This is a genomic window from Thioalkalivibrio sp. ALE28, assembly GCF_000377425.1.
In the GTDB taxonomy this organism is placed as follows: domain Bacteria; phylum Pseudomonadota; class Gammaproteobacteria; order Ectothiorhodospirales; family Ectothiorhodospiraceae; genus Thioalkalivibrio.
Map to the genome: position 1 here is coordinate 1 of NZ_KB898098.1, position 56,126 is coordinate 56,126.

The window sequence follows — 56,126 nt, forward strand, 5'->3', positions numbered from 1 at the left end:
GGGCTGTACAAGACCGAGGTCCGGGCCTACTGGGGACGTCTTAACGATCGACGCGACGTCGAGTGGGCTACGCTCCAGTGGGTCGACTGGTTCAACCGGCGACGCCTGTTGGAATCCAACGGGTATCGACCGCCGGCAATCATCGAAGCGCAGTACCATCAACAAGTTCAGGGGTCCGTTCGTGCAGCGTGACCCAAACCAACGGGTCTCCGGGAAACCCGGGGCGGTTCACTTTCTTGGGCAAGCAAGAAAGTGCCTCGGGGCGCGCTGGCGAGTCAGCGCACGGCAGTACGTGGACCGAAGGCAGCGTAAACACCGAAGGATGAACCGGGACCAGCCTTCAATACAGCGCAAGCGGCGGACCGAAGGCAGCGTAAACACCGAAGGATGAACCGGGACCAGCCTTCAATACAGCGCAAGCGGCGGACCGAAGGCACACTAAACACCGGATGTCGAACCAGGACCAGCCACCACGAGGAAGGCGGCTAGACGAAGGCACCGAGACACGGACAGCAAAGGATACTGAGGCCGATGAAGCGCCTGTCGGCGCCGCCGGTTAGAGGTCCCGCAACCCCAGTACATCCTGCATATCGAACAGCCCATTGCCGGCACCAGCCAGCCAGACGGCGGCCCGCACCGCACCGGAAGCAAACACGGTCCGGCTGGAGGCCTTATGGGTGATCTCCACACGCTCACCGTCGCCCGCGAACAGCGTGGTGTGCTCACCCACGATGTCGCCACCACGTACCGTGGCGAAGCCAATGGTGCGACGGTCGCGGGCGCCGGTCTGGCCCTCGCGGCCATACACGGCATCGTGCTCCAGGTCCCGTCCCAGCGTCTCCGCGACCACACGCCCCAGCTTCAGCGCGGTACCGGAGGGGGCATCGACCTTGTGGCGGTGGTGCGCTTCCAGAATCTCGACGTCCACGCTGTCGCCCAGCGCCCGCGCCGCCAGCTCCACCAGCTTGAAGGTCAGGTTCACCCCGACACTCATGTTCGGCGCGTACACGATCGGCATGGTGGCCGCCGCATCGCGCAGACGCTGCTCCTGATCCGCGTCGAGACCAGTGGTCCCGATCACCAGGGCCTTGCCGGCGCGCGCGCACAGATCGAGGTGCTGCATGGTGGCCTGCGGCGCGGTGAAGTCGATCAGCACGTCGAAATCGTCGGTCACGGTTGCCAGGTCCTCGACCAGGCGTACCTGGCCCTCCTGACCGACGACCGCGCCAATCGCCTCGCTACCCGGCCGCTCGCTGGCCGCGCCCAGCCGCGCCTCGGGGTGCTCGTCCACCGCCTGCACCAGGTTCTGGCCCATGCGCCCGCCGGCGCCCGCAATCGCAATTCGAATCATCGTTTGTTCCATCCGGTTCTGTCGTTCCATCGGGGTATGCGCACCCTACGAAGCTTTGCCGCAACGCGCCAGTTACAGGGTTCGCACCGGGGTGCGGAAACGCCACTCGCCGTACACCGAGGCGATCACCCCGGCTGCGGCGAGGAACGCCGCGAACACGTACACCGAGGCCGGGCTGATGCCGTCCCACAGGTAGCCGGCCACCAGCGAGCCCATCGCCCCGCCCAGCCCGAAGGCCAGCGAGGAGTACAGCGCCTGCCCGCGCCCCTGCAGCCGGCCCGGGAAGAAATAGTGGATCAGCGAGATCGCCGCCGCGTGGTACACCCCGTAGCTGGCCGCATGCAGCACCTGGATGAACATCAGCATCGGCAACGAATCCGGCACCGCCGCCAGCAGCCCCCAGCGCAGCGTGGTCAGCACCAGCGCTGCCGACACCAGCAGCCAGGCCCCGAAGCGCAGGATCAGCCGCGGCATCAGCAGGAACAGCACCACCTCGGCCGCGACCCCCAGCGCCCACAGCTGCCCGGCCACCGCGCGCGAGAACCCGGCCTGTTCCAGATACAGGGTGAAGAAGGCGTAGTAGGGCCCATGGCTGGCCTGCATGAAGAAGCAGGCCACGAACAGCGCGATCACCTCCGGCCGGCGCAGCACGGTCAGTAGCGGTGGGGCGTTGTTGTCTTCCTCGTGGTTGCGCGCCGGTTCGCGCACGAACTGCGCGGCCGCCACCACCGCGATCAGGATCGCCAGCACGATCCACGGCAGCCAGGCCACGTCGATGTGATCGAAGGCCCAGCCCAGCAGCGCCACCGCGACGATAAAGCCCACCGAGCCCCATAGCCGCACCAGGGCATAGCGGTGCGCATCCTGCCCCAGCGAGCGCATGGTGGTCGCCTCGAATTGCGGCAGGATCGCATTCCAGAAGAAGCTGTAGGCGGCCATCACCACCGCCAGCCACCAGTAGCCGGTGTACAGCAACACGCCGGTGAAGGCGACCGCCCCGGCCAGCGCGCCCCAGCGCGCGATCGGCATGTGTGCACCGGCGCGATCCGCCAGCCATCCCCAGACGTTCGGGGCGATGATCTTGGTCGCCAGCACGATCGCCATCAGTTCGCCGATCTGGGCGCCGCTGAACCCCTCCTCGGAGAGATACGGCCCCCAGAACGGCATGAACGCACCGAGGCTGGCGAAGTAGAAGAAATAGACCCCGGACAGGCGCGCGTTCTGCGTCACGGCCATTGCAGGGGCCCTAGCGGTTCAGGAGACTACGGCCGGACGGCCGCGTCATTCGCCGGAATGATCGCGCAGTGCGAGGCCGGTATCCGCCACGTCCGCGTTCTGCCCGCGATGGCGCAGAGCGTGATCCATCAGCACCAGGGCCATCATCGCCTCGGCGATCGGGGTCGCGCGGATGCCCACGCAGGGGTCGTGCCGCCCCTTGGTCACCACCTCGACCGGCTCGCCCGCGGTGTTGATGCTGCGCCCGGGCAGACGGATGCTGGAGGTCGGCTTCATCGCGATGCTGGCGCGCACCGCCTGGCCGGTGCTGATCCCGCCCAGCACGCCGCCGGCGTGGTTGGAGAGGAAACCCTCGGGGGTGATCTCGTCACGGTGCTCGGTGCCGCGCTGGGTCACGGACTCAAAGCCCGCGCCGATCTCCACGCCCTTAACCGCATTGATACTCATCAGCGCATGCGCCAGCTCGGCATCCAGGCGGTCGAATACCGGCTCGCCCCAGCCGGCCGGCACGCCGGTGGCCTCGACGGTGACCCGCGCGCCGATGGAGTCGCCCGACTTGCGCAGGGCGTCCATGTACTCCTCCAGCTCCGGCACCTTGTCCGGGTCCGGGGAGAAGAACGGGTTGTCGTTGGCGATCTCCGGCTGCTTCGCCTCCAGCGCGATCGGGCCCAGCTGGGACAGCCAGCCGCGGATGGTGATGCCGTAGCGCTGTTCAAGGTAGCGCCGGGCGATGCCGCCGGCCGCAACCCGCAACGCCGTCTCGCGCGCGGAGCTGCGCCCGCCGCCGCGATAGTCGCGCACGCCGTATTTCTGATGGTAGGTGTAGTCCGCATGCCCGGGACGGAAGCGATCCATGATCTCGCTGTAGTCCTTGGAACGCTGATCCACGTTCTCGATCAGCAGCCCGATCGGCGTGCCGGTGGTGCGACCCTCGAACACGCCCGAGAGGATTCGCACCTGGTCCGGCTCGCGCCGCTGGGTAGTGTGGCGCGACTGCCCCGGCCGGCGGCGGTCGAGATCGAACTGCAGATCCGCCTCGCACAGCTCCAGACCGGGCGGACAACCGTCCACCACCGCGCCCAGGGCCGGCCCGTGACTCTCACCAAAGGTACTGACGACGAACAGTCGTCCAAAGCTGTTTCCCGACATGCGCGTAGTGTAGCCGCGGGCGGCGCGGCTGTCGCCTGTTCCCCTACCCGGCGGCCGGTCGGCAGCCTGTGGAATGCAGCCCTCGGCAACCCCGTCCCCTATCTGCCATGATCGGTGTGCAGCATTAAAGACCACAAAAGGAGGACACCATGCCGAAATCCCTGACCCGACTCGCCACCGGCGCCGTTGCCGCCCTCTGCCTGGGCCTGACCAGCAGCGCCCAGGCCGATGACGTCTACACCCAGCGCTTCATGACCCTGGAGCTGGCCAATGACATCGCCATGGGCGCCGTCGAGGCCTGCCGCGACATGGGGTACCAGACCTCGGTCGTTGTGGTCGACCGGGCCGGCAACGACCAGGTGGTCCTGCGCGATCGCATGGCGGGCGTGCAGACCATCCAGATCGCCGGCGACAAGGCCCGCGCCGTCACCATGTCCGGCACTACCTCCGCCAACTTCCGCGACAACCGCGAAGACATCCGCATGGAGATGAACCATGTGGACGGCATCATCATGCTGGCCGGTGGCTTACCCGTCGAAGCGGCCGGCAGCATGCTGGGTGCGGTGGGCGTCTCCGGGGCGCCGGGCGGCGACCTCGACGAGGAATGCGCGCAAGCCGGGATCGACCGGGTCCAGGAACGTCTCGACTTCGTGATGTAGTCCACTCGGGCGCCAGGGACGGCGCCCACCCCGATAGCCGGATCGAGACCATGCCCCCAGACAACCCTTCCAGAACCCCCATTCGCATCTCGCCGGTGGAGACCTACGAGCGGCTGCAGGCACGCCCACGGGACCTGCTGATCGACATCCGCTCGACCATGGAATACCTGTTTGTCGGCCATCCGACCGGTTCGGTCCACATCCCCTGGATCGACGAACCGGACTGGACGGTGAACCCGCAGTTCGTGCCCCAGGTCCGCAAGCTGCTGCTGGGCGGCGTCAGCGACCACAGCGACGAAGCCCCGGCCCTGTACCTGATCTGCCGCAGCGGCAAGCGCACTCTGGATGCCGGCCAGGCCCTGGTGGATGCCGGCATCGAACATGTCTTTTCGGTAGAGGAAGGCTTCGAGGGCCCGCTGGACGAACACCACCAGCGCTCCACCCGCGGCGGCTGGCGCTACCACGGCCTGCCCTGGGAGCAGTGCTGAAGCACTCATATCCCTGTGGATCCCCCACTGTCACGGGGGTTGCGCGCACCCCGGGGCGATTGGTCCATAATGGAGCCGGACGCGTCGCTGCGGCGTTCGATTGTGGCCCGGTGGTACCCTTGAGCCTTAATTCTTCACCACGGGACCGAGTACTTCCGTTTCGCTGTGCAGGTCCGTCTTCGAGCGGAAAGCCTAAAGATTCGGAGACTTCTCCCACCTGAACCTCAGGTTCAAGGTCAAAGGTCACGCCGGCGCCCGCGGGGCGCGTCCACTTTTCTCAAGCCCGATCCCTATGTCTTCGGAAACCGTCTCCGTCCCAGACCCGCTATCGCCCGACGATCTGCGCGCCCTGCGCCTGCGCCTGCGCCGCGCCCGCGCCGCGCTGTCGGACGCCCAGCTTGACCAGCACTCCGCCGCCATCTGCGAACACCTGCTGCGCTGGTTCGAGCGCTGGCAGCCGCGCTGCGTCGGCGCCTACCGGGGCCTGCGCGGCGAGGTCGACCTGACACCGCTGACCGTCGCCCTGGCCGGACGCGGCACCCGCGTTGCCCTGCCGGTGATGGACGACAAACGCCCCGGCCGCATGCACTTCCATGCCTGGGGGCCCGGGGATGCGCTGTGCCACAACGGCTTCGGCATCGCCGAACCCTGCCCCGATGCCCCGCGCATCTGGCGCCGCGAGATGCAGGTGGTACTGATGCCGTTGGTGGCCTTCGACACGGCTGGCAACCGCATGGGCATGGGGGCGGGCTACTACGACCGCTACTTCGCCCGGCGCCGCTTCGGCATCGGCCGGCCGAAGCTGATCGGCGTAGCCCACTCGCTGCAGGGCGTGCCGGCGCTGCCCACCCAGCCCTGGGACGTGCCGCTGGATGCCGTCGTGACCGAACAGGGCTGGCATGCGCTGCCGGACCGCGCGCGGCACAATACGCACACCTGACCACCCCCTCACTTGGCACGAGGAGCCCGCATGGCCTACTGGCTGATGAAGTCCGAGCCCGACGAGTTCAGCATCGACGACCTGGAGCGCGTCGGCGTGGAGCCCTGGGACGGCATCCGCAACTACCAGGTGCGCAACATGATGCGCGACGAGATGAAGAAGGGGGATCTCGCCTTCTTCTACCACTCCAACGCCAAGCCACCGGGCATCGTCGGTATCCTGCGTATCGAGAAAGAGGCCTACCCGGACTCCTGCGCCTTCGACCCCGAAGACCCGCACTACGACCCCAAGAGCGACCCGGACAACCCGCGCTGGCTGCGCGTCGACGTCGCCTTCGAGGAAAAATTCGGCGATATCATCACCCTCGATTGGCTGAAGCAGCAGCCGCAGCTCGAGGACTGCCCGCTGGTGCGCCGCGGCAACCGCCTGTCGGTCATGCCCATCACCCAGGACCAGTGGGACTTCATCCTGAGCCACGCCCAGCGCGGGAAATAGCCCCGTGGCCACGCTCTACCACTTCCCGCACGACGCCAAGGCCGACCGCCTTCGCCTGGCCTGTGGCTACAAGGGTGTGGAGCTCGAAACCCGCGCGCTGGACTGGTTCGACGACGAGACTTTCTTCGAGCTGGGCGTGGCGCGCCAGTCGCCGATCCTGCAGATGGATGACGGCACCCTGGTCACCGACACGCTCGCCGCGCTGCGCGACATCGACCGCCTGTTCCCGACCGGCGAACCGCTGTCCGACGGCGTGATCGCCGAGGACGCCTGGCAGGCCCTGGTGGACTGGCGCGCCAAGGTGGAGATCGTACTGGACCGCCTCTACGCCCCGCTGGCACCGGGCTTTCACGGCATCGGCGAGAGCGCCGAGGCCCTGGCCGACTTCAAGGCTCAGGTACAGCACCGCTTCGGCATGTCGCTGGAAGAACTGGCCAACGACCGCTACGACGGCTACAACCAGCTCGCCAAGCTCAGCCACCTGCCGGAACTGGCCAAACACCTGGCCGCCAGTCGCTTCTACCTCGGCCACCCCTCCATCGCCGACTGCGTGATCGCCGCCGACCTCTATCCCCTGCAGATGCACGACGGCATCAACCTGCCCGTCGACATGCTCTACTACCTGCGCCGCGTCGAGGAGACCTTCAACACCCCCCTCGACACCCACTGGCTCGCCCGCTAAAGCCCGTGTGGGAGCGGCCTTGGCCGCGAACCGGCGTCAGCCCCGGATCGGGCCCTGCATTCGCGCGCACGCGCGCTCCCACAAAAACTGCGGGAAGGGCGTGAGCGAAATCCTTTTCCTTCCTGATTGGCGCCGAGCGTCAGCCGTACCGGCGACAGCCCGGCGCAGGAAGCCCAAGCTCGGGGGACTACTCCCAGGCCCTGTTCCTCGATGGAGCAACCCCGGCCACCGCACTCCCCCCCCCCTCGTCATCCCGGCCGCAGCGCAGCGAAGAGCCGGGATCTCCCACGTCGGGACACCCCCAACCGCGGAGATCCCGGATAACCGCTACGCGGTTTCCGGGATGACGAAGCCCGGGGATCGTGGACCCGAAGGTGCGTGTCGCTGCGCGCAACCGCACCCTGTGCTGGCGGTTGCTGCCAGCCCGGGCGCGAACCGACGCTTCGACTGGCTGAACTTCTTGCCCAATGCGGCTGACCGCAAGGGCCCGCCACAATCAGGCGGCCGCGAAGCGCCGGATGTGGTTCTCGTCGCGGGATTCGGCCCGCGCCAGATCGAAGTTCGTCTGCATGGCGAGCCAGTGGCGCGCCTCGCCGATGCCACCGCTCTCGAGGCGCACGGCAAAGTCCGGCGAGATCGCGGCATGTTCGTTCAGGACGCGCGAGACCGCGTTGCGGGACATCCCCAGATGCTGCGCAAACTCGGTCACCGAAAGGCCCAGCCCGGGCAGCACACGCCGGCGCAGGATCCGCCCTGGGTGGGGCGGGTTCCGCATCGCCGCGTGTTCCTGAGGCTCAATGGTAGTCTTCATAATCCACCTGATCCGCATCGTTTCCACTGAACGTGAAGGTGACAACCCAGTTGCCATTCACATGCACCGAGAAAAAGCCCGCGCGATCCCCACGTAGCGGATGAAAATCCAATCCCGGCAGATCCAGCTGTCCGGGATGGGTCGCCGCATCCAGCAGCGCGAGAATATCTTCCAGGTCTTCCACATGGTCCGCCGGCAACCCACGGCGGTCGCCCTTCACGTAAAGCCGTTTGAGCCCCTTGTGACGAATCTTCCTGATCATCGGCCTTCCTTGGCACACGACTAAAATGTAATCTGTAACGTTACAGTGGTCAACTCAATCCACTGACACGAGCCTCAGCCGAAGCGGTAGTGCTTGCGGATGTCGCGGTGTATCTCCCAGGTGCAGCCCATACCCTCGGGGAAGGTCACCAGATCGCCCTCGCCCACGGTGACGGGCTCGCCTCCATCATCCGGCGTCACCGTCACCTGGCCTTCCAGGATGTAGCAGACCTCGCGCTCGTCGTAGTGCCAGGGGAAGGTCGAAACCTCCTTCTCCCACACCGGCCAGTCGAACACCCCCAGACGCTCCAGATGGTCCTGCTCCGGCCGATGGATCACTTCGATGGACATGACGGTCTCCTTGTCGGAATCAGCCGTCATCTTAACGAGCCCGATCACCCGAACGCAGCCAGCGCACCAGCAGCAACCCGAAGGTGAGCACACCCAGCGCGGCCGGCAGGTATTCCAGCCAGAGGCCCAGCTCCCAGGCGATGAATCCGGTGACCAGCGCCCACAGGAGCGGGATGATGGCCAGCACCAGCGGGGGCCGCGGGCGGGCGAGCAGCAGGAGCCCGAGCGTCAGCAGCATGGTCGGACCGGGCGCGACGCCGACGTACTGCAACTGGGCCCAGGGTGCACCGGTCAGCGCGAGATCGAGCAATGGATAGCCGGCCAGCGCGGAGACGATCATCAAGACCGCGCCGCTGCCCGCCAGCCCGCCGGGCCAGCCGAAGCGGGCCTGGCCCATCAGGGTCAGCGCGAACAGCAGCATCAGGCCCTGGGCGACGAAGACCCCGGCCAGCCATTCAGAGGCGAAGTGGAAGGGTGCGAGCGAGCCGCCGAAGAAGACCACTCCGGTCCAGATCCACAGCACGCCCAGCATCAGGCCCAAGACACGGGCCGCCCCGCGCCAGCCCGTGAACGCGAGCGCGACGGCCACCAGCGCGAGCAGGGCACCGACCGCGTGCAGCGGCCAGATGGCGGTGTTGTACTGGCCCAGGATGGCCAGCCAGGTGGCGCTATCGAACGGCAGCATCTATCTACCCCGTATCCATGGGTTGAAAGTCATTACTGTAGGAGGCCAGCCCTCTGGCCGATTCGGAGTGCGACTAGACTCGTCGGCCAGAGGGCTGGCCTCCTACAGGTCGCCGACGTAGGCAACCATGCGGCTGCGCATATCGGCATCCGGAAGCGGGCCGTACAGCGCGCCCATGTTCTCCTCCATGTGCGCCACGACCGAGGTCGCCGGGATCGCGCAGGTCACGTCCGGATGCGAGACGATGAACTTGAGCAGGAACTGCGGCCAGTTCGCGCATTCGATCTCCGCCGCCCAGTCCGGCAGAGGATGACCCTCGAACTGATTGATCAGCGCCTTGCGCCGGAACGGCCGGTTGGCGATCACCGCCACCCCGTGTTCGCGCGCCAGCGGCAGCAGACGCTGCTCCGCCTCGCGGTCGAGGATGTTGTAGGTCAGCTGCACGAAGTCCAGATCCTCGCGCCGCAGGATACGCTCCAGCTCGTCGTGGCGGCGTCCGTGCGAGGTGGTCACGCCAATGTAGCGCAGCTCCCCCGCCTCGCGACGCTCCCGCAGCGTCTCCAGGTGGGCCTCCCAGTTCTGCAGGTTGTGCACCTGCTGCAGGTCGAGCGTATCGACGCCCCACAGTTCCCGGGATTTCGCGTGCTGCTCGCGCCCGGTAGCGGTGCTGCGCGTCCAGACCTTGGTGGCCGCGAAGGCACCTTCCGGATGCCCCAGCTCGCGCAGACCGTGCCCCACCACCGCCTCGGCGCGGCCGTACATCGGGGAGGAGTCGATCATTCCGCCGCCGCGACGGATGAAGGTGTCGAGGATGCGCGTGCGCACCGCCAGCGCATCCGGGTCCTCCGGCACGTTGAAGGTGATCCAGGTCCCCATGCCGATCACCGGGATCTTCTCCCCGGTGGACGGAATCACCTTACGCTGCGGTTCACGGTCTTCGGAGGCACCCGCGACGACCGGCCAGCCCGCCCCGACCACCAGGGCAGAGCCGGCCATCCAGCGCAGGAAGGATCGGCGCGAACGCCGTGTGGACGTTGGTTTCATGGCCCGGATCAACGCAGGGGGTTCAATTCGTGGGCCATTCGCCCGGGCCACAAGTTCCCTACGCAGCCGCCCGCAGATGCCGGGTAAGCGCCGAGACCAGCGGCTTCATGAAGTAACGGCCGTCGGGGACCACCGCGGGGGAAATGCCGTGGGTGCGCAGTTCCTCGGCCACCACCGGGCCAATCGCGGCGACCACGGTTCCCTCCAGCGCCGCCCGCAACGCATCGTGACGATCATCGGCCCGGGCAACCGCCAGCAGGCGCCGCACCTGGGCCTGGCTGGTGAAGGCGATCGCATCCACCTCCCCCGCGATCAGGGCCTCGATCAGCCCGCTCACGCGCCCGGTCTCGGCGGCGTCTGCATAGCGATAGGGCCAGACGGGAAAGACTTCGGCGCCCGCCTGCTCCAGGAACCCGAGCAGGCGGCGGTTGGGTTCAGCGCCGTAGAGCTGCACCCCGATACGCTGTCCGGCCAGATCCTGCCCAGAAAGGGTCTCGATGATGCCTTCGGTCGTCGGCGCGGCCGCGACCGCATCCGGCCGCACGCCGAAGGGCTTCATCGCCCGTCCGGGCTTGGGGCCGCGCACCAGGGTCGGCGTCCGCGCCACGGCGGCCAGCCAGGCGTCCTCGCGCCCGGCACGCCGGGCAAAACCGGTCAGGCGGGTGAAGCCCTCGCCGGTCAGGAAGATCAGGCGGTCGAACGGCGCCTCGATCGCCCGGTGCAGCCAGGCCTCGATCGCCGTGCGGTCGGGGCTGTCGTGGATCGCGATCAGCGGGCAGCGCCAGACCTCGGCCCCGCGCCGCTCCAGCAGACCGGCGAAGACCTCCAGCGCCCGGCTCTCCGGCAAGGCCACCCGGCGACCCGCGAGGGCGCCGGCCGCCGCCTCCGGCAGGACGGATGCGGCCGTCACGCCGCACTCGCCGCCGCAGTGCGCGGCCCCGACCCCGACATTGGCACCGGCATCGGCTGTGGAAACACCGTGGCGGCCCCGTCATCCGGCTGGAACCAGGCCAGACGCGCGTGGCAGGCCACCACCTCGCCGATCACGATCAGGCTGGGCGAACCCACCTGCTCGCGCTCGGCACGCGCGGCCAGGGTATCCAGCGTGCCGCTGACCACGCGCTGGCGGGCGGTGGTGCCGTTCTCGATGATCGCCGCCGGGGTCTGTCCGGCGCGGCCGGCACCCTTCAGCCCCCGGCAGATCTCGCCCACCCCCTTGCGGCCCATATAAAACACCAGGGTCTCGCGGGTACTGGTCAGCTGCGACCAGTCCACATCCAGCCGCCCTTCGCGGGTATGGCCGGTGATGAACCGCACCGACTGGGCATGGTCGCGGTGGGTCAGCGGTATGCCCGCAAAGGCGGCGCAGCCGCTGGCCGCGGTAATGCCGGGGACGACCTGGTAGGCCACGCCGTCGCGCGCCAGCACGTCCAGCTCCTCGCCGCCGCGGCCGAACACGAACGGGTCGCCGCCCTTCAGCCGCGCCACGCGCTTGCCCTCGCGCGCCAGCCGGGAGAGCAGCGCGCTGATCTCCTCCTGCGGCACGCAATGGCGATCGCGCTCCTTGCCGACATAGAAGCGCTCGGCCTCGCGCCGGGCCAGGTTCACCACCTCGGAGGACACCAGCCGGTCGTAGACGACCACATCCGCCTGCTGCAGCAGGCGCAGCGCGCGAAAGGTCAGCAGATCGGGATCGCCCGGCCCGGCGCCGATCAGGTAGACCTCGCCCGGCGTGCTAGCCGCAGCGTCCGCCAGTTCCTGTTCCAGGCGCGCCTCGGCCGCGTCCATGCGCCCGGCCAGCGCCAGCTCGGTGGCCGGCCCGGCAAAGGCCCGCTCCCAGAAGGCGCGGCGGGCGTTCACGTGCTCGAAACGGGCGCGCACCCGGTCGCGAAGCCGCCCGGCGAGATCGGCCAGCCGACCATAGCCGGCCGGGATCAGGCTCTCGATCTTCGCGCGCAGCAGGCGCACCAGCACCGGGGCGCGGCCGCCGGAGCCGATCGCGATGGTCAGCGGCCCGCGCTCCACGATCGCCGGCAGGATGAAGCTGCACAGCTCGGGCTGGTCGGCCACGTTCACCGGGATCGAGCGCGCGACGCAGTCCTCCGAGACCTGGCGGTTGACCGCCGCGTCGCCGGTGGCGGCGATCACGATCGCCACCCCCGCCAGGCATTCGGTGTCATAGATCCCCGGATCGCGGCTGATCGCTCCCGGTTGTTCGCGCAGCAGGCGCTCGGCGGCGTCGCTGTACGCCGGGGCCCGCAGGCGCACCCGCGCCCCGGCCTCCAGCAGCAGCGCCGCCTTGCGCGTGGCCACCGGCCCGGCCCCGACCACCAGGGCCTCGCGGCCGTGCAACTGCATATAGATCGGCAGGTGTTCCATGCTTATCCCTCCCGCGCCACGGGGTCCGTGGGCGTCTCGGTTTCTTCATTCAACAGGGTCTGGATCTCGGATCGGCAGGAGCCGCAGTTGGTCCCCGCCTCGAGCACCGCACCCACGGCCTCGCAGGTGGCCAGCCCCTGCTCGCGGATCGCGGTACGGATGCGTGTCTCGTCCACGCCGAAGCAGGCGCAGACCATGCGCCCACGCGCGGCCTGGCCATTCGGCGGTCGCCCGGTCAGGAGCGCCATGCGCTCGGTATCGCTGATCGTCTCGGCCGCGAACAGGCCACCCAGCCACTCGCGCTCGGGCAGGCCCCGGTCGGGGCCCGCGAACAGCACGCAGGCGAGCCGGCCCTCGTGGATCCGCGCGGCGCGGTAGCGCCCCCCGGCGGGGTCGGCGAACTCCAGCCATTCCCCCGGCCCGTCCAGACGTTCGCGCCACGCATCCATCGTGGGCGGTGCGCCGCGCCCAGCCAGTTCGGTGCGCAGGTGTCGGGGACCTCGGGCGGTCACCGCATAGTCCGCGTCCGGTGCGGCGATCGGCTCGCGGCTCAGCACGAAGCCGTGCCAGTCCAGTGCCGCCGGGCGCACGGCCACGGCCGTGTGCTTGAACGCCGGCTGGCCGGAGACCGGGTCGACATGCGCGGGCACCAGCGCATCGACCCGGGAGAGCCGCGCGATCGGCCGGCTCCAGTGCATGGGCACGAACACGCTGCCCGGGCGCTGCTCGCGGCGGGTCTGTACCCGCGCCAGCAGGCGTCCGTGACGACTGGTCACCTCGGCCAGATCGCCCGCCTGGAGCCGGAACAGCCCGGCATCCACCGGATGGATCTCCACGAACGGTTCCGGCTGATGCGCACTCAGGCGCGGGGTGCGGGCGGTGCGGGTCATGCTGTGCCACTGGTCGCGGATGCGGCCGGTGTTCAGGCGCAGCGGATAGTCGGCATCGACCGGGTCGGTCGGGGCCTGCGGGCTCACGGCCGCGAGCCGCGCCCGGCCATTGGCGGTAAAGAAACGGCCATCGGCATAGAGGTGTTCGGCACCGGTCCGGCTCCCCGCCGGCAGCGGCCACTGCACCGGCTCCAGGGCCTCGTACTCGGCGTCGGACAGCCCGGCCAGGGCGCCGATATCGAAGTCGCGCGTGCCGTGGTTCTCGAAGGCGGACAGCGCCGCATGCTCGCGGAATATTTCGCCCGGGCGGGTGTAGGGAAAGGCGTCGGCGAAACCCAGCCGCTGCGCGACCCGGGCCAGCGCCCACCAGTCGTGGCGGGCCTCGCCCGGGGGCGCCCGGAACGGGCGCTGGCGCGAGATGCGGCGCTCGGAGTTGGTTACCGTGCCGTCCTTCTCGCCCCAGGTGGTCGCCGGCAGCAGGACGTCGGCCACCCGCGTGGTCTCGGTCTCGCGCACGCAGTCGGAGACCACGACCAGCGGGCATTCGGCCAGGGCCTGCTCGAAACGCGCGGCCTCGGGCAGGCTGAACAGCGGATTGGTGCCGATGATCCAGACCGCCTTCACCTGCCCCGACTCGACCGCGCGGAACAGGTCCAGCGCCTTAAGCCCCGGCTGGCGCGCGAGGTTCGGTGCGCCCCAGAAACGTCCGACCCGGTCCAGGGCCGCGTCGTCGAAGCCCATGTGTGCGGCCAGCTGGCTGGCCAGTCCGCCGACCTCGCGCCCGCCCATTGCGTTCGGCTGGCCGGTCAGCGAGAACGGGCCCATGCCCGGGCGCCCGATGCGGCCGGTGGCCAGGTGGACGTTGAGAATCGTCCCGGCCTTGTCCACGCCGCTGTCGGACTGGTTGATGCCCTGGCAGAAGGCGGTCACGGTGCGTTCGGTACGGGCAAACCACTGGAAGAACGTTGCCACGGCCTCCGGCTCCAGTTCGCAGGCCTCGGCGGTCGCGGCGATCGACGGGCTGGAGGCCCGCGCGGCCGCCAGGGCGTCGGCAAAGCCGTCGACATGCCGCTCCAGAAAGCCGGGGTCCAGCGCATCCTCCCGGCGCAGATGGTCCAGCAGGCCATTGAACAGCCAGGCATCCGTGCCCGGCGCCAGCGGCAGGTGCAGGTCGGCCGCCTGGGCGGTGGCCGTGCGCCGCGGGTCGATCACCACCAGTTTCATCTCCGGGCGCGCCGCGCGGGCGGCCTGCAGGCGCTGGAACAGGACCGGGTGGGCCCAGGCCATGTTGGAGCCCGTCACCACGACCAGATCGGCCTGCTCGAGGTCGGTATAGCTCCCCGGCACGCCATCCACCCCGAAGGCGCGGGTATGGGCGGCCACGGCCGTGGACATGCAGAGCCGGGAGTTGGTGTCGATATTGGCCGAGCCGACGAAGCCCTTCATCAGCTTGTTGGCGACGTAGTAGTCCTCGGTCAGGATCTGCCCGGAGACGTACAGGGCGACCGCATCCGGCCCGTATGCCGCGATGGTCTCGCGAAAGCCGTCCGCCACATGATCCAGCGCGGTCTCCCAGTCGACGCGCCGCCCGCCGATCTCCGGGTGCAGCAGCCGGCCCTCGTCATCGAGGGTCTCCGCCAGTGCCGCGCCCTTGGAGCACAGGCGACCGGCATTCGCCGGATGGGCGAGGTCGCCGCGCACCGCGACCGGAAACTCGCCTTCCGGCGTCGCGGTCACCTCCACGCCGCAGCCCACCCCGCAATAGGGGCAGGTCGTGCGGGTCACCGACTCAGCCGTGGCCATCTCAGCCCGCCTCGCGGCAGGCGACCGGTGCCGCCCCAGAATCGTCCGCGGAGTTGGCCGTGGCGCCGGAGAGATCCAGCCATACCTGACCGTCGGTTACGCGGGACGGGAAGGCATGGGTGCAGCCACGGTCGGCCCCGGTGGCCGCGCCGGAGGGCAGGTCGATCACCCAGTTGTGCAGCGGGCAGGTCACGCGCTCGCCATGGACGATGCCCTGTGACAGCGGCCCGCCCTTGTGCGGACACTGGTCGCGCAGGGCAAACACGCGGTCATCCGCGGTGCGGAACACGGCGATGTCGCCGTTCGGACCCGCCACCACGCGCGCACCCAGCGACGGGATGTCCGCGAGCGGACAGATCGCGAGCCAGCTCATGCCGACACCCCCTGGCGCGGGGCCGCGTCCACCGGCGTGATCGGGATGAACTCGTGCGCCGCATGCCCGGCGGCGCGCTCGGCCCAGGGGTCCACCTGCGCCACCTCCTGCGACTCCAGGAAGCGGGCGTACAGCGCGGCGCGGTTCTCGGCGTCGTCCACCAGGCGTTCCTTCACCCGGGTCAGCCCGACGCGCTCGATCCACGGGGCGGTGCGTTCCAGGTAGCGCGCGTCTTCGCGATAGAACTGCATGAAGGCCCCGGCGTATTCGAGCACCTCGGCCTCGGTCTGCACCTTGCAGAGGAAGTCGGTGGCGCGGACCTTCACCCCGCCGTTGCCGCCCACATGCAGTTCGTAGCCCGAGTCCACGCAGACCACGCCCAGGTCCTTGATCGTGGCCTCGGCGCAGTTACGCGGACAGCCGGAGACCGCCATCTTGAACTTGTGCGGGGTCCAGGAGCCCCAGGTCATCCGCTCCAGCTGGATGCCGAGCCCGGTCGAGTCCTGGGTGCCGAAGCGGCACCACTCGGAGCCGACACAGGTCTTCACCGTGCGCAGGGCCTTGCCATAGGCATGGCCGGAGACGAACCCGGCCGCGCCAAGATCGCGCCACATCGCCGGCAGATCGGGCTTCTTCACCCCGAGAAGATCGATGCGCTGGCCGCCGGTAAACTTGACCGTAGGCACCTGGTAGCGCTCGGCCACCTCGGCGATCGCGCGCAGTTCGGCCGGGGTGGTTACCCCGCCCCAGATGCGCGGTACCACCGAATAGGTCCCGTCCTTCTGGATGTTGCCGTGGGCGCGCTCGTTGATGAAGCGTGACTGGGCATCGTCCTGGTAGTCCTTCGGCCAGGCCGCCAGCAGGTAGTAGTTGAGCGCCGGGCGGCAGACATGGCAGCCGTTCGGGGTCTTCCAGTCGAGGGCCTGGAATACCGCCGCCATCGACTTCAGGCCGTCGCGGGCAATGGCCGCGCGCACCTCGTCGTGGCTGTGGTCGGTGCAGGCACAGACCGGCTTTTTCGCCGGGGCGTCGGAGTAGTCGCCGCCCAGCGTGGTGGCGAGCACGGACTCCACCAGCCCGGTGCAGGAACCACAGGAGTTCGACGCCTTGGTGTGGGCGCGCACGTCGTCCAGTGTGAACAGCTTGTGCTCGCTGATCGCCTGGACGATCTCGCCCTTGCACACGCCGTTGCAGCCGCAGATCTCGGCGGAATCCGGCATCGCCGCCACGCGCGAGGCCTCGTCGCCGTGGCCGGAGTCGCCGATATGCGCCTGGCCGAACAGCAGGTTCTCGCGGATATCCGCCACCGGCGTGGCGTCCCGCATCAGCTGGAAGTACCAGGAGCCGTCCAGGGTATCGCCGTACAGCACCGCCCCCTGGATGCGGTTGTCCTTCAGCACCAGGCGCTTGTAGACGCCGCGCGCCGCATCCTTGAACACCAGCTCCTCGGTGGTCTCGCCGCCGGTGAAGTCGCCGGCGGAGAACAGGTCGATCCCGGTCACCTTCAGCTTGGTGGAGGTCATCGAGCCCTCGTAGCGCCCGATGCCGTACTCGGCCAGGTGGTTGGCGCAGACCTTCGCCTGCTCCCACAGCGGCGCGACCAGGCCGTAGGTGGCGCCACGGTGCTGCACGCACTCGCCGACCGCGTAGATCGACGGGTCATAGGTCTGCAGGGTGTCGTTTACCACCACGCCGCGCTCGCAGTGCAGCCCGGCGGACTCGGCCAGCGCGGTGTTCGGGCGGATGCCCACCGCCATCACCACCAGATCCGCTTCGATCTCGCTGCCGTCGGTGAAGCGCACGCCGGTGACGCGGTCCTCGCCCAGGATCGCCTCGGTCTGGTGCGCCATGCGAAAACGCATGCCGCGTTCCTCCAGCGAGCTGCGCAGCATCCCGGCAGCCTCGGCATCCAGCTGGCGCTCCATCAGGTGGTCCATCAGGTGCACCACGGTGACCTCCATGCCCTGGCGCATCAGGCCGTTGGCGGCCTCCAGGCCCAGCAGGCCGCCGCCGATCACCACCGCATGCTGGTGTGCGCGGCTGGCCGCGAGCATCGCGTCCACGTCGTGGATGTCGCGGAAGGCGACCACGCCCTCCAGCTCGTGCCCCGGCACCGGGATCATCACCGGATCGGATCCGGTCGCCAGCAGCAGGCGGTCATAGGGCGCCTCGGTGCCGTCCTCGGTGATCACCCGCCGGTTCACGCGGTCGATCCCCTCGATGCGCCTCCCCTTGTGCAGGGTGATGCCGTGCTCGGCATACCAGGCATCGTCGTTCAGCATGATCTCGTCGACGGTCTTCTCCGACGCCAGCACCGGCGAGAGCATGATGCGGTTGTAGTTGCCCCAGGGCTCGGCACCGAACACGGTGATGTCGTACATGTCCGGCTTGAGCTTCAGCAACTCCTCGACCGTGCGCATTCCGGCCATGCCGTTGCCGATCAGGACCAGCCGCGGCCTGTTGTTCGCGGTATCCATCACGCGGCCTCCGACTCGGGGTTCTTGTGGCGCTCGTGGAGAAAGCGCAACACCTCGGCCCGGTAGTGGTTGTACTGCGCGTTGTCGGCCATCGCCAGGCGCTCGCGCGGCTTCGGCAGGTCGATCTCCAGGATCTCGCCGATGGTCGCGGCCGGGCCGTTGGTCATCATCACGATGCGGTCGGACAGCAGCACCGCCTCGTCCACGTCGTGAGTGACCATCAGCACGGTGTTGCCCAGCTCCGACTGGATGCGCATCACCTCGTCCTGCAGGTGCGCCCGGGTCAGCGCATCCAGCGCGCCGAAGGGTTCATCCATCAGCAGGACCTTGGGCTCCATCGCCAGCGCCCGGGCGATGCCCACGCGCTGCTTCATGCCGCCGGAGATCTCGTCCGGGCGCTTGTCCAGCGCGTGGCTCATGCCGACCATATCCAGCGTCTGCAGGATCCACTCGCGGCGTTCGGCGGCGGACTTGGTGCCCTTGAAGGTCTTGTCCACCGCCAGCGCCACGTTGTCGCGCACGGTCAGCCAGGGCAGCAGGGAGTGGTTCTGGAACACGACACTGCGATCCGGACCCGGCTTGCTGACCTCCTTGCCATCCAGGATCACCGCGCCGGTGCTGGTCTCCAGCAGCCCGGCGACGATGTTGAGCACCGTCGACTTGCCGCAGCCGGAGTGGCCGATGATGGAGATGAACTCGCCGCGGTCCACGTGCAGGTCGACGTCGCGCAGCACCTCGCTGGCCGTCGGGCCTTCGCCAAAGGTCTTGTGGACGTGTTCGATGGAGAGATAGCTGGTCATGATGATTCTCCTTTGAGGGGGCCGGCTCAGCCGGCCTGCGTGCCGCGGGTGACCCAGTTGCCGACGATCGCGACCAGACGGTCGAGGAAGAACCCGACCAGGCCGACGTAGACCAGGGCCAGCACGATGTCGCTGAGCATGGAGGCGTTCCAGGCATCCCAGATGAAGAAGCCGATGCCGACCCCGCCGATCAACATCTCGGCGGCAACGATCGCCAGCCAGGCGAGGCCGATGCCGATGCGCAGACCGGAGAAGACATACGGCGCGGCGGCCGGGAGCATGATCTTGGTGAAGTACTCGAAGCCGTTCAGACGCAGCACGCGGGCCACGTTCACGTAGTCCTGCGAGATGTTCCGGATGCCGACCGAGGTGTTGATGATGATCGGCCAGATCGCGGTGATGAAGATCACGAAGATGGCCGACGGGTTGCTGGCCTGGAAGGCAGCCAGGGAGATCGGCAGCCAGGCCAACGGCGGTACAGTGCGCAGCACCTGGAACAGCGGGTCCAGCCCGCGCATCGCCCAGGTGGACTGGCCGACCAGCACGCCGAGACCGATCCCGGCGACCACCGCCAGGGCGTAGCCGTAGGCCACACGTTCCAGGCTGGCGAGCAGCTGCCAGGCCATACCCACGTCGTTGCCGCCGTAGTCATAGAACGGATTGACGATCAGTTCCCAGGTGTCGGAGATCACCTGACTCGGGCCGGGCAGTACGGCTCCCTGGGAGGACGTCATCATTTCCCACAGAAACAAAAAAATCGCGGTCACGATCACCGGGGGCAGCACCACGGTGGCCGCGTGACGCATACGCCGGCCCCAGAGCCCGGGGTCGGGCGGCGGGGCACCGCCGGAACGGGCCGACGGCGGGGTCGAGCGGGCCACCGGGGCCGTGGAGGTCTCCGCGGCCGCCGGGCGTTCGCGCCCGGCGCCGAAGGTCATGTTGCGATCGAGAATGGCACTCATCATCGAATCCTCTTGAATCGTCTGTGCAGGTGTCGGCGGGCCACCGCGTCAGGACGCGATCGCCTTGATCTCCAGGCTGTCGAGGTAGGCCTGCGGGTCTTCCGGGTCGAAGACCTTGCCGTCGAAGAACGTTTCCTGGCCGCGCGAGGTGGATTCGGGGATGTCGGCCGAATCGATGCCGAGCGAGGCGGCCGCCTCGCGCCAGATGTCCTCGCGGTTGACCTCGTCTACCAGGGCCTGCATGTCGATATCCGGCGGCAGGTAACCCCAGCGGATGTCCTCGGTGAGGAACCACAGGTCGTGGCTTTTGAAGGGATAGGAGGCCTGGTCCTTCCAGTAGCGCATCTGGTCGGGGTGGTCCTCGACCACGCGGCCGGTGCCGTAGTCGAAGTTCCCCTGCATGCGATCGATGATGTCGGCGTACGGGGCGTGGATGTAGCGCCGGCGCGAACAGATCTCGGCGACCTCTTCCTTGTTCGCCGGATCCTCGCAGTACATCTGCGCCTCCATCACCGCCATGGTCAGGGCGCGGGCCGCATTCGGATTGGCTTCCACCCAGTCCGCGCGCATCCCCAGCGCCTTTTCCGGGTGGTTGTGCCAGAGCTCGCCGGTGGTGTTCGCGGTGTAGCCGATGCCCTGGTTGATCAGCTGCATGTTCCAGGGCTCGCAGACACAGAAGGTGTCCATGGAGCCGACGCGCATGTTGGCGACCATCTGCGCCGGCGGGACGACGATGGTGGCGATGTCGCGATCCGGGTCGATCCCGCCGGCGGCCATCCAGTAACGGATCCACAGGTCATGGGTCCCGCCCGGGAAGGTCATCGCCGCGCGGATGTCATCCCCGCCGGCGTCCTTCTCCGCCAGCGCGCCCCTGAACTCGGTGGTGTCGGTGCCGACCTTCAGGTCCGCGTACTCGTCACCCACCGAGATGCACTGCCCGGCCAGGTTCAGCCGCGCGAGGATCGTCATCGGCGTGCCGCGGCGGTGGATCAGGTAGGGCATCGGCGTCAGGATGTGCGAGCCGTCGATACCGCCGCGGCGCGAGCCCAGTTCCAGGTTGTCGCGCACCGTGCCCCAGGAGGACTGCTTCAGCACCTGCACGTCGGGCATGCCGTGAGCGGCAAAGAAGCCTTTCTCCAACGCGATGAACAGCGGCGCGGCATCGGTCAGCGCGATGAAGCCCAGCTTCGCCTCGGTGGTCTCCGGCTTGCCGTTGCCGGCCTTCGCATAGCCCCACGGCGCGGCCCCGGAAACGCCCAGCGCGGTCGCCCCGATCCCGGCGGCCATACCGCCCAGGAAACGCCGGCGCGACAGGCCGGAGGTCTTTTTCGTGTCATTCGTATGATCGGTCATTGCGGATTCACTCCCCTTGTCAGCAAACACATCCCAAAAACGAAAAAAGGCGTCGCATCAGCCCGGCCGCTTGTGCAGCCGGGTGATGGACGCCTTTGTCCAGTCCCGTGGGAGGACCCGGTCACCGGGTCTCCCTGTTGTCAGGCGACGAACCGCCATTGGCTCGTCTTGCCCATACTCCTGCAGGAGGTATGCCAATTAGCCGTTGCTAATCGACCCCGCCAGAAACAATCGCGCCATGGCGCGGGAAAATCGGATGGTTCGCCGTATGGAGTCGAACGCTTTCGGAAAACCCGGCGTCCGGGAGACGATCCGCAAGGCACCATACTGGGGCGCGCTTGCGGTGCAGATGAACCGCGCTGGTGCACAACCTGTAGGAGCCGCCCTGGCGGCGAAGCCCCTGCCAGTCGCGGACACTGGCAGGGGCTTCGCGGGCAAGCCCGCTCCCACAGGGGCGGAATCCCTTTCCCCGCGTATTAGCTACAGGCCGCCCTTGCCCAGCAGGTCGGACATCGCGACGGTCGCCTCGGCGACCTCGGCCAGGCGCCGGTTCTGGTTCATCGCCGTCTGGCGCAGGAGCTTGTAGGCCTGGTCCTCGCTGAGGCCGCGGTGCTGGATCAGCAGCGCCTTGGCACGCTCGATGGTCTTGCGCTCGGCCAGGGCCTGGCGTGCCGCATGCAGTTCATCCTCCACCGACTGCAGCCGGGCCGCCTGGCGCTGCACCAAGTCCATCACCGAGTGTCCGACGATCGGTACGTTGAGTGCGGCATCGCCCTCCTCCTGCGCGGGCTCCAGGCCCTCCGGCGCGCCGAAGAACACCGCATACGGGACGCTGTCGCGCAGTTCCGACTCGGCGAGTTGCGCGACCCGGTCACGCACCGCGCCGAGGTCCGCGCGATCCGCCGTGATGCGTGCCGAGCAGCACTCGTTCAGGTGCATCTCCAGCAGATCCTCGATCTCCTTCATCGCGTCGATGCGCGCGGTGGTACAGGCAAACCATTCCTCGGCCCGGGCGGGGTCGTGGTGCCCGGAGGCCTCGGTACAGGCCCGGCGGCGCAGACGCTCGATGTCGGCGGCGAAGGCCGCCGTCTGCAGCTCGCGCCAGGCGGCACAGGCCGCCGGTGCCGCGAACTCGGAGAAGATGCGGAACGCCCGTTCCTGGGCATCGATCCGATGGACCAGCGCCTGGCGCAGTTCGGGCTCGAAGTTCGCGGCGCCAAACCCGGCGGCCCCGATCGCGCGCTCCTGCCCTGCCAGTTCCTTGCCCTGCATGAAGTTCAGCAGGGCCACCAGGGCCCGCGAGACCTCGGGATCGGTCGCCGAATCCGCAGCCTCGAACACCAGGGCCATCAGGGCGCGAATCAGCTCGCTGAAGCCGCGGGTCGAGTCCATCGGGCTCAGGGTCAGCTCCAGGACCTCCTCGCGCAGGCTGCCCAGGCCGGACAGGCCATGCAGCGCCAGCGCCATGCGCCCCAGCAGCCGACTGCGGCCATGGGCGCAGGCGTCCGGGGCCAGCCAGCCATCCAGGTGCTCGCGGAACGCGGCCGCGGCGGCGTCCGATTCGGCCCGGTACTGCTCCAGTTCGCGGGTATAGCGCTGGCCGCCGGACCCGATCCAGAGGCTGGAGGCCCCGCGCTCGCGCTGCAGGGCATGCACCAGCGCGCGGATGCGCCCGACCAGCTGCACCGCCTCCAGCAGGCGCTCCAGGCTCACCACCTCGCACTTGCGCGAGGCGACCAGGAAATCGCCAATGGACTCTTCGAGGGAAGAATTCGGGGATGTGTTCTGGGTCATGCTCGTCGTCCGTGAATCACTCCCGGAACAAACAAGCATGCGATGTGCCAGTTCGACCGACTGACAGCGGGGGTACAAACAAAAACGGGCGGGGCATCACGCCCCGCCCGCGGAACGGCACGGCCGATCAGAAGCTCATGGAGCGGTCGAACTCGGCGACGGCCTGGACGTAGTGGCCCATGCCGGCCATCTCGGCGTTCGGCAGGAAGTTGTGCTCGCCGACGTCGCGACCCTTGGCGCAGGCCTCGCAGGCCCAGAACGGGACGCCTTCACTCACCAGCGAATCCACGATGTCCTTCATTGCCGGCATGTTGTGGCCAACGATCTTGTCGTACACGTTGCGGTTGGCGATGTTCACGGCCTCGCCCTGCAGCCAGACGGTCACATCGTGGCCCTGCTGCTTGGCCACATTGGCGGCGATCATGCCAAGCGTGGCGCGGGTCGGGTCGTCGGTACCGGCGGTGACGGCAACAATAAAGCGCATGGGAGTCTCCCGGGGTTGAAAAGGTGCGAAAACGGTAGCGGCCGGTGATCGCGGCGTCGATTTCCCACAAGCGGCGGGGAAACACTCGGGTCAGGGGGTGCCGCGGGCCGTGACGCTGTTGCGGTAGAGCTTGAAGGCCATCAACAGCCACGGTGTGGCGTGGAGGACCAGGTCAAGAATGTCCGGTAGCCGCGTCAGCTCACCGGCGAACAGCCAGCGCAGTTTCTCCGCAACATGCGGCTCGGGGGTCCAGGGGGCCAGGCCGACGGTCGCAACCAGCAGTGCGAACAGCCAAAGGGGGGCCCGATCGACCCAGTAAAGGAAGCGTTTCATCGCGCGCATGCTACCCAAGCCTCGTCAGCGGCGCAGCCCGGAGCCGCGATCGTCCTTGCCCGCGCGGACCGGGATGACTAGAATCCGGTCAGCTTCAGGGGAGTAGCGACCCGGGTGGCCTGGCCTCACCGGGGTCTGCATCAACAGATTCGATCCTCCGCCCGGAGGACCGTGGTGCAGACAGCCCCGCCGCCGATGCGGCACCGGGCCCCGCGAGACCTGTGGCATGGCGCCCCGATCCGTGGCCGGGTGGGTGGTGCGATGTCACGTGTCTTGCCCACCCACCCGGCCCGGAAGACCGTCATGGAAGCCCTGCTCGTCTCTACCGTCATCGTCGCCATCGCCGAGATGGGCGACAAGACCCAGCTCCTCGCCCTGCTCCTGTTCTGCCGCTACCAGCAGACCTGGCCCATCATCTGGGGCATCGTGGTGGCCACGCTGGCCAACCACTTCCTGGCCGCGCTGGCGGGCGTGTGGATCGGCGCCAGCATCCCGGAGGACTGGCTGCGCTGGGGTCTGGGGATCGGGTTCATCGTGATGGCCGCCTGGGTACTGGTCCCGGATGGCGAGGACGAGCTGCCGGCCGCGTCGAAACACGGCGTGTTCTGGACCACCACGGTGCTGTTCTTCCTGGTCGAGATGGGCGACAAGACCCAGGTCGCCACCGGCGCGCTGGCCGCGACCTTCGACAGCCTGATCCTGGTCGTGATCGGCTCGACCATCGGCATGGTGCTCGCGAATGCCCCGGTAGTGTGGCTGGGCCAGCGCTTCGCCTGCCACCTGCCCCTGCGGCTGTTACGCGCGCTCGCCGCCCTGCTGTTCCTCGCCCTGGGCATCGGGGTCCTGCTCGCCTGGGTCTGAGGAAGATACTGAGGTCAGCGGCGCCTCGGTGTGCAGTGTCTTCTGGCCCAGCCAGATGCGGCGCACCAGGCGCGGCAGCAACAGCAACAGCGCCAGCACCGCGAGCAGGGCCAGACCCAGCTGTACCCCGCTGTCGGCGCCACTGGCCATCTGCCGGGTGGCGTGCCCCAGCCAGGCATAGGCGAACAGGCTGGGGATCAGGGCGACCATGGTCGTCAGCGCGAAGACCGGCAGCGGCAGCCGAACCAGTCCCAAGGCGTAGTTCGTCGGCGCGAACGGAAACACCGGCACCAGACGGGTCAGGGCCACAACCCGCCAGCCCTCGGCCTCTACATCCGCCCGCAGCCGCGTGCTGCGCGGCCCCATGCGCGGGGCCAGCCAGGGCTGCAGCCAGGTACGCGCCAGCAGGAAGGCAATGACCGCCGCCAGGGTCGCTGCCAGCAGGCTGAGGGCGGCGCCGGTGAAGGGGCCGAACAGGGCCCCGCCCAGCAGGATCCAGAAGGTACTGGGCAGCGGGAACAGGGCCAGCAGCATGAAGGCGAGCACGAACACCAGATAGGCACCCGCACCCCAGCCCCGCAGCCAGGCCTCCACCTCGCCCAGCGGGAAGCCAAGGCTCGGCCACTCGGTGGTCAGCAGGATCCACGCCAGCGACACGCCGAACAGGATCGCCGCCACCGTCAGCCACCGCTTGTGATGCCGGATGCGCAACCCGGTCAGCCCTCCCCGCCGGGGTTTCCACCCGCGTCGCGCAGACGGTCCAGGCGCTCCGCCAGCGCGCGCTCGGTGCCGTCCCGGCGCGGGCTGTAGAAGCGCGCGTCTTCCAGACCCTCCGGCAGGTAGACCTGCCCACGGGCGAAGCCATCGGGCTCGTCGTGATCGTAGCGGTACCCGGCCCCGAAACCTTCCGCGCGCATCAGCTCGGTCGGCGCGTTGCGCAGATGCAGCGGCACGCCCGGGCTCCCGGTCTCGCGGATCGCCGCGCGCGCCTGGTTCAGCGCAACGTAGGCACTGTTGCTCTTGGGTGCGGCGGCCAGTTCGATCACCGCCTGCACCAGCGCCAAGTCACCTTCCGGCCGGCCCAGGCGTTCCAGGGTCTGCCAGGCCGCGAGCACCCGCGCGCCCAGCCCGACTGCGGCCAGGCCGATGTCCTCGTAGGCCATGCGCAGCAGCCGCCGGCCCAGGTAGTCCGGATCGCAGCCGGCATCCAGCATGCGGGTCAGCCAGTACACCGCCGCGTTGGGGTCGGAACCGCGCACCGACTTGTGCAGGGCAGAGATCTGGTCGTAGAAGGCATCGCCCTGGCGGTCGAAGGCCAGGGACTGCGCGCCCATGACCGCGCGCAGGGCGTCTCCGGTAATCGCCCCGTCGCGGGCCAGGTCGGAGGCGGTCTCCAGCCAGTTCAGGGCACGCCGGGCATCCCCGTCCGCGGCCCGCGCCAGGCGCTGGCGTTCCTCCGCATCCAGTGTCAGGCCGCGGCCGCCCAGGCCCCGCTCCGGATCCTCCAGGGCGCGCTCGATCAGGGACTCGACCGCTTCCGCCCCCACCGCCTCCATGCGGTAAACCCGCGCCCGCGACAGCAACGCGCTGTTCAGGGCGAACGACGGATTCTCCGTGGTCGCGCCCACGAAGGTCAGCGTGCCGTCCTCGATATGCGGCAGCAGCGCATCCTGCTGGCCCTTGTTGAAGCGATGGATCTCGTCGATGAACAACAGCGTGCCGACCCCATTGCGCCGGCGCGCCTTCGCGGACTCCACAACCGCACGAACGTCCTTCACCCCGGCCAGTACGGCGGACAGCGTCACCAGTCGCTGGGCGCCGGCCGCCGCCACCAGCCGCGCCAGCGTGGTCTTGCCGCAGCCGGGCGGGCCCCACAGGATCATGGAGGGGGTCTGGCCCTGCTCGATCGCCTGGCGCAGGGCGGCATCCGGACCGACCAGGTGATCCTGGCCGACCATCTCGTCCAGCCGCGCCGGACGCATGCGTTCGGCCAGCGGCGCGGTCGGGTCGGGGCCAGCCGGGGGCGGCTCCGGTTCGGGTTCGGGCGAAGCCATGTCCGGATCCGGACCGAACAGATCGCCTTCGGGGGAATCGCTCATAACGGAGATTGTAACCCTTCGGGCGAAAACCCTTTTTTCACCACGAAGCGCACGAAGGCACGAAGAAGGTCAAGGCCGGATTGCACCACGGAGGGCACAGAGAACACGGAGAAGAGCTGTTGTTGGCGTTGCAAACTCCACAGCAAAGAGGATGTACGAACGCTCCGGCCGGAATGACAGCGCGCAGGGCGTCCGTCCAGACACACCATGACGGATGGTTCGGCGTTGCGGGGTGGTCGGGATTACACCAACGTCGTCACGTAGCCCGGGCCGTCGGCATTCAGGCCAAAGCGCCACAGTTCCTGCGCCCTCCTTGCAGTCTACCCACCCTCCTGCAAAAGCCCTTGACCTTCTTCGTGCCTTCGTGCGCTTCGTGGTGAATAACAGGGCGCGGGCTTGGTTACGGGCGGTAGATGTCGGTGCCGGAGGGTGGGTCGAAGGTGAAGATGGCCGGGTCGAGGTCGGCGTTGCGCTCGGTCTCGTGGAAGCGGATAACGGTCTCCTGGCCGAAGATGTCGCGGAAGGCCATGCGGGTGAGATCCCCCTCCGCGGTCAAGTCCAGGTCCAGGCTGGTGAAGTCGGCCTGCTCGTTGCGCGGCACCAGCACCAGGCGCAGGGCGTCACCATCCGGCACCGGCTGCAATGACATGCGGAAGTGTTCGTCGAGGCGCTCCGGCTGAGTGATCGCGGCGATCGGGGTCGCATCGAAGGCATCGCCCAGCGGGCGCACCGTGGCCTGCGACAGGTCCGGGTCGTACATCCACAGGTCCTGGCCGTCGGAGACGATGGTCTGCGGGAACGGCTCGGTCACCTCCCAGTGCAGGCGGTTGGGCATGCCCAGCTGCATGCGCCCGTCGGACTCCTGCAGCACGTACCCCGTGTCGTCGCGCACCGTCTGGGTGAACACGGCGGAGAAGCTCTCCAGCCCGTCGACAAAGCGATCCAGCGCGGCGCGGGCATCCGCGGCGGGCGTGCGGTCAGCCGCCTGCACGGCGCCGGCGAACAGCACGGTCGAGACGACCACGGCCACCAGCAAGCGGGGAAGAAGACGAACGTTCATGCAAGCTCCGGAAGGATGGTTGACCTCATCCTGCGCCCGGTCGCTTAACCGGGCGTGAATGTATCGTTCGGGGATGGCGCACCACGTCACCGATCGGGAACATGGACCCTGTCGCTGCGCCGGGGTTCAAGGTGCTCAGTCGTTCGGCCCGGGCACCAGGACCTCACGGTTACCATTCGACTGGACGGGGCTGACCAGGCCGGCGGCCTCCATGTCCTCGACCATGCGCGCAGCGCGGTTGTAGCCGATCTTGAGGCGCCGCTGGACGAACGAGATCGAGGCCTTGCGTGACTCGATCACTACCTGAACCGCCTGATCATACAGCGGATCCGACTCGCTCTCGCCCCCCTCGGGCGACTCCAGCCCAGGGATGCTGGCCGCCCCCGCCTCGGGCTCCTCGAGGATCGACTCGTTGTAGTCCGGCTCGCCGGTGGACTTCAGGTACTCGACCACCTGATGTACCTCGTTATCCCCGACGAAGGCACCATGCACGCGCTCCGGCATCGCCTTGCCCGGCGGCAGGTAGAGCATGTCGCCGTGGCCCAGCAGGTGCTCGGCCCCCATCTGGTCGAGGATGGTGCGCGAATCCACCCGCGAGGACACCTGGAAGGCGATGCGGGTCGGGATATTCGCCTTGATCAAGCCGGTGATGACGTCCACCGACGGACGCTGGGTCGCCAGGATCAGGTGGATACCGGCGGCGCGGGCCTTCTGCGCCAGGCGCGCGATCAACTCCTCGACCTTCTTGCCGACCACCATGATCATATCGGCAAACTCGTCGACCACGATGACGATAAACGGCAGCGGCTCCAGTTCCGGCGCCTCGGTCTCGGTAATCGCTTCCTCGGGCTTGAACAGCGGATCCTTCAGGGGCTCGCCGGCGGCCTGGGCATCACGCACCTTCTTGTTGTAGCCGCCGATGTTGCGCACGCCCATTGCCGACATCAGCTTGTAGCGCCGCTCCATCTCCGCCACCGCCCAACGCAGGGCGTTGGAGGCGTCCTTCATGTCGGTCACGACCTCGCACAGCAGATGCGGGATGCCCTCGTACACGGACAGCTCCAGCATCTTCGGGTCGATCAGGATCAGCCGGACCTCGTCCGGAGTCGCCTTGTACAGCAGCGACAGCAGCATGGCGTTCACGCCCACCGATTTGCCGGAACCAGTCGTCCCGGCCACCAGCAGGTGCGGCATCTTCGCCAGATCCGCCATCACCGGGGCACCGCCGATATCCTTGCCCAGCGCCATGGTCAGCGGCGACTTGTTCGAGTCGAACAGGTCGGAGCGCAGGATCTCGGAGAGCGCCACGATCTCGCGATTCTCGTTCGGGATCTCCAGGCCCACCGTGGACTTGCCCGGGATCACCTCGACGATGCGCACCGCCATCACCGACAGCGAACGCGCCAGGTCGGTGGACAGCCCGGAGATACGCGAGGCCTTGACCCCGGCGGCCGGTTGCAGTTCGAAGCGCGTAATCACGGGGCCCGGCTGCACCGCGACCACCTCGACCTCCACGCCGAAATCCTTCAGCTTCAGCTCGACCAGCCGCGACAGCGCCTGCAGCGACTCCTCCGAAAAACCTTCGGGCGGCGGTGGCGGCTCGTCCAGCAGCGACAGCGGCGGGTTCGGATCGGCCCCGCTGCCCTCGGTGAACAGCGGAACCTGCTTCTCCTTCTGCACGCGCGGGCTGGGCGGCGGCGTCTCGATGCGCGGCTCTACCCGCGAGGGCGGCCGCTTCTCGGTGCGCTTGCGTTCCTTTTCCACGCGGGTCTCGCGCTCGGCGCGTTCGCGGGCGCCAATGCGCCGGTCACGGGCGGAGTCGATCGCCGCGCGGGTCCGCTCCCAACCGCGCACGGCCAGCTGGCCAAGACGGTCCATCAGCAGAAACCAGGACAACCCGGTGAACAAGGTCACCCCCGCGAGGAACAGCGCCAGCAGGACCAGCGTGCCACCCACCAGGCTCAACCCGGCGACCGCCCAGCCACCGAACAGATCGCCCAGGATGCCGCCGGCATGCACCGGCATGCCGCCCGGCATCAGGTGCAGCGCGGCCAGCGCCGACCCGGCGATCAGCGCCACGATCAGCGCCAGGCCCCGCACGGTCAGCTCCATCGGGCTGGCAATCTGCGCCTCGCGGCGATGCCGGAACAGCCACCAGCCAATACCGGCGACCGCCAGCGGGATCAGGTAGGCCAGATAGCCGAGCAGGTGGAAGGCGATATCCGCGAACCAGGCTCCTGTGGTACCGCCGAGATTGCGCAGGCCCTCGCCGTCGCCGGTGGTCGACCACGCCGCATCACCCGGGTGATAGCTGGCCAGCGCCACCAGCAGATAGAGCGCCAGCATGCCGAAGATCAGCAGCGCGCCCTCGCGCAGCCCGCGCAGCAGCTGCCCGCTCAGGCTCGGCGGGGCCGTCGGCTCCGCCGTCTTCTTGCCCTTGCCCCCGGTCTTGGCCTTGCTTGCGGCCATGCACTCCCCACTGGTCAGGCCCGCGCCGCGGGCAACTCGAATCATCGCGCAGTTTACCGGTTAAACCGGCGTTCGTGGGCGCGCCCGGCCCGGGCTGCGAACCGGTTCCGGGTCGGCGGACCAGATCCATCCCTCGCGCGCGGCGATCGCGGCCTCGTCTGCCGTCGGCGCCACCGCCTGCCCGTCCAGAAAATCGGCCCCGGCGAGCACGCACAGCACGGCATCCACCACATCGTCAGTGACATCGTCCAGGTCCGGCACGGGCACCTCGAAGGACCCCGGCAGCCGGGCTCGGACGTCGACCCGAGTCTCCCAGCCTCGGACCTTGCGCAAGGCGGCCGGATACACCTCGATCGCGGTCGAATCGGCAATCGGCCCGGCCACCCTGGGCAGCGGAAGCGACTGCCCGCTGTGGTCGCGCAGGGCCTGCAACAGGTTGACCGCCGCCAGCGCGGTACGCGCGATGAAGTTCGCTCCAACCTCCAGTGGTCGCTTGCCCAGGCGCTCCCGGATCACCCGGTCCGTATGACGGTGGAACATTGCATCGGCGTGCGCCGCGATGCCCGCCCCGGCCTGGTGCCCGGCCAGCTCGCTTGCCAGGCTCGATGGCCAGCCAAGCGGCGCATCCAGGCACAGCAGAACGGGTTCCGGCGTATCCATCCAGCCGCCCAGGATCGCGGCGGGCGGTTCAGTCGGGGATGCGCGCCGTGCCGCCTCCAGACGCAGAACCCCGCCGGACCAGCGGGCCAGAGCCAGGCCCGTCTTGCGTGGCTGGGTCGCACAATCGACCCCGATGATGCGGACGGTGCCGCTCACGGCCGCCGGCCCCAGACCGCGAACACCGGATCGGCATGCTCCAGTCGCCCGGCATACGGGTCGTCCGGGGGTCTCGGCAGCCCACGCAGGGAGAAGGTCGACAGATCCACGAAGCCGGCGCGCAGAAAGACGTCCAGGACCAGCCCCATGCGCTCGAAGTCGTACAGCGGCTCCCAGGCCGCGATCGCCTTGGTCGGAAAGCAGCGATCGGAGAACGTGACCATGAACACCCCGTCCGGGCGCAGCACCTCGCGTACCGCGCGGAACACCGCCTCGGGCTGCGTCAGATACTCGACCGACGCGGTACAGACCACGGCATCGAAGCTCGCCGCCGCATATGGCAGTTCCGGACGGAGGTTCAGGTCGTGCACGAGGGATGACGTCAGCCGGGGGTTGTCCGCCAGCTCCTCGGCGTTCATGCCCAGCCCGATCACGGCTTCCGGCGCCTCGACCCTGTCCAGGTGGGACTCCCAACTGCTCATCAGGTCAAGCACCCTCGCGCCTGGCGGGATGCAGGCGGCATACAGCGCGGCGATCTCGGCCCGCGCGGTCGCGTCCAGGTGGTGCACCCGGCGCGGCTCGGCATAGAACACCGCATCGGACTCCGGGTCCTCGCGCCCCAGCGCCCCGTCGGCCCAGAAGTCGGTCGGCCGTCCACGCCAGCGGCACTGCATGCCCGGCCCGCGGGCCGTCAGCAGCCGGGCGACATCTACCGTCCGCTCGTCGTCACGCCCAGACTCGTGGCGCGCCATGACCCGCGCCTGCAGCCGCAGCTCGTGCCCGGCCAGCGGATGATTCCGATCCGCCACCAGGTGATCACCCTCCAGCGCCCCGATCCGGAACAGCTCGCGATCCCCGGCCTCGATCCCCGCATGACCGGCAAGGAACGCACGCGGGTAGAAACGCCCCGCATGGGGCTCCACCCGGCGATGCCGGCGCAGGTCCCGGTTGAATGCCGACGCCGGGAGCTCCAGCACGCGGTCGGGCTCCTCTTGCGGAACCAGGGCCGCGGTGGCCTCGCGGGAGGCCTCGTGCGCCGCCCCCGCGCCCCACCCGCGCAGGGCGGCCCCGAGATCGCCCGGCCAGCGGTCTCGTTGCGGCTCCAGCCACGGCAGGAACAGACACTCCCGGTGACGGGCCTCGGCACTCACCCAGTCCAGCGTGAAGCCGACATCCACCGCCATTCCCTGCGTCGGTCGCGCTTCACTGTTGTTCGGATCGGCGAATGGATCCCGCATGAACACCCTCCCGGAGCAATTCCCAAGGGAAACACGGATCCATGTACACACTCGCGTTGGCACCCCAGGTTTTCCGAGACCAGGCGCGGTGCGCAGCCGGTAGTGGTTCTACCGGCAAGGGCCGCAACGCAGGATCGGGGAACCTGGGGCGCCAACCCCAAGGGGCTCGGCCGCTTTTGTGCGCGCACGGCGTTGCGGTTCCCTTGTGCAGAATGACTGCACGGCAGTCACCGCGCCTTGTTCGCACGCAAAAGCGACTCGAGCGCGAGTGTGTACATGGATCAGTGTTTCCCTAGACTGCCTCGTTGTCGATCTTCCGGTTATGGTACGGGCAAGCCCCCACCGGATGTCCGCATGCCCCGCACCCTCTGCTCGCCCTCGTTTGTGTCGCTGCTGGCCGGCGCAGTGTTCGTGTTCGCCACGTTGCTGACCCTGCCGTCCGCTCAGGCCGAGGGGGATGGGGCCCGCGGCATCGGCGCCGATTCGACCCTGCGCGTGGGGACGCGCTTCGTGCCACCGTTCGTGATTGCGCCGGAGGAGCCGGGCGCCGCTCCTTCCGGCATCGCCATCGAACTGTGGGAGCGGGTCGCCGAACGCATGGAACTGGACTCCGACTACCGGGCGACCAGCCTCGAGGGACTCATCGAGGGCCTGGGGGATGACCGTATCGATATCTCGGTCGCGGCCCTCACCGCGACCGCCGAACGCGCCGAACGGGTCGACTTCACCCATCCGTACTACAGCACCGGGCTGTCGATTGCCGTACCCCAGCAGGGCAACCCGGTCGCCGGGGCCCTGCGCGCGTTCATCTCCGTACCCTTCCTGATGGTCATCCTCGCGCTCTCCGGCCTGCTCCTGCTGGTGGGTGCGCTGCTGTGGCTGTTCGAACGCCGGCGCAACGCTGACGAGTTCGGCGGCAGTGCCGCACAAGGGCTCGGCTCCGCGTTCTGGTGGGCCGCCGTGACCATGACCACGGTGGGCTATGGCGACAAGGCCCCGCGCACGCTGCCCGGCCGCGCGATTGCGCTGGTCTGGATGTTCGCGGCGCTGATTCTGGTCTCCACCTTCACCGCCGCCATTGCGACCACGCTGACGGTCAGTTCGCTGGACACCGGCATCCAGAATGTCTCCGACCTGGAGGGCCAGCGCATCGCCACCATCGGCGGCTCCAGTGCCGCCGCCTGGCTGGACGACCAGGGCTTTGCCTACCGCGACCATGCGGACCTCGCCACCGCACTGGGCGCAGTCGCCGAGGGCCGCGCCGACGCCATGGTCTACGACGCTCCGCTGCTGCGCTATCAGGTCCGCGAGCACTTTGCGGGGCAACTGGAGGTCCTGCCGGTCGAGTTTCTGCGCCAGGACTATGCCCTGGCCCTGCCCCAGGGGTCGCCACTGCGCGCGCCGATGAACGTCGCTATCCTCGAGATTCTGGAATCCGACGAATGGCAGCGCGTGCTGCGGCGCTATCTCGGCAACTGACGGAACCCGTCACGGGGGGGGGCAGCATCATGGAGGAGACCTTTCTGATCGCGATCGTCGACCAGAACCGCGAGGAGCAGGCCCTGGCCATCGCCGCCGAGGAAGGCGGCGCGGACGGGGCGGTGATCCAGGGTTCGGGCCTCGGTTTCCCCGAGCACATGACCTTTCTCGGCGTGACCTACCAGGGCAACGAGTCGGTCTGCATCTGGCAGCTGGATACCGCGCGCGCCGAACGCATTGCGCAGCGCCTGAACCTGGAGCTCGACCTGTTCCAGCCCTACAACGGGCTTGCCTTCACCCTGGACGTGAACGCCCTTCAGGGCATGGAGTTCGTCGGCCACCTGACCACCACGCCCTGACGCCCCCGGATACGGAGACTCTGCCATGCAATTCGTTCTGCTCGCCGCCGTCATCCCGCGCAGCCTGGCCGACCGCGCGATCGAGATCGTTCAGCGCGACGGGGCCGCCGGCCTGACCCTACTGGATGCCCAGGGCATCGCCCAGCTACGGCGCAACCCGGTCATGGACCTGAAGGACACCTCCGGCCGCAAGGTGCTGCTGATGGTGCTGGAGTCCAGCCTTGCCCGGCGCATGCTGGACCACCTGGACGCGGAACTGGAACTGAGCCGACTGGGCAACGGGTTTGCCGTGACCCTGCCGATCAAGGACATCGCCGGCATCAAGCCGGAACAGATCGAGCACCTGCGCAAGACGCTCGGGAAACACTGAACGCGGCTCAACGCCAGGGCGGCTCCACGCCCTCGACCCGGTACTCGCGGCCCAGCGCGCGCAGCAGGCTGAAGCAGCAGAAGACCAGGATGATTGCCACTGGCAGCCCGGCGGTCAGGGAGCCGGTCTGCAGGCTGTCCAGCGCGCGCTCGCCGCCGACGATCAGCAGCGTCGCGGCCACCGCCCCCTCGGTAATCCCCCAGATCACCCGCTGGCGCTTCGGCGAGTGCTTCGAACCGCGCGAGATCAGTGCATCCACCACGTAGGTGCCGGAGGCCGACGAGGTGATGAAGTAGGTCGCGATCAGCAGGGTCGCCACGCCGGAGGCGATCGTGGTCCAGGGCAGCTGCGCGAGGGTCGCGTACAGGGCCACGGTGGTGTCCTCGGCGACCGCCGCGGCGATGCCCGCGCCGTCGTCGAACAGCTCCATGTGCAATGCAGTGCCGCCGAAGATCGCCATCCAGGCGAACACGAACAGGCTGGGCAGGGCGAGCACGCCGACGATGAACTCGCGGATGGTGCGCCCGCGCGAGATGCGCGCGATGAAGATGCCGACGAACGGCGACCAGGCGATCCACCACGCCCAGTAGAACATGGTCCAGTCCTTCTGCCACTGCGAACCGCCGATGGCGTCGGTGTGCAGGCTGAGCTGGATGATCTGCTGCAGATAACCACCGGTGGAGTCGAGGAAGAAGCGCAGGATGAACAATGTGGGCCCGGCGATCAGCACGAACAGCATGAAGCTGATCGCCAGCACCAGGTTGAACACGCTGACCCACTTCAGCCCGCGATCCAGCCCGGAGATCACCGACAGCACCGCCACCGCGGTGATCGCGGTAATGATGCCCACCTGCCACCAGTGCGAGACCGGCATGTCGACCAGCACGTTGAGCCCGGTATTGAGCTGCATCGCCCCGAAACCCAGCGAAGTCGCCAGCCCGAACAGGGTGCCGAACACCGCGAGGATGTCGATCACATGCCCGATCGGGCCGTAGATGCGATCCCCCAGCAGCGGGTAGAAGATCGAGCGGATGGTCAGCGGCAGGCGGTGCCGGAAGCTGAAATAGGCGACCGACAGCCCCAGCACCACGTACACCGCCCAGGCATGCAGGCCCCAGTGGAAGAAGGTGTAGACCATCGCCTGGCGTGCGGCCGCGTCGGTCTCGCCATCGCCGGTCGGCGGGTGCTGGTAGTGCAGGATCGGCTCGGCCACACTCCAGAACACGAGGCCAATCCCCATACCGGCGGAGAACAGCATCGCGAACCAGGCGGCAAAGCCGAACTCCGGCCGGTCGTCCGGCTGCCCCAGCCGGATCACGCCATAGCGGCTGAAACCCAGCCAGATCAAAAAGCCGAGGAAAAAGGTCACCACCAGCAGGTAGCCCCAGCCGAGATACTCGGTGATGAAGCCGTGGATGCTGGCGAACACCTCGCTGGCCGTGGACGGGAAGATCACCCCGAAGGCGACGAACACCACCACCATGATCGCGGAGGCGGTGAACACCGTCGGGTTCACCGTGGCGAAGAAGGCCTCCGGGCGATAGTGGCTCATGCCGCGGCCTCCCCGCGGGCCGGATCAGCCCGGCGCATCGGGATCCGTGCCCTCGTCGGCGGAGCACAGCGCCCCGGTGAGATCCGCCTCGTCCAGCACGTGCCCCTCGGCCACGGCATCGAACTGGCTGCGGGTCGCCCCCGCCTCCAGCTCCAGCTCGGCATCCAGCGCCAGCAGGCGGAAGCGGTAGTGATGACAGCCCTCCGGCGGTACCGGGCCGAGATAGCCAACCTTGCCGAAGGCATCCATCCCCACGCGCCCCTCGCGGGGCAGGTGCAGGGCATCCACGCAATGCGTATCCGGCGGCAGGTTCCAGACCAGCCAGTGAGTGACCTCCCCCAGCGGCGAATCCAGGTCCTCCAGGATCAGCGCGAGGCTGCGCGCGCCCGCCGGCACCTCGCGGATCTCCAGTTGCGGCAGCTCGTTGGCATCCCGCGCCGAGACCTCGACCGGCATCCGTTCTCCGTCAGCAAACGCCGGACTGCTCAATCGCATGGCCCGCATCCTCCTCCATGACCCGATTACAGGCTCGCCCGCGGCCGAGGGCGGGTCAAGCCGTGCGTCGGACAATCCGGGGCCGGATTGATCGGGATCAAGCCCGGACACTTTGACTGCCCATCGCACCCGCGTCCCGCGTACACTTCTCCCCATGGCACAACTGACCTTTCAGGGGGCGACCGGCGAGGTCACCGGATCGCGTTATCTCCTCGAGACCGACGACGCCCGCGTCCTGCTGGAATGCGGCATGTATCAGGGCAACAGCGATGCGGACGAGGCGAACCGCGCCCCGCTCGCCGAACTGGCGGAAAGCCTCGACGCGGTGGTGCTGTCACACGGCCACCTCGACCACTCGGGGCTCCTGCCCAAGCTGGTGCGCGATGGCTACCGCGGCCCGATCTACTGCACGCCGGGCACCGAGGAACTGCTCGAGATCATGCTCGAGGATGCCGCGTTCGTAATGAGCAAGGACATCGAGTGGGAGAACAAGTGGCGCCGGCGGGCGGACAAGCCGCTGCTGGAGCCGGTCTACGACATCGATGATGTCGCCACCACCCTCGGGCTGTGCGAGGCCGTGCCCTACGGCCAGGCGCGCAAGATCGCGGGCGGGATTGGCCTGACCTTTCGCGATGCCGGGCATATCCTCGGCTCCGCGATCGTGGACCTGATCGTGCCCGCTGGCGGTCGCGACCGGCACCTGGTGTTCTCGGGCGATCTCGGCAATGCCGACGCCGTGCTGATGCACGAGCCCGCGCGCCCGGAACACGCCGACCACGTGCTGCTGGAGAGCACCTACGGCGACCGCGACCACCGCCCGATGGAGGAGACGGTCGAGGAGTTCGCGCAGGTGCTGGCCGAGGCCGACAAGAGCGGCGGCAACGTGCTGATCCCGGCCTTCGCGGTCGGCCGCACCCAGGAGGTCCTCTACCACCTGAGCATGCTGCACCACGCCGGGCGCCTGCCGCAGCAAAAGGTCTTCCTCGACAGCCCGATGGCGATCAAGGTCACCGAGCTGTACGCCCGCCTGCGCCGAACGCTGGACCCGGAGGACATGGACCGGCTGCACCAGGCCGCGAATGGGGATCCGGCTGCCTACCTGCCCGGGCTGCAGGTCTGTCGCACGGTGGAAGAATCCATGGCGATCAACCGCATCACGGGCGGCGCGATCATCATCGCCGGCTCCGGCATGTGCAATGGCGGGCGCATTCGTCACCACATGAAATACAACCTGTGGCGGCGCGAGGCGCATCTGGTGATCGTCGGCTTCCAGGCCGCCGGCACGCTCGGGCGGCGTCTGGTGGACGGCGCCGAGAAGGTCAAGCTGCTGGGCGACGAGGTCGCGGTGAACGCCAAGATCCATACCCTGGGCGGCTTTTCCGCTCACGCCGGGCGCAGCCAGCTGCTCGACTGGGCACGCGGCTTTCAGGACCAGCCGGTGTTCCATCTGGTTCACGGCGAGCCGGAGGCGCGCGAGGCCCTGGCCGCCGGCCTGCGTGACGAGCTGGGGGCCGAGGCGCATGTGCCGGCCTTCGGCGAGACCATCACCCTGTAACGCCGCATCCCCACAGCTGCGATGCCGGAGGCCGAAGCCGTCAGCACCTACGCCCTGATCGCCGGTTTTCTCGGCGGTCTCGGCCTGTTCCTGCTCGGGATGACCCTGCTGACCGACGGCCTGAAGACCGCCGGCGGCAAGGCGTTGCAGCATATCCTCGGGCAATGGACCCGCACCCGGCCGCGCGCCCTCGCCTCGGGCATGGGCGTGACCGCACTGGTGCAGTCCTCCAGCGCGGTCACCGTGGCCACCATCGGCTTCGCCAACGCCGGCCTGCTGACGCTCGGACAGTCGGTCTGGGTGATCTTCGGCTCTAACGTCGGCACCACCATGACCGGCTGGCTGGTCGCGCTGATCGGCTTCAACATCCGCATCGAGGCCTTCGCCCTGCCGGCGATCGGCATCGGCGCCCTGCTCTACCTGTTCATGAAGGCCGCGCGGCCGCGCTACCTGGGACTGGCCCTGGCCGGCTTCGGGTTGCTGTTCTTCGGCATCGACGTACTGCGCGAGGCCTTCGAGGGGCTTAGTGCCACCTTCGACCTGGGCGCGCTGGCCCGCCCCGGCTTCCTCGGGCTGGTCATCATGGTCGGCATCGGCGCGCTGCTGACCGTGCTGATGCAGAGCTCCTCGGCCTCCATGGCCATGGCCCTGACCGCCGCGATGAGCGGTGCGGTCCCGCTGGAGGCGGCCGCCGCGGCCGTGATCGGCGCCAACCTCGGCACCACGGTCAAGGCGCTGCTGGTGGTGATCGGCGCGACCCCGAACGCCAAGCGCGTCGCCGCAGCCCATGTGATCTTCAACGGCCTGACCGCAATCGTCGCGCTGCTGATCCTGCCCTGGTTCCTGGCCGCGATCGCCTGGATCTGGGGCAGCACCGGCGAGGCCCCGGCCCCGGCGGTGCTGCTGGCGCTGTTCCACACTGCGTTCAACCTGCTGGGCGTGGCGCTGATGGTCCCGGTCGCCCCGCCGATGATCCGCTGGCTGCAGACTCGCTTTCGCACCACCGAGGAAGACATCGCCCGGCCCCAGTATCTGGACCGCAGCAGTTCCGGGGTACCGGATCTCGCCCTGCAGTCGCTGATCCAGGAGACCGAACGCCTGGCCGATATCGGCCATTCGATGGCACGCGAGGCCTTGCAGGCCACCCCGCCAGCTGCCGGCATCCTCGATCGCCGGCGCCTGGCCGCGGAGCAGCTCACCCAGGCCATTGCCGAGTTCGCGGCCCATACCGCCAACCACCCGATGCCGGAACAGGTCGGGCACGGCATCGCCGAGGCCGTGCGCGTCGCCCGTTACCACCGCGAGGTCGCCATACTGGCCGACGAGATCGCCGATCTGCGCCGCCAGTCCAGCGGCGAGGAGCGCCCGATCGTGACCGAGCAGCGCCGCGCCTGGCAGGAACAGGCGATACGCGCCCTGGACCTGTGCAATCTGGAGGCGGACGACGGTGACAATGGCCATGATCTGGCCGCCGCCGAGGCCGTGGACGCGGTGGAAACCACCTACGCCGAACTGAAGGCCGCCCTGCTACGCGAGGGCACCTTCGGCTCGCTGAGCATGGCCGAGATGGAACGCCAGCTGCGGATCATCAGCATGGCGCGGCGCCTGGTCACTCAGGCGGCCAAGGCGCGTCACCACACCGAGGCGCTGAAAGACCAGATCCGGGGGCTGCGCAAGGGAAACACGGATTGATGTACACGCTCGCGTTGGCAATGGAGAACGCATGATCGACCGGGACACGCTGCAGGACGCGATCGCGAACCACCGGGCTGAGGCCCTGACCTTTGACGGGCTGGAATACGCCCGGCTGCTGGAACCGGTGAACCACTACCCGCGTGGTTCCGTGGTGCTGCCGGACGGCTCGGTGGTGCCCGGCTACCCGGCCATTGGGCGGATCCAGTCACTGGAGGCCGGCTTGCCGCGCCAGTTCGAGCAGCCGTTCTGGGCGGAGGAAAAGATCGACGGCTTCAACGTGCGCATCCTGCGCCGGGACGGCCGGGTCTACGCCTTCAGTCGGGGCGGTTTCGTCTGCGCCTTCAGCACCGACCGGGTGCCCGATTTCGTGGACCTCGGGGTGTTCGACGCCGAGCCCGACCTGGTGCTGTGCGCGGAGATCGCCGGACCGGACACCCCCTACCTGGAAGGCTCCACGCCGCGCGTGGCACAGGATGTTGGCCTGTTCGTGTTCGACCTGATGCGGTTGGGCCGCCCCGGATTCGTGCCACAGGACGAGAAATTCGCCCTGATGGAGCGCCACCAGCTACCCCCGGCACCCCTGCACGGACGGTTCACGCCCGCGGACAGCGCAGCACTGGGACGCCTGATCCGGCAACTGGATGCGGAGGGGGCCGAGGGGCTGGTACTGAAGACCGCGGACGGCCAGCACCGCGCCAAGTACGTGGCCGGGGGCTCCTGCATCAACGACATCCGCGTGTGTTCCGAGCAGCTGCTGGACCTCCCGCCGGAGTACTTCACCAATCGCCTGACCCGCCTGGCGGTGTTCCTAGCGGAGCACCCGCCCAGTGAACGTGCCGCCGTGGAACGGGAACTGGGCGAGGCCCTGCTGTCCGGGCTGGCGACCGCAGTGGACAAGAGCCGGCGCGAGGGACGCGTCGGCCACACCTACCGCTGCCGCTTTCGCGAGCGCGCGGGGGCGCAGCGCTTTGTCGACCACATGCAGGCAACCGGCGGGCGCCACGTGCGCTTCCTGCCGGGCACCCCGCGTCAGGAAGAAAGCGGCTACTGGCTGCTGGAGTTCGAACGCCTGTTCGACCGCATCACCGGCACCCTCGCCTCGGCCCTGGCGGGTGACCGGCAATACGACTGAGCCCTTCGCCTGCTTGCAGGCGAACACGGGAAAGGCCCCGACTTGCGGCCTCAGGCGCCGCCCTGACCGGGGATGCCCGACTCGGAGAGGTTCTCCATCACCTGGCGCAGGTAGTCGGCGGTGACCAGCTTGATGCCCATGCGGTTGCCCAGCTTGCGCATGCCCTCGTCGGCGCTGGCCAGCTCGGCATCCAGCTCCATCGCCAGCAGCACGGCATCGACATCCTCGCGCGAGTCCACCAGGCCTTTGCGCATGGCCTCGCGGAAACGCTCGCGCAGCTGCGTGATCAGCTCCGGGCGCAGCGACTCGGCCGCCCCCGCCTGGCGCGTGTGCTCCTCGGCGATGCGCAGGCCGCGGTCGATGCGGGTGCGCACCTCGTCGATGAACTCGTAGAGGATGTCGCTCGGCAGGGTCAGGGCGAAACGGCGCGGGGAGCGCACCCAGACCACGGTCTCGAAGTCGGCCGCCAGGGCCTCGAGGTCGCGCATGCCGCGAAACTCCTCGTACACCGACAGCGGCATGTAGAACTCGGCGGGGCAGTGGCGCGCCAGATTGAGAAAGGTCCGCAGGATGTCCTCGGGGTCCTCGCCGAACTGCCCGGCTACATGCGGGTTGGTAAAGACGCTGGTATCCAGCACGAATCGGCGCATCACGACCTCCTGTCGGCTCCCTTCATCATCGGCAGGGGCCGGCGGCCCGTCAACCGGCCCGCGACACCCCGCCCACGCCAACGCATGTGGCATAATCGGCGCGTCTTTACCCAGCCGGACACGGATTGCCCTTGGCCACCCGAGCGGAAGTCGAAAAATTCCTGGAGCGCCTGCGCGAGGACCTCGAACGTCACCAGATCGAGATCCCGACCCTGCCCGATGTCTCGGTGCAGGCGCTGTTCATCACCCAGGACGAATCCAGCTCCATCGCCGATCTGGTCAACCTGATCTCGCGCGACACGGCCCTGGCTTCGCGCCTGGTGCGCCATGCCAACAGCCCGGCCTACCGGGGGCTGACCCGCTGCGCCACCATCCGCTCCGCGGTCACCCGCCTGGGCATGGAGCGCGCCCGCCAGACCATCATCGCGCTGTCCATGAAGGAGGTCTTCCAGAGCGGGAACGAGGCCATCCGCATCCGGATGGAGGAGCTGTGGAACCACAGCCTGGAGGTGGCGATCATCAGCTACCTGTTGGCCCGTCGCCACCCCCATCTGGACCCGGACACCGCCCTGCTCGCCGGGCTGGTCCACGATATCGGCATGATCCCGATCCTGCGCCGCGCCGAGAAGACCCAGGAGATCTACGAGGATCCACGCGCCCTGCAGGCCGCGGCCGATGCCGCGCACGTCGCCATCGGCCGCGCGATGCTGAAGAACTGGAACTTCGAGCCGGAGATCATCCGCGCCGTGGCCGAACACGAAAACCTCAAGCGCGAGCCGGAGGAAGGCGAACCGGTCAATTACAGCGACATTCTGCAGGCCGCCAACATCGAGAGCCACAACGCCACCCGGCATCGACTGGCCCATATCGACCGCAGCTCGGTCGCCTCCATCCGCCGTCTGGCGGCCAAGCCCGGCACCACCCGCCTGAACTGGGAAGACGACGCAATCGGCCTGGAACACGTCAACCAGATGATCGAATGAACCCCGCGGGGCGCGGGCGGTCTTCTCCTTACCTCCCGAGGAAGGACGCCCGATGCCCGCCATTCTCCAGCTCGTCTACGCCTCGCGCGCCACCTTCCGCGAGAACACCTCCAGCCAGGGCATCGAGCCCGAAGTCAGCCGCATCCTGATGCAGTCACGCCAGAACAACCCGCGCAGCGGGATTGTCGGCGCGCTCTATTACGGGGATGGCCACTTCTTCCAGTGCCTGGAGGGCGAGCCCGAGGCCGTCCGCGGCACCCTGGAGCGGATCCGGCGTGACGATCGCCACGAGGAGGTACGGGTGCTGCGCGAGCAGTCACTGGAGAGCCCGGGATTTGGCGAATGGTCGATGAAGTACGTCCCCGCCGCCGGGGACGTGCGTCAGCTGCTGCAGCGCTTTGGCCAGCGGGAATTCGATCCATTTACCTTCGACGACGAACGCATTGACGCGATGCTGGACCTGCTGCGCCAGGGCAACGACACGCCGCCCCATACGGCCGCGGCCACACCGACCTCCAGCGAGGCCACGCGCGGAACAAACCGGCTGCTGATCGGGGTCGGGGTACTGGCGGCGGCCGTCGTCGCGGGGCTCCTCGGGGTGGCGGCCTACCTGCTGCTGACGGCCTGATCACGCCCGCGCGGCTATTCCCACTCGATGGTGGCCGGGGGCTTGCCGGAGATGTCGTAGGTCACGCGCGAGATGCCGGGGATCTCGTTGATGATCCGGCGCGAGACGTGGTCGAGGAAGTCGTACGGCAGGTGCGCCCAGCGGGCGGTCATGAAGTCGATGGTCTCCACCGCACGCAGCGCGACCACGTAGTCGTAGCGCCGGCCGTCGCCCATCACCCCGACCGACTTAACCGGCAGGAACACCGCAAATGCCTGCGAGGTCTTGTCGTACAGATCGGCCTTGCGCAGTTCCTCGATAAAGATCGCATCCGCCCGGCGCAGCAGCTCGGCGTATTCCTTCTTCACCTCGCCGAGGATGCGCACGCCCAGCCCCGGCCCCGGGAACGGGTGGCGGTAGACCATCTCGGTGGGCAGGCCCAGCTCCACGCCGATCTTGCGCACCTCGTCCTTGAACAGCTCGCGCAGCGGCTCCACCAGACCCAGCTTCATGTTCTCCGGCAGCCCGCCCACGTTGTGGTGCGACTTGATCACATGCGCCTTGCCGGTCTTGGAGTCGGCCGACTCGATCACGTCCGGGTAGATCGTGCCCTGGGCCAGCCATTGCACGTTGTTCAGCTTCGCGGCCTCCTCGTCGAACACGTCGATGAACAGCCCGCCGATGACCTTGCGCTTGGCCTCCGGGTCCTCGACCCCGGCGAGCGCACGCATGAAGCGGTCCTCGGCATCCACGCGGATCACGTTCACGCCCATGTGGCGCGCGAAGGTCGCCATCACGTGGTCGCCCTCGCCCTCGCGCAGCAGTCCGGTGTCCACGAACACGCAGGTCAGCTGGTCGCCGATCGCCTTGTGCAGCAGCGCACCGACCACCGAGGAGTCCACCCCGCCGGACAGGCCCAGCACCACGTGGTCGTCCCCGACCTGTTCGCGCACCCGCGCGGCCATGTCGTCGATGATGTTGTCGGCGGTCCACAGCGCCTCGCAGCCACAGATCTCGTGCAGGAAGCGTTCGATGATGCGCTGGCCCTGGGTCGTGTGCGTGACCTCGGGATGGAACTGCACGCCGTAGAAGCCGCGCTCCGGGTCGGCCATGCCGGCGATCGGCGCGGAGTCGGTGGAGGCCATCAGGCGAAAGCCCTCCGGCATTTCGGTCACGTGGTCGCCATGCGACATCCACACGTCCAGCAGGCCGTAGCCCTCCGGTGTGGTGTGATCCTCGATGTCGCGCAAAAGCGGGGTATGACCGCGGGCGCGCACCTGGGCGTAGCCGAACTCCCGGCGCTCGGAGGGCTCGACCCGGCCGCCCAATTGCGCGGCCATGGTCTGCATGCCGTAGCAGATCCCCAGCACCGGCACGCCCAGCTCGAACACTGTGTCCTCGGCGCGCGGCGGCTGATCGATATTCACCGACTCCGGGCCGCCGGACAGGATGATCCCGGTGGGATTGAACGCGCGGATGTCCGCCGCCGGCATGTCCCAGGCGTGCACCTCGGAGTAGACCCCGGCCTCGCGCACGCGGCGGGCGATCAGCTGGGTGTACTGGGAGCCGAAGTCCAGCACCAGAATGCGGTGGGCGTGAAGATCCTGGGTCATGAGGTCATCCGCTATACCGGCCGGACGGCCGGTGGGGTATCGGGACCGGGCCGTGACGGGCCGGTCAGTCCATTCGGTAGTTCGGGGCTTCCTTGGTGATCGCCACGTCGTGCACGTGGCTCTCGCGCATGCCGGCGGCGGTCACGCGGACGAAGTGCGGCTTGGTCCGCATCTCTTCGATGTTGTGCGCGCCGACATACCCCATGGACGAGCGCAGCCCACCCATCAGCTGGTAGATGATCGCGACGATCGAGCCCTTGTACGGCACGCGACCCTCGATGCCCTCGGGCACGAACTTGTCGGCCGATGCGTTCGGGTCCTGGAAATAGCGATCCGAGGAGCCCTGCTGCATCGCGCCCAGCGAGCCCATGCCGCGATAGATCTTGTAGGAGCGGCCCTGGTAGAGCTCGACCTCGCCCGGGGCCTCCTCGGTCCCGGCGAACATCGAACCCAGCATCACGCAGTCCGCGCCCGCGGCGATCGCCTTGGCCAGGTCCCCGGAGAAACGCACGCCGCCGTCGGCGATCAGCGGCACGCCGGTGCCCTGGAGCGCCTCGGCCACATCCGAGATCGCGGTGATCTGCGGCACGCCCACGCCGGCCACAATGCGGGTGGTGCAGATCGAGCCCGGCCCGATCCCCACCTTCACGCCATCCGCCCCGGCCGCGACCAGGTCCTTCGCGGCGGCGGCGGTGGCGATGTTGCCGCCGACCACCTGCACGTCCGGGTAGTGCTTCTTCACCCAGGCAACGCGGTCGAGCACGCCCTGAGAATGACCGTGCGCGGTATCCACCACCAGCACATCCACCCCGGCCTCGACCAGCGCGGCCACGCGCTCGTCCGTGCCATCGCCCACGCCGACCGCCGCGCCCACGCGCAGGCGGCCGCGCTCGTCCTTGGAGGCATTGGGATGCTCGGTGGACTTCTGGATGTCCTTGACGGTGATCATCCCGCGCAGCTGGAAGTCGTCGTTGACCACCAGCACCTTCTCGATGCGATGCTTGTGCAGCAGTTCCAGCACCATCTCGCGGTCGGCCCCCTCGGGCACGGTCACCAGTCGGTCGCGCGGGGTCATGATCTCGGTGACCGGCGCCTCCATCCGCGTCTCGAAGCGCAGGTCACGGGAGGTCACGATGCCGACCAGATCGTTCCCATCCACCACTGGCACGCCGGAGATGTGATTGGCCTCGGTGAGCTCCACCACCTGACCGATAGTGGCGCCCGGGCCGATGGTGATCGGCTCGCTGATCACGCCGCTTTCGTATTTCTTGACCTGCCGGACCTCGGCCGCCTGGGCCTCCACCGACATGTTCTTGTGGACGATACCGAGCCCGCCCTCCTGAGCCATCGCGATCGCCAGGCTGGCCTCGGTGACCGTATCCATCGCCGCCGACACCACCGGGGCGGAGAGCGTGATCTCGCGGGTGATCCGGGTACTCAAATCGACATCGCGCGGAACGACATCCGAATGTCCCGGGATCAGCAGCACGTCATCAAAGGTAAGGGCTTCACCGAGTATCCGCATGCACCACTCCAGGACAGGCCCGCCGGGACGCAGGGGGAGGAAATCCCGGGGGTAGATAAATAGCCCTTCAGTATAGAATTCGCACTCTCCCGCGACAAGCGCACACAGGCCTGCGAAGGGCGGATCGCAGACGCTGCCGGAGCACCCTGATAGGATGCCGGTTCACTCCGGACCCTCCGCCAGGCGAGAACCCATGCCCGAACGCGCGCCCCCGGCCCGCATCACCCGCCGCTCCGCGCTGGCCCTGCTGCTGGCCCCCGGCCTCGGCCTGGCCACCGCGTCCAGCGCCCAAGCCGACTGGTGGCGCTTCGGCCAGGACATGTTCCGCGCGCTGATCACACGGCCGCCAGAGTTCTCCGGGCTGTCCACCGCAGAGCTGATCGAGGCCGTCCACGAAGCACTGGTCATCGCGACCCACGCGGCCTCCGAGACCCTCAGCCGGCGCAACGGCTTCTACGGCAATCCCGACGTGCGCATCCCCCTGCCCGAGGTACTCGCGACCACCCGGCGCTCCCTGGGGCGCCTGGGTATGGCCGCGCCGCTGGACACCCTGGAGGAGCGCATGAACCGCGCAGCCGAGGACGCCGTCTGGCAGGCACGGGAGCCCTTCATCCGGGCCATCTTCGCCCTCGACCTGGACAATGCACGGGGCATCCTGCTGGGCGACGAGGACGCCGCCACCCGCCATCTGGAGGCCCACATGCGCCCGCGCCTGACCGATGCCATGCGCCCGGCCGTGGAGAGCAGCCTGGACGCCGTGGAGGCCCTGACAACCTATCGCGAACTGGAGGCGCGCATGCGCGACATCCCGTTCCTCGCGAACGTGCGCCTGGACCTTGCCGAGCACGTGCTGGAGCACACCATGGACGGCCTGTTCCATGCCATGGCCGAGGAAGAGGCCCGCCTGCGGGTCGACCCGGTCGGGCGCGGCACCGACGTGTTCCAGCGCGTCTTCAACCGCCTGTAAGCGAGGGCCGCATGAGCGATACCCCGGTCTTTTCCGTCACCGAACTCAACCAGTGCGCCGACGGGCTGCTCCGCGACGGCCTCGGCGTGGTGCGCGTCGAGGGCGAAGTCTCCAACCTGCGCCAGTATGCCTCGGGCCACCAGTACTTCTCGCTGAAGGACGAGAACGCCTCGGTGAACTGCGTGCTGTTTCGCGGCAAGGCGCGCCAGGCGGCGCGTTTTGCCGACGGCGACGCGGTTCAGATCCGCGGGCGCGCCGGGATCTACGGCGCCCGTGGCCAGTTCCAGATCATCGTCGAGGCCCTGCAGCCGGCCGGCGAGGGGCGCCTGCTGGCCGCCTTCCAGCGGCTCAAGGAGAAACTCGCCGCCGAGGGCCTGTTCGACGCCGAGCGCAAGCAGCCGCTGCCCGCCTGGACCCGCCGCCTGGGCGTGATCACCTCCACCCAGGGCGACGTGCGCCACGACATCGAGCGCACCCTGGCGCGGCGCTTCCCGCTGCTGCTGCCGGTCACGCTTTACCCCACCGCCGTGCAGGGCGCGCAGGCCGCCGGCCAGATCGTCGCGGCGCTGGAACAGGCTGCGGCCGAGGGCCGGGTCGACGTGATTATCCTCGCCCGTGGCGGCGGCTCGCTGGAGGACCTGCAGGCCTTCAACGAGGAGAGCGTCGCACGCGCGATCGCCGCCTGCCCCATCCCGATCGTCACCGGCGTGGGGCACGAGACCGACACCACCATCGCCGACTTCGTCGCCGATCTGCGCGCCTCCACGCCGACCGCCGCGGCGGAGGCCGTCAGCCCGGATGCCGCCACCCTGCGCCACCAGCTGGCGCGGGCCCGCGAACGCCTCACCGGCCTGCTAGGCCAGCGCATCGCGCGCCACCGGCAGACCCTCACCGCCCTGCACACCCGCCTGGAGCGCCGCCACCCCAGCCAGCTCCTGGAGCGCAATGCCCAGCGCCTGGACGACCAGCGCGAGCGCCTGAACCGCGCCTGGTCACGCCTCGAGGAACGCGCCCGATCGCGGCTGCAGCGCGCCCAGTTGCGCCTGGCCGGGGCCTCGCCCGGCAACCGCCTGACTGCCGCGCGCATGCGTCTGGAGCACCTGCGCCAGCGTCTGGCCCGGGTGCGCCCCGACCACGACATCACCCAGCGGCGGGAGGCCCTGGCGCGGCTCCAGCGGCAACTGGAGTGCGCCACCCGGCAGGCGCTCGCCACCCGCCAGCGCCACCTGGATGCCACCGCGCGCCAGCTCCGCTCCCTGGACCCGGAGGCGGTACTGGAACGCGGCTACGCGATCCTGCAGACCCCCGAGGGCGAGGTCCTGCGCCGCGCGGACCAGACCGCCCCCGGCCAGCACCTGCGCGCACGCCTGGCGCGCGGCCGCCTGGACCTCGACGTCACCGCCACCCAAACCGACGACTGAAGCGCGCGACCTCCGCCTTTAAGGAGACGCTGATTGAATCGCACGTCCGCGCTCGAGTCGCTTTTGCGTGCGAACAAGGCGCGGTGACTGCCGTGCAGTCATTCTGCACAAAGGAGCCGCAACGCCGTTCCCGCGCAAAAGCGGCCGAGCCCCTGCTTTCAATAGCTTGTGGGGTTGGTGCCCCCTGTTCCCCGATCCTGCGTTGCGCCGCTTGCGGGTAGAACCACTACCCGCTGCACGACGCGCCTTGTCTCGGAAAACAGGGGGCACCAACGCGGACGTGCGATTCAATCAGCGTCTCCTTAACCACGGAGGCCCTGAGCCCGTAGCAGGGACCCGTGAGGCGCGGGGTCATCCCGGGCCGCAGCGCGGCGCAGAGCCGGGATGGCGATCGGCTCGGCACACGCAATACACCGTGGGAGCGTGCTTGCACGCGAAGCCCCTGCCAGAGTCGGACGCGGGCAGGGGCTTCGCGTGCAAGCACGCTCCCACAGGGGGTGCATGGAGCCCCGCCGAGGGCGGCTGGGTACGAACGCGTACGCGCTCGCAGGCGAATCAGGAGAGCAGGACGAGATTGTCGCGGTGGATCAGCTCCGGCTCCAGCAGGTAGCCCAGCTCCGCCTCGATGCGGTCGGCGCGCTGGCCGCGGATGCGCTGGATCTCGCTGGCCCCGTAGTTGGTGAGCCCGCGCGCCACCGCGACCCCGTCCGGGTCCAGGCAGGTCACCATCTCGCCGCGGCGGAAATCGCCCTCGACTCCGACCACCCCCACCGGCAGCAGGCTGCTGCCCGACTCGCGCAACACGCGCGCGGCCCCGGCATCCAGCTGCAACTGCCCGCGCGAGTGCAGCTGATCCGCCAGCCAGCGCTTGCGCGCCGCCAGGGGTTCGCGGTCCGGCTTCAGCCAGGTACCCAGCGGCTCGCCCTTCAGCACCCGCCCCATCACCTGCGCCTCGCGCCCGGAGGCGATCACGGTATGCGTACCGGAGCGCGCCGCGCGTTCGGCGGCCAGCAGCTTGGTCGCCATGCCGCCGCGCCCCAGGCGCCCGAAGTCAGTGGCCACGTAGTGGTGCAACTGGGCATCCGAGGCCCGTCCTTCGGCGATCAGGCGGGCGTCCGCATGCTTGCGCGGATCGCGGTCGAACAAGCCATCCTGGTCGGTCAGGATCAGCAGCAGGTCGGCCACCACCAGGTTGGCGACCAGCGCCGCCAGGGTGTCGTTGTCCCCCAGCCGGATCTCCTCGTAGGCCACCGTGTCGTTCTCGTTGACCACCGGGATCGTGCCCATCTCCAGCAGCGCCTGCATGGTGCTGCGGGCATTCAGGTAGCGCGAGCGATCGGCCAGGTCGTCGTGGGTCAGCAGGACCTGGGCCGCGTGCAGGTCGTGGCTGGCGAACTCGCGCTCGTAGGCCTGCACCAGCCCCATCTGCCCGACCGCCGCGGCCGCCTGCACGTGATGCAACTGGTGCGGCCGTTCGGTCATGCCCAGCCGCCGCATGCCCTCGGCCACCGCTCCACTGGAGACCAGGATGACCTCCAGACCACGGCGGCGAAGCGCCGCGATCTGGTGCGCCCAGGACTCCAGCGCCGGGCGGTCGAGCCCGGCCCCATCCGCGGTGATCAGGGCACTCCCGATCTTGACCACCACCCGGCGGATCGCCGGGAGCGCACGCATGTCCCCCGCGGTCACGCGGGGTCCTCCGGGTTGGCGATCGCGTCGCGCCGGCCGGCCTCGGCCGCTGCCTGCGCGGTCTCTTCGACATGGCGCATCACGGCCTGGAGCAGGGCATCCACGCCCTCGCCGGTCGCGGCGGAGATGGCGAACACCGGACGTTCCGACCCCTGATCGGCGCGCACCCGCTCGACCAGGGCCGCCAGATCCTCGGGGTCCAGCAGCTCCTTCTTGTTCAGCACGATCCAGCGCGGCAACGCGGCCAGCTGGTCGCTGTGGTGCTCGAGCTCGGTGATCGCGGTGCGCAGATCCACCAGCGGGTCGGCCTCCGGGTCGGGCGGCGCCACGTCCACCAAGTGCAGCAACAGCCGCGTGCGCGCCAGGTGCTTGAGGAACCGCGTGCCCAGGCCGGCCCCCTCGGCCGCGCCCTCGATCAGCCCGGGGATGTCGGCGATCACGAAGCTCTGGTTCACGCCAATGCGCACCACGCCCAGTTGCGGGATCAGGGTAGTGAACGGATAGTCGGCGATCTTCGGACGCGCGGCGGAGGCGCGCGCGAGCAGCGTGGACTTGCCCGCGTTCGGCAGCCCCAGCAGCCCGACATCCGCCAGCACCATCAGCTCCAGCGACAGCTTGCGCAGCTCGCCCGGCGTGCCCGGCTTGCTCTGGCGCGGCGCCTGGTTGGTGGAGGACTTGTAGCGCGTGTTGCCGAGCCCGTGGAAGCCCCCCTGCGCGACCAGCAGCCGCTGGCCCTCGTGGGTCACGTCCCCGAGGATCTCGTCGGTCTCGGCATCGCGCACCTGGGTGCCGACCGGGACCGGGATCTCCAGGTCCTCGCCGGAGGCCCCGGTGCGCTGGCGCCCCATGCCGTTCTCGCCACGCTGGGCATCGAAACGACGCTGGTAACGGAAGTCGGCCAGGGTATTCAGGCCCTCGTCACCCACCAGCCACACGGAGCCACCATCCCCGCCGTCGCCCCCGTCCGGGCCGCCAAAGGGGATGTACTTCTCGCGGCGGAAGCTGACACAGCCGTTGCCGCCGTCGCCGGCCTTCACGGTGATGGTGGCCTCGTCGATGAACTTCATTGCTTGTTTCCCGCAGTACAGAACAAAAAAAGCCCCGTCGAACGGGGCTTTTCGCGAACGCTTCGCTAGGGAGACGCTGATTGAATCGCACGTCCGCGCTCGAGTCGCTTTTGCGTGCGAACAAGGCGCGGTGACCGCCGTGCAGTCATTCTGCACAAGGGAGCCGCAACGCCGTTCCCGCGCAAAAGCGGCCGAGCCCCTGCTTTCAATGGCTTGTGGGGTTGGTGCCCCCTGTTCCCCGATCCTGCGTTGCGCCGCTTGCGGGTAGAACCACTACCCGCTGCCCGTCGCGCCTTGTCTCGGAAAACAGGGGGCACCAACGCGGACGTGCGATTCAATCAGCGTCTCCCTAGCCGGCCGGCTTATTGCTGCGGCTGGACGCTCACGAAACGACGGTTGTGCGGACCACCCACCTTGAAGACGACCTGGCCGTCGACCTTGGCGAACAGCGTATGGTCCTTGCCGCAACCCACGCCCTCGCCGGGATGATACTGCGTCCCGCGCTGACGAACGAGGATGTTGCCGGCGCGCACGACCTGACCACCAAAGCGCTTCACGCCAAGGCGTTTGCTCTCGGAATCGCGCCCGTTGCGGGTACTCCCGCCTGCCTTCTTATGTGCCATGGTTCAGTTCTCCTGAATGCCTGCGCCGATCAGCCGGCGATGCCGGTGATGCGCACGGTGGTGTAGTGCTGGCGGTGCCCCATCTGCTTCTGGGAATGCTTGCGCCGCCGGAATTTCATGATGTGGACCTTCTTGGCGCGGCCATGGTCTTCGACCTTGGCGGTGACCTTGCCACCGTCCACCAGCGGGGCCCCGACGCGGACATCGTCACCCGCACCGACCATCAGCACCTGGTCGAATTCGACCTCGGAACCGGCCTCGGCCTCGAGCTTTTCGATGCGAATCACGTCGCCTTCGGCGACGCGGTACTGTTTACCACCTGTTGCGATGATCGCGTACATTTCCCTGGGACTCCGTTGCGATACCTTGTGTGGACCAGCCGACGGGACTGGTCTCGCGAAAGGGCGGAAATGCTAGCAGCGCTTCGCTTGCGGGTCAATGCCGGGACCAGCCTGTCTCCAGCGGGCGCACGGCCTTGCGGTTCCCTTGTACAGAATGGCTGCACGGCAGTCACCAGGCATTGAACGCACGCAAAAGCGACTCGCGCGCGAGCGTGTACATTCATCAGTGCTTCTCTGTCTGGAAGACAAGCCGCGCCCGCACCCGCGCGAGCTTGTACATTCGGTGGCGTTTCCCTAGCATGCCTTCGCCCCTCCCGACCACTCTCAGAGCCGGCTTGCCTACCCCCATGTCCATTGACGCGATCCGAGAACTGGCGGCCGACGACATGCAGGCCGTCGATCAGTGCATCCGCGAGCGCCTGAGCTCGCCGGTGGTGCTGATCAACCAGCTCGGGCACTACATCATCCACTCGGGCGGCAAGCGCCTGCGGCCGCTGCTGGCCACGCTGTCCGCGCGCGCCTGCCATGTGCAGGGCCAGGACCCCGTCACGCTGGCGGCGGTGGTGGAGTTCATCCATACCGCGACCCTGCTGCACGACGACGTGGTCGACGCCTCCGAGATGCGCCGCGGCAACGAGACCGCCAACCATATCTTCGGCAACGAGGCCGCGGTGCTGGTGGGCGACTTTCTCTACTCGCGCGCGTTCGAGATGATGGTCGAGGTCGGCTCCATGCGGGTGATGGAGATCCTCTCCCACGCGACCAACGTGATCGCCGAGGGCGAGGTCATGCAGCTGATGAACTGCCACGACGCCGACGTCGACGAGCAGCGCTACATGCACGTGATCCAGTCGAAGACCGCCAAGCTGTTCGAGGCCGCCTGCCAGCTGGGCGCAATCCTGGGCGAACGCCCGCAGGCCGACGAACAGGCGCTGGCGCGCTACGGCATGCATCTGGGCACCGCCTTCCAGCTGATCGACGATGTCCTCGACTACTCCTCGGATGACGAGGTCACCGGCAAGCGCATGGGGGACGACCTCGCCGAGGGCAAGCCCACCCTGCCGCTGATCCACGCCCTGCGCGTCGGCACACCGGAGCAGCAGGCGATCGTGCGCCAGGCCATCGAGGACGGCGGGCGCGACCGGGTCGACACGGTGCTGCAGGTGGTGCACGGGACGGACGGCCTGGCCTATACCCGGTCCCGCGCGGAGGCGGAAACCGACGCCGCGATCGAGGCCATCTCCACCCTGCCCGACTCACCGCACCGCCAAGCGCTGATCGACCTCGCCCGCTTCGCCGTCAGGCGCAACCACTGACGACCGCGCCCGACCCGATTTTCATCCTGCGGGGGCATGGACACGCCGGGAGAGGCTCGGCATAATAGCGGGCTCGGTTCGGAGTGTAGCTCAGCTTGGTAGAGCACTGCCTTCGGGAGGCAGGGGTCGAAGGTTCGAATCCTTTCACTCCGACCAACCTTCTTCTTTGACCCTGGCTACCCGCCTGTGGCTCGCCGCAAACGGCCCGCCCGGGAGACCGCCAGGACCCGATCACGTTCAGGTTCCGCGGACACGTCCATGACCGCCAGCACCCCGGCCGCTCGCGGCACCCTCTATATCGTTTCCGCACCGTCCGGCGCCGGCAAGACCAGCCTGGTCGCGGCGCTCCTGGAGACGGTGGAGGCCGTGGAGGTCTCGGTCTCGCACACCACGCGCAAGCCGCGCGCCAGCGAGGTGGACGGGCAGCACTACCACTTCGTCTCCGCCGAGACCTTCCTCGGCATGATCGAGGACGGGCAGCTACTGGAACACGCCAAGGTCTTCGACAACTTCTACGGCACCGCGCGCGCCAGCGTCGACGAGCGCCTGGACGCTGGCGTCGACGTGATCCTGGAGATCGACTGGCAGGGCGCGCGCCAGGTGCGCGCGGCGGTACCGGACGCCCACTCCATCTTTATCCTGCCCCCCTCGCGCGACGAGCTGGAGCGCCGCCTGCGCGGCCGTGGCCAGGACGAGGAGGACGTGATCCAGCGCCGCCTGCGCGACGCCGAATCCGACTGCACACATTTCCGCGAGTACGACTACACCGTGGTCAATGCCGATTTCGACGAGGCCGTGCGCGACCTGGCCTGTATCTTCCGCGCCAATCGTCTGCGCACCGTGGAACAGGAGACCCGAGCCGCACCCACGATCGGGAATCTGTTGGCGGCGGCGCCGGGGTCGGCGTAACATGCTAGTGAACTGCGGCTGTGCCGCATGGATTTCAAGAATTTACTGACCGGAGTATCCGATGGCACGCGTTACCGTCGAGGACTGCCTCGAAAATGTCGAAAACCGCTTTCAGCTGGTGCTGATGGCCGCCCGCCGGGCCCGCCACATCGCCCACGGCAAGGAAGCGCGTGTACCCGAGGACAACGACAAGCCCACGGTGATCGCCCTGCGCGAGATCGCCGCCGGCGTAGTCGGTCCGGAGGTGTTCGACGAACACGACGAACGGCCCCAGAACCAGATGCTGGACTTCAGCACCATCCGTCATCTGGAACAGCTGGAAGCCGACGAACGCTAGGCGAGGGTTTTCAATGGCCGCTGGGCAGCCAGCCGCGCCCGGGGCCGTTTCGGCGGCAACGGGTGATTCGACCCGATTCCTGATCAGCGATTTGTGTTCCGAGCTCGAGGCCTATCTCGAGCCGGAAGAGGTCGAGGAGGTCTATCGCGCCTATCTCCTGGGCGCGGAATCCCACGAAGGCCAGACCCGCAAGACCGGCGAACCCTACATCTATCACCCCCTGGCCGTGGCCCGCACCATGGCCGAGATGCGGATGGACCACCAGGCGATCTGCGCCGCCATCCTGCATGACGTGATGGAGGACACCGCTACCAGCAAGGACCGCATCCACGCCGAGTTCGGCGAAGAGGTCGCGGAGCTGGTGGACGGCGTCTCCAAGCTCACCCACCTGCAGTTCCAGTCCAAGGCCGAGGCGCAGGCGGAGAACTTCCGCAAGATGATGCTGGCGATCACCCGCGATATCCGGGTGATCCTGATCAAGCTGGCCGACCGTCTGCACAACATGCGCACCCTGGGCGTGATGCGCCCGGACAAGCGCCGGCGCATCGCCAAGGAAACCCTGGAGATCTACGCCCCCATCGCGCAGCGCCTGGGCATGAACGCCATGCGCCGCGAGCTGGAGGCCCTCGGCTTTTCCGCCAAACACCCGTGGCGCGCGGCCGTACTGGAACGCGCGGTGCACCGTGCCGGCGGCAACCGCCGCGAGCCCATGCGCAAGATCGAGCAGGCGATCTGCTCGCGCATGGAGGCCGCCGGCATCGTCGGGCGCATCTCCGGACGCGAGAAGGGGCTGTACAGCATCTACCGCAAGATGCGCGACAAGCACCACTCGTTCGAGGAGGTGTTCGACGTCTTCGCCATCCGCATCATCGTCGACGACGTGGATACCTGCTACCGCTCCCTGGGCGTGGTGCACAACCTCTACAAGCCGGTACCGGGGCGCTTCAAGGACTACATCGCGATCCCCAAATCCAACGGCTACCAGTCGCTGCATACCATCCTGTTCGGCCCGCAGGGCGTGCCCATCGAGATCCAGATCCGTTCCACCGAGATGGATCGCGTGGCCGAGAGTGGTATCGCCGCGCACTGGCAGTACAA

At 68.5% G+C, this 56,126-nt stretch carries 54 protein-coding genes, 1 tRNA gene, 1 other RNA gene and 1 pseudogene (1 of these 57 running past the window's edge); 23 read left to right on the forward strand and 34 right to left on the reverse strand.

Annotated features, from left to right (window positions below):
* Nucleotides 1-192: pseudogene (locus D105_RS15250) on the forward strand (IS3 family transposase); the annotation flags it as partial.
* A gap of 364 nt (nt 193-556) precedes the next feature.
* Here the strand turns inward: D105_RS15250 and dapB are convergent.
* The 3 genes from dapB to aroC form a co-directional block, all read right to left on the reverse strand.
* A complete protein-coding gene (gene dapB / locus D105_RS0107100; protein WP_018877988.1) occupies nt 557-1,351 on the reverse strand; it encodes a 4-hydroxy-tetrahydrodipicolinate reductase in 795 nt (264 codons plus the stop codon).
* Between the two features lie 72 nt (nt 1,352-1,423).
* Nucleotides 1,424-2,587, reverse strand: coding sequence for an MFS transporter (locus D105_RS0107105; RefSeq protein WP_018877989.1), 1,164 nt, complete (start codon nt 2,585-2,587; stop codon nt 1,424-1,426).
* Nucleotides 2,588-2,632: 45 nt separating this feature from the next.
* On the reverse strand, nt 2,633-3,736 hold the full coding sequence (aroC, locus tag D105_RS0107110) for a chorismate synthase (protein WP_018866423.1): 1,104 nt from the start codon (nt 3,734-3,736) through the stop codon (nt 2,633-2,635).
* A gap of 149 nt (nt 3,737-3,885) precedes the next feature.
* On the opposite strand from aroC, the gene D105_RS0107115 reads away from it, so the two are divergent.
* The 6 genes from D105_RS0107115 to D105_RS0107135 all read left to right on the forward strand — a co-directional run bounded on the left by D105_RS0107115 (nt 3,886) and on the right by D105_RS0107135 (nt 7,000).
* A complete protein-coding gene (locus D105_RS0107115; protein WP_018877990.1) occupies nt 3,886-4,395 on the forward strand; it encodes a heme-binding protein in 510 nt (169 codons plus the stop codon).
* Between the two features lie 50 nt (nt 4,396-4,445).
* Nucleotides 4,446-4,883 (forward strand): rhodanese-like domain-containing protein, encoded by a 438-nt coding sequence (locus tag D105_RS0107120; protein ID WP_018877991.1) that lies wholly within the window; start codon nt 4,446-4,448, stop codon nt 4,881-4,883.
* Between the two features lie 81 nt (nt 4,884-4,964).
* Nucleotides 4,965-5,150: non-coding RNA, 6S RNA (gene ssrS / locus D105_RS14650), on the forward strand.
* Nucleotides 5,151-5,175: 25 nt separating this feature from the next.
* Complete coding sequence (locus D105_RS0107125) at nt 5,176-5,823, forward strand: 5-formyltetrahydrofolate cyclo-ligase (protein ID WP_018877992.1); 648 nt, start codon at nt 5,176-5,178, stop codon at nt 5,821-5,823.
* Between the two features lie 30 nt (nt 5,824-5,853).
* Nucleotides 5,854-6,318, forward strand: coding sequence for an EVE domain-containing protein (locus D105_RS0107130; RefSeq protein WP_017941841.1), 465 nt, complete (start codon nt 5,854-5,856; stop codon nt 6,316-6,318).
* 4 nt (nt 6,319-6,322) lie between these two features.
* Nucleotides 6,323-7,000, forward strand: coding sequence for a glutathione S-transferase family protein (locus D105_RS0107135; protein ID WP_018877993.1), 678 nt, complete (start codon nt 6,323-6,325; stop codon nt 6,998-7,000).
* 496 nt (nt 7,001-7,496) lie between these two features.
* Here the strand turns inward: D105_RS0107135 and D105_RS0107140 are convergent, their stop codons facing one another.
* The 16 genes from D105_RS0107140 to D105_RS0107215 form a co-directional block, all read right to left on the reverse strand.
* Nucleotides 7,497-7,775, reverse strand: coding sequence for a HigA family addiction module antitoxin (locus tag D105_RS0107140; protein ID WP_018877994.1), 279 nt, complete (start codon nt 7,773-7,775; stop codon nt 7,497-7,499).
* Nucleotides 7,776-7,794: 19 nt separating this feature from the next.
* Nucleotides 7,795-8,073 (reverse strand): type II toxin-antitoxin system RelE/ParE family toxin, encoded by a 279-nt coding sequence (locus D105_RS0107145; RefSeq protein WP_018877995.1) that lies wholly within the window; start codon nt 8,071-8,073, stop codon nt 7,795-7,797.
* Nucleotides 8,074-8,147: 74 nt separating this feature from the next.
* Nucleotides 8,148-8,423, reverse strand: coding sequence for a cupin domain-containing protein (locus D105_RS0107150; RefSeq protein WP_012982192.1), 276 nt, complete (start codon nt 8,421-8,423; stop codon nt 8,148-8,150).
* Nucleotides 8,424-8,454: 31 nt separating this feature from the next.
* Nucleotides 8,455-9,108 carry a DUF6064 family protein gene (locus D105_RS0107155; protein WP_018876956.1) on the reverse strand — a complete coding sequence of 218 codons (654 nt, stop codon included), beginning with the start codon at nt 9,106-9,108 and terminating at the stop codon, nt 8,455-8,457.
* Between the two features lie 102 nt (nt 9,109-9,210).
* Nucleotides 9,211-10,152, reverse strand: a complete 942-nt coding sequence (locus tag D105_RS0107160; RefSeq protein WP_026280357.1) for an aldo/keto reductase — start codon at nt 10,150-10,152, stop codon at nt 9,211-9,213.
* Nucleotides 10,153-10,210: 58 nt separating this feature from the next.
* Complete coding sequence (locus D105_RS0107165; protein ID WP_018877996.1) at nt 10,211-11,062, reverse strand: uroporphyrinogen-III synthase; 852 nt, start codon at nt 11,060-11,062, stop codon at nt 10,211-10,213.
* Nucleotides 11,059-12,531 (reverse strand): siroheme synthase CysG, encoded by a 1,473-nt coding sequence (gene cysG, locus D105_RS0107170; RefSeq protein ID WP_018877997.1) that lies wholly within the window; start codon nt 12,529-12,531, stop codon nt 11,059-11,061. Before cysG ends, D105_RS0107165 begins: the two co-directional genes overlap by 4 nt.
* Nucleotides 12,532-12,533: 2 nt before the next feature.
* Nucleotides 12,534-15,224: a nitrate reductase gene (locus D105_RS0107175; protein ID WP_018877998.1), complete on the reverse strand. Its 2,691-nt coding sequence runs from the start codon at nt 15,222-15,224 to the stop codon at nt 12,534-12,536.
* 1 nt (nt 15,225) lies between these two features.
* Entirely contained in the window at nt 15,226-15,597 is a 372-nt protein-coding gene (gene nirD / locus D105_RS0107180) for a nitrite reductase small subunit NirD (protein ID WP_018877999.1), read from the reverse strand.
* Nucleotides 15,594-18,074 carry a nitrite reductase large subunit NirB gene (gene nirB / locus D105_RS0107185; protein ID WP_018878000.1) on the reverse strand — a complete coding sequence of 827 codons (2,481 nt, stop codon included), beginning with the start codon at nt 18,072-18,074 and terminating at the stop codon, nt 15,594-15,596. Before nirB ends, nirD begins: the two co-directional genes overlap by 4 nt.
* Nucleotides 18,074-18,874 (reverse strand): ABC transporter ATP-binding protein, encoded by an 801-nt coding sequence (locus tag D105_RS0107190; protein WP_018878001.1) that lies wholly within the window; start codon nt 18,872-18,874, stop codon nt 18,074-18,076. The genes nirB and D105_RS0107190 overlap by 1 nt, the downstream gene beginning before the upstream one ends.
* Nucleotides 18,875-18,900: 26 nt before the next feature.
* On the reverse strand, nt 18,901-19,836 hold the full coding sequence (gene ntrB / locus D105_RS0107195) for a nitrate ABC transporter permease (RefSeq protein WP_018878002.1): 936 nt from the start codon (nt 19,834-19,836) through the stop codon (nt 18,901-18,903).
* A gap of 48 nt (nt 19,837-19,884) precedes the next feature.
* The gene (locus D105_RS0107200; RefSeq protein WP_018878003.1) at nt 19,885-21,189 is read right to left on the reverse strand and encodes a CmpA/NrtA family ABC transporter substrate-binding protein; all 1,305 of its coding nucleotides are present in this window, start codon (nt 21,187-21,189) and stop codon (nt 19,885-19,887) included.
* A gap of 480 nt (nt 21,190-21,669) precedes the next feature.
* Nucleotides 21,670-22,983 (reverse strand): nitrate regulatory protein, encoded by a 1,314-nt coding sequence (locus tag D105_RS0107205; protein WP_018878004.1) that lies wholly within the window; start codon nt 22,981-22,983, stop codon nt 21,670-21,672.
* A 127-nt stretch (nt 22,984-23,110) separates the two neighbouring features.
* Nucleotides 23,111-23,467 carry a DsrE family protein gene (locus tag D105_RS0107210; RefSeq protein ID WP_017941855.1) on the reverse strand — a complete coding sequence of 119 codons (357 nt, stop codon included), beginning with the start codon at nt 23,465-23,467 and terminating at the stop codon, nt 23,111-23,113.
* 90 nt (nt 23,468-23,557) lie between these two features.
* Nucleotides 23,558-23,800 (reverse strand): hypothetical protein, encoded by a 243-nt coding sequence (locus tag D105_RS0107215; protein WP_026280441.1) that lies wholly within the window; start codon nt 23,798-23,800, stop codon nt 23,558-23,560.
* 303 nt (nt 23,801-24,103) lie between these two features.
* On the opposite strand from D105_RS0107215, the gene D105_RS0107220 reads away from it, so the two are divergent.
* Complete coding sequence (locus D105_RS0107220; RefSeq protein ID WP_018878006.1) at nt 24,104-24,661, forward strand: TMEM165/GDT1 family protein; 558 nt, start codon at nt 24,104-24,106, stop codon at nt 24,659-24,661.
* Here D105_RS0107220 and D105_RS0107225 read toward each other — a convergent pair.
* The 6 genes from D105_RS0107225 to D105_RS0107250 form a co-directional block, all read right to left on the reverse strand.
* A complete protein-coding gene (locus D105_RS0107225; protein WP_018878007.1) occupies nt 24,596-25,372 on the reverse strand; it encodes a TVP38/TMEM64 family protein in 777 nt (258 codons plus the stop codon). The genes D105_RS0107220 and D105_RS0107225 overlap by 66 nt on opposite strands.
* A 5-nt stretch (nt 25,373-25,377) precedes the next feature.
* Nucleotides 25,378-26,760, reverse strand: a complete 1,383-nt coding sequence (locus tag D105_RS0107230) for a replication-associated recombination protein A (protein ID WP_018878008.1) — start codon at nt 26,758-26,760, stop codon at nt 25,378-25,380.
* Nucleotides 26,761-27,160: 400 nt separating this feature from the next.
* On the reverse strand, nt 27,161-27,820 hold the full coding sequence (gene lolA / locus D105_RS0107235; protein ID WP_026279212.1) for an outer membrane lipoprotein chaperone LolA: 660 nt from the start codon (nt 27,818-27,820) through the stop codon (nt 27,161-27,163).
* 135 nt (nt 27,821-27,955) lie between these two features.
* A complete protein-coding gene (locus D105_RS0107240; RefSeq protein ID WP_038032825.1) occupies nt 27,956-30,289 on the reverse strand; it encodes a DNA translocase FtsK in 2,334 nt (777 codons plus the stop codon).
* A 60-nt stretch (nt 30,290-30,349) separates the two neighbouring features.
* The gene (locus tag D105_RS0107245) at nt 30,350-31,105 is read right to left on the reverse strand and encodes a DUF429 domain-containing protein (RefSeq protein ID WP_018866398.1); all 756 of its coding nucleotides are present in this window, start codon (nt 31,103-31,105) and stop codon (nt 30,350-30,352) included.
* On the reverse strand, nt 31,102-32,343 hold the full coding sequence (locus D105_RS0107250) for a methyltransferase domain-containing protein (protein ID WP_018878010.1): 1,242 nt from the start codon (nt 32,341-32,343) through the stop codon (nt 31,102-31,104). The genes D105_RS0107245 and D105_RS0107250 overlap by 4 nt, the downstream gene beginning before the upstream one ends.
* 354 nt (nt 32,344-32,697) lie before the next feature.
* Here D105_RS0107250 and D105_RS0107255 point away from each other — a divergent pair, with 354 nt between their 5' ends.
* Genes D105_RS0107255 through D105_RS0107265 form a run of 3 tightly spaced genes read left to right on the forward strand, consistent with a single transcriptional unit; the run spans nt 32,698 to nt 34,551 of the window.
* A complete protein-coding gene (locus D105_RS0107255; protein ID WP_018878011.1) occupies nt 32,698-33,822 on the forward strand; it encodes a transporter substrate-binding domain-containing protein in 1,125 nt (374 codons plus the stop codon).
* 29 nt (nt 33,823-33,851) lie between these two features.
* Nucleotides 33,852-34,181 carry a hypothetical protein gene (locus D105_RS0107260; RefSeq protein WP_018866395.1) on the forward strand — a complete coding sequence of 110 codons (330 nt, stop codon included), beginning with the start codon at nt 33,852-33,854 and terminating at the stop codon, nt 34,179-34,181.
* 25 nt (nt 34,182-34,206) lie between these two features.
* Nucleotides 34,207-34,551 carry a hypothetical protein gene (locus D105_RS0107265; protein ID WP_018872340.1) on the forward strand — a complete coding sequence of 115 codons (345 nt, stop codon included), beginning with the start codon at nt 34,207-34,209 and terminating at the stop codon, nt 34,549-34,551.
* Nucleotides 34,552-34,558: 7 nt separating this feature from the next.
* Here D105_RS0107265 and D105_RS0107270 read toward each other — a convergent pair whose 3' ends face one another.
* Together D105_RS0107270 and D105_RS0107275 are read right to left on the reverse strand one after the other, a co-directional pair.
* A complete protein-coding gene (locus D105_RS0107270; protein WP_018878012.1) occupies nt 34,559-36,103 on the reverse strand; it encodes a BCCT family transporter in 1,545 nt (514 codons plus the stop codon).
* A 24-nt stretch (nt 36,104-36,127) separates the two neighbouring features.
* Entirely contained in the window at nt 36,128-36,559 is a 432-nt protein-coding gene (locus tag D105_RS0107275; RefSeq protein ID WP_018878013.1) for a YbhB/YbcL family Raf kinase inhibitor-like protein, read from the reverse strand.
* A gap of 193 nt (nt 36,560-36,752) precedes the next feature.
* On the opposite strand from D105_RS0107275, the gene D105_RS0107280 reads away from it, so the two are divergent.
* The 3 genes from D105_RS0107280 to D105_RS0107290 are packed head-to-tail and all read left to right on the forward strand — an operon-like array spanning nt 36,753 to nt 40,980.
* Nucleotides 36,753-38,153 (forward strand): MBL fold metallo-hydrolase RNA specificity domain-containing protein, encoded by a 1,401-nt coding sequence (locus tag D105_RS0107280; protein WP_018878014.1) that lies wholly within the window; start codon nt 36,753-36,755, stop codon nt 38,151-38,153.
* A gap of 21 nt (nt 38,154-38,174) precedes the next feature.
* The gene (locus D105_RS0107285; RefSeq protein WP_018878015.1) at nt 38,175-39,845 is read left to right on the forward strand and encodes a Na/Pi cotransporter family protein; all 1,671 of its coding nucleotides are present in this window, start codon (nt 38,175-38,177) and stop codon (nt 39,843-39,845) included.
* 31 nt (nt 39,846-39,876) lie between these two features.
* Nucleotides 39,877-40,980, forward strand: a complete 1,104-nt coding sequence (locus D105_RS0107290; RefSeq protein WP_018878016.1) for an RNA ligase — start codon at nt 39,877-39,879, stop codon at nt 40,978-40,980.
* A gap of 50 nt (nt 40,981-41,030) precedes the next feature.
* Here the strand turns inward: D105_RS0107290 and D105_RS0107295 are convergent, their stop codons facing one another.
* On the reverse strand, nt 41,031-41,630 hold the full coding sequence (locus D105_RS0107295; protein WP_017941871.1) for an RNA ligase partner protein: 600 nt from the start codon (nt 41,628-41,630) through the stop codon (nt 41,031-41,033).
* 131 nt (nt 41,631-41,761) lie between these two features.
* Between D105_RS0107295 and D105_RS0107300 the strand changes: the two genes are divergently transcribed.
* Both D105_RS0107300 and D105_RS0107305 read left to right on the forward strand, forming a co-directional pair.
* Nucleotides 41,762-42,613, forward strand: coding sequence for an HDOD domain-containing protein (locus D105_RS0107300; RefSeq protein ID WP_018876981.1), 852 nt, complete (start codon nt 41,762-41,764; stop codon nt 42,611-42,613).
* A gap of 52 nt (nt 42,614-42,665) precedes the next feature.
* Entirely contained in the window at nt 42,666-43,241 is a 576-nt protein-coding gene (locus tag D105_RS0107305; RefSeq protein WP_018878017.1) for a BLUF domain-containing protein, read from the forward strand.
* A gap of 14 nt (nt 43,242-43,255) precedes the next feature.
* Here the strand turns inward: D105_RS0107305 and guaA are convergent, their stop codons facing one another.
* Nucleotides 43,256-44,833 carry a glutamine-hydrolyzing GMP synthase gene (gene guaA / locus D105_RS0107310; RefSeq protein WP_018878018.1) on the reverse strand — a complete coding sequence of 526 codons (1,578 nt, stop codon included), beginning with the start codon at nt 44,831-44,833 and terminating at the stop codon, nt 43,256-43,258.
* 64 nt (nt 44,834-44,897) lie between these two features.
* Nucleotides 44,898-46,358 carry an IMP dehydrogenase gene (gene guaB / locus D105_RS0107315; protein WP_018866382.1) on the reverse strand — a complete coding sequence of 487 codons (1,461 nt, stop codon included), beginning with the start codon at nt 46,356-46,358 and terminating at the stop codon, nt 44,898-44,900.
* A gap of 193 nt (nt 46,359-46,551) precedes the next feature.
* Between guaB and D105_RS0107320 the strand changes: the two genes are divergently transcribed.
* Both D105_RS0107320 and xseA read left to right on the forward strand, forming a co-directional pair.
* Nucleotides 46,552-47,325 carry a DUF4197 domain-containing protein gene (locus D105_RS0107320; protein WP_018878019.1) on the forward strand — a complete coding sequence of 258 codons (774 nt, stop codon included), beginning with the start codon at nt 46,552-46,554 and terminating at the stop codon, nt 47,323-47,325.
* Between the two features lie 11 nt (nt 47,326-47,336).
* Nucleotides 47,337-48,746 (forward strand): exodeoxyribonuclease VII large subunit, encoded by a 1,410-nt coding sequence (xseA, locus tag D105_RS0107325; RefSeq protein WP_018878020.1) that lies wholly within the window; start codon nt 47,337-47,339, stop codon nt 48,744-48,746.
* 555 nt (nt 48,747-49,301) lie between these two features.
* Here xseA and proB read toward each other — a convergent pair.
* From proB to rplU, 4 genes are all read right to left on the reverse strand, one after another.
* Entirely contained in the window at nt 49,302-50,435 is a 1,134-nt protein-coding gene (gene proB / locus D105_RS0107330) for a glutamate 5-kinase (protein WP_018878021.1), read from the reverse strand.
* Nucleotides 50,432-51,502, reverse strand: a complete 1,071-nt coding sequence (gene cgtA / locus D105_RS0107335; protein ID WP_018878022.1) for an Obg family GTPase CgtA — start codon at nt 51,500-51,502, stop codon at nt 50,432-50,434. Before cgtA ends, proB begins: the two co-directional genes overlap by 4 nt.
* Before the next feature lie 362 nt (nt 51,503-51,864).
* Nucleotides 51,865-52,125: a 50S ribosomal protein L27 gene (gene rpmA / locus D105_RS0107340; RefSeq protein WP_018867867.1), complete on the reverse strand. Its 261-nt coding sequence runs from the start codon at nt 52,123-52,125 to the stop codon at nt 51,865-51,867.
* A gap of 29 nt (nt 52,126-52,154) precedes the next feature.
* A complete protein-coding gene (rplU, locus tag D105_RS0107345) occupies nt 52,155-52,466 on the reverse strand; it encodes a 50S ribosomal protein L21 (protein ID WP_017941885.1) in 312 nt (103 codons plus the stop codon).
* A 347-nt stretch (nt 52,467-52,813) separates the two neighbouring features.
* Here rplU and ispB point away from each other — a divergent pair, with 347 nt between their 5' ends.
* The 5 genes from ispB to spoT form a co-directional block, all read left to right on the forward strand.
* Nucleotides 52,814-53,782, forward strand: a complete 969-nt coding sequence (gene ispB, locus D105_RS0107355; protein ID WP_018878024.1) for an octaprenyl diphosphate synthase — start codon at nt 52,814-52,816, stop codon at nt 53,780-53,782.
* A 79-nt stretch (nt 53,783-53,861) separates the two neighbouring features.
* Nucleotides 53,862-53,938 (forward strand) — tRNA-Pro (locus D105_RS0107360).
* Nucleotides 53,939-54,040: 102 nt separating this feature from the next.
* The gene (gmk, locus tag D105_RS0107365; RefSeq protein WP_018867869.1) at nt 54,041-54,691 is read left to right on the forward strand and encodes a guanylate kinase; all 651 of its coding nucleotides are present in this window, start codon (nt 54,041-54,043) and stop codon (nt 54,689-54,691) included.
* A gap of 61 nt (nt 54,692-54,752) precedes the next feature.
* Nucleotides 54,753-55,028: a DNA-directed RNA polymerase subunit omega gene (rpoZ, locus tag D105_RS0107370; RefSeq protein ID WP_018867870.1), complete on the forward strand. Its 276-nt coding sequence runs from the start codon at nt 54,753-54,755 to the stop codon at nt 55,026-55,028.
* Between the two features lie 13 nt (nt 55,029-55,041).
* On the forward strand, nt 55,042-56,126 hold the 5' end (the start) of the coding sequence (spoT, locus tag D105_RS0107375) for a bifunctional GTP diphosphokinase/guanosine-3',5'-bis pyrophosphate 3'-pyrophosphohydrolase (protein WP_026280443.1). It continues 1,090 nt past the right edge of the window; 1,085 of the gene's 2,175 nt are visible here — the first part of the coding sequence; the start codon lies at nt 55,042-55,044; the stop codon falls past the right edge of the window.

Excerpts from the sequence above, each read along its gene's own strand:
- dapB (WP_018877988.1), bottom strand. The coding sequence starts at position 1,351 with ATGATTCGAATTGCGATTGCGGGCGCCGGCGGGCGCATGGGCCAGAAC.
- D105_RS0107105 (WP_018877989.1), bottom strand. The coding sequence starts at position 2,587 with ATGGCCGTGACGCAGAACGCGCGCCTGTCCGGGGTCTATTTCTTCTAC.
- aroC (WP_018866423.1), bottom strand. The coding sequence starts at position 3,736 with ATGTCGGGAAACAGCTTTGGACGACTGTTCGTCGTCAGTACCTTTGGT.
- D105_RS0107115 (WP_018877990.1), top strand. The coding sequence starts at position 3,886 with ATGCCGAAATCCCTGACCCGACTCGCCACCGGCGCCGTTGCCGCCCTC.
- D105_RS0107120 (WP_018877991.1), top strand. The coding sequence starts at position 4,446 with ATGCCCCCAGACAACCCTTCCAGAACCCCCATTCGCATCTCGCCGGTG.
- D105_RS0107125 (WP_018877992.1), top strand. The coding sequence starts at position 5,176 with ATGTCTTCGGAAACCGTCTCCGTCCCAGACCCGCTATCGCCCGACGAT.
- D105_RS0107130 (WP_017941841.1), top strand. The coding sequence starts at position 5,854 with ATGGCCTACTGGCTGATGAAGTCCGAGCCCGACGAGTTCAGCATCGAC.
- D105_RS0107140 (WP_018877994.1), bottom strand. The coding sequence starts at position 7,775 with ATGCGGAACCCGCCCCACCCAGGGCGGATCCTGCGCCGGCGTGTGCTG.
- D105_RS0107145 (WP_018877995.1), bottom strand. The coding sequence starts at position 8,073 with ATGATCAGGAAGATTCGTCACAAGGGGCTCAAACGGCTTTACGTGAAG.
- D105_RS0107150 (WP_012982192.1), bottom strand. The coding sequence starts at position 8,423 with ATGTCCATCGAAGTGATCCATCGGCCGGAGCAGGACCATCTGGAGCGT.
- D105_RS0107155 (WP_018876956.1), bottom strand. The coding sequence starts at position 9,108 with ATGCTGCCGTTCGATAGCGCCACCTGGCTGGCCATCCTGGGCCAGTAC.
- D105_RS0107160 (WP_026280357.1), bottom strand. The coding sequence starts at position 10,152 with ATGAAACCAACGTCCACACGGCGTTCGCGCCGATCCTTCCTGCGCTGG.
- cysG (WP_018877997.1), bottom strand. The coding sequence starts at position 12,531 with ATGGAACACCTGCCGATCTATATGCAGTTGCACGGCCGCGAGGCCCTG.
- D105_RS0107175 (WP_018877998.1), bottom strand. The coding sequence starts at position 15,224 with ATGGCCACGGCTGAGTCGGTGACCCGCACGACCTGCCCCTATTGCGGG.
- nirD (WP_018877999.1), bottom strand. The coding sequence starts at position 15,597 with ATGAGCTGGCTCGCGATCTGTCCGCTCGCGGACATCCCGTCGCTGGGT.
- nirB (WP_018878000.1), bottom strand. The coding sequence starts at position 18,074 with ATGGATACCGCGAACAACAGGCCGCGGCTGGTCCTGATCGGCAACGGC.
- D105_RS0107190 (WP_018878001.1), bottom strand. The coding sequence starts at position 18,874 with ATGACCAGCTATCTCTCCATCGAACACGTCCACAAGACCTTTGGCGAA.
- ntrB (WP_018878002.1), bottom strand. The coding sequence starts at position 19,836 with ATGAGTGCCATTCTCGATCGCAACATGACCTTCGGCGCCGGGCGCGAA.
- D105_RS0107200 (WP_018878003.1), bottom strand. The coding sequence starts at position 21,189 with ATGACCGATCATACGAATGACACGAAAAAGACCTCCGGCCTGTCGCGC.
- D105_RS0107205 (WP_018878004.1), bottom strand. The coding sequence starts at position 22,983 with ATGACCCAGAACACATCCCCGAATTCTTCCCTCGAAGAGTCCATTGGC.
- D105_RS0107210 (WP_017941855.1), bottom strand. The coding sequence starts at position 23,467 with ATGCGCTTTATTGTTGCCGTCACCGCCGGTACCGACGACCCGACCCGC.
- D105_RS0107215 (WP_026280441.1), bottom strand. The coding sequence starts at position 23,800 with ATGAAACGCTTCCTTTACTGGGTCGATCGGGCCCCCCTTTGGCTGTTC.
- D105_RS0107220 (WP_018878006.1), top strand. The coding sequence starts at position 24,104 with ATGGAAGCCCTGCTCGTCTCTACCGTCATCGTCGCCATCGCCGAGATG.
- D105_RS0107230 (WP_018878008.1), bottom strand. The coding sequence starts at position 26,760 with ATGAGCGATTCCCCCGAAGGCGATCTGTTCGGTCCGGATCCGGACATG.
- lolA (WP_026279212.1), bottom strand. The coding sequence starts at position 27,820 with ATGAACGTTCGTCTTCTTCCCCGCTTGCTGGTGGCCGTGGTCGTCTCG.
- D105_RS0107240 (WP_038032825.1), bottom strand. The coding sequence starts at position 30,289 with ATGGCCGCAAGCAAGGCCAAGACCGGGGGCAAGGGCAAGAAGACGGCG.
- D105_RS0107250 (WP_018878010.1), bottom strand. The coding sequence starts at position 32,343 with ATGCGGGATCCATTCGCCGATCCGAACAACAGTGAAGCGCGACCGACG.
- D105_RS0107255 (WP_018878011.1), top strand. The coding sequence starts at position 32,698 with ATGCCCCGCACCCTCTGCTCGCCCTCGTTTGTGTCGCTGCTGGCCGGC.
- D105_RS0107260 (WP_018866395.1), top strand. The coding sequence starts at position 33,852 with ATGGAGGAGACCTTTCTGATCGCGATCGTCGACCAGAACCGCGAGGAG.
- D105_RS0107265 (WP_018872340.1), top strand. The coding sequence starts at position 34,207 with ATGCAATTCGTTCTGCTCGCCGCCGTCATCCCGCGCAGCCTGGCCGAC.
- D105_RS0107270 (WP_018878012.1), bottom strand. The coding sequence starts at position 36,103 with ATGAGCCACTATCGCCCGGAGGCCTTCTTCGCCACGGTGAACCCGACG.
- D105_RS0107275 (WP_018878013.1), bottom strand. The coding sequence starts at position 36,559 with ATGCCGGTCGAGGTCTCGGCGCGGGATGCCAACGAGCTGCCGCAACTG.
- D105_RS0107280 (WP_018878014.1), top strand. The coding sequence starts at position 36,753 with ATGGCACAACTGACCTTTCAGGGGGCGACCGGCGAGGTCACCGGATCG.
- D105_RS0107285 (WP_018878015.1), top strand. The coding sequence starts at position 38,175 with ATGCCGGAGGCCGAAGCCGTCAGCACCTACGCCCTGATCGCCGGTTTT.
- D105_RS0107290 (WP_018878016.1), top strand. The coding sequence starts at position 39,877 with ATGATCGACCGGGACACGCTGCAGGACGCGATCGCGAACCACCGGGCT.
- D105_RS0107295 (WP_017941871.1), bottom strand. The coding sequence starts at position 41,630 with ATGCGCCGATTCGTGCTGGATACCAGCGTCTTTACCAACCCGCATGTA.
- D105_RS0107305 (WP_018878017.1), top strand. The coding sequence starts at position 42,666 with ATGCCCGCCATTCTCCAGCTCGTCTACGCCTCGCGCGCCACCTTCCGC.
- guaA (WP_018878018.1), bottom strand. The coding sequence starts at position 44,833 with ATGACCCAGGATCTTCACGCCCACCGCATTCTGGTGCTGGACTTCGGC.
- guaB (WP_018866382.1), bottom strand. The coding sequence starts at position 46,358 with ATGCGGATACTCGGTGAAGCCCTTACCTTTGATGACGTGCTGCTGATC.
- D105_RS0107320 (WP_018878019.1), top strand. The coding sequence starts at position 46,552 with ATGCCCGAACGCGCGCCCCCGGCCCGCATCACCCGCCGCTCCGCGCTG.
- xseA (WP_018878020.1), top strand. The coding sequence starts at position 47,337 with ATGAGCGATACCCCGGTCTTTTCCGTCACCGAACTCAACCAGTGCGCC.
- cgtA (WP_018878022.1), bottom strand. The coding sequence starts at position 51,502 with ATGAAGTTCATCGACGAGGCCACCATCACCGTGAAGGCCGGCGACGGC.
- rpmA (WP_018867867.1), bottom strand. The coding sequence starts at position 52,125 with ATGGCACATAAGAAGGCAGGCGGGAGTACCCGCAACGGGCGCGATTCC.
- rplU (WP_017941885.1), bottom strand. The coding sequence starts at position 52,466 with ATGTACGCGATCATCGCAACAGGTGGTAAACAGTACCGCGTCGCCGAA.
- ispB (WP_018878024.1), top strand. The coding sequence starts at position 52,814 with ATGTCCATTGACGCGATCCGAGAACTGGCGGCCGACGACATGCAGGCC.
- gmk (WP_018867869.1), top strand. The coding sequence starts at position 54,041 with ATGACCGCCAGCACCCCGGCCGCTCGCGGCACCCTCTATATCGTTTCC.
- rpoZ (WP_018867870.1), top strand. The coding sequence starts at position 54,753 with ATGGCACGCGTTACCGTCGAGGACTGCCTCGAAAATGTCGAAAACCGC.